The sequence below is a fragment of the Microbacterium sp. AC132 genome (assembly GCF_979258525.1).
The window spans coordinates 113,198-169,855 of sequence record NZ_OZ409862.1 but is presented as its reverse complement, the minus strand read 5'-3'; the positions used below and the strand labels follow the sequence as shown (position 1 = coordinate 169,855).

The 56,658-nt window shown below is 67.6% G+C and carries 52 protein-coding genes and 1 tRNA gene (2 of these 53 only partly in view); 28 read left to right on the top strand and 25 right to left on the bottom strand.

Going from position 1 to position 56,658, the window contains the following annotated elements:
- Window positions 1-457, bottom strand: partial view of an alpha-galactosidase gene (locus tag ACZZZQ_RS00810; RefSeq protein ID WP_463506692.1) — the 5' portion only. 1,748 nt of this gene lie to the left of the window's left edge; only the first 457 of its 2,205 coding nucleotides appear in the window; its start codon is at window positions 455-457; the stop codon falls past the left edge of the window.
- A gap of 164 nt (window positions 458-621) precedes the next feature.
- On the opposite strand from ACZZZQ_RS00810, the gene ACZZZQ_RS00805 reads away from it, so the two are divergent.
- The 3 genes from ACZZZQ_RS00805 (at window position 622) to ACZZZQ_RS00795 (ending at window position 4,270) form a co-directional block, all read left to right on the top strand.
- Window positions 622-1,596, top strand: coding sequence for an ABC transporter permease (locus tag ACZZZQ_RS00805; protein ID WP_082297779.1), 975 nt, complete (start codon window positions 622-624; stop codon window positions 1,594-1,596).
- Window positions 1,593-2,576: a carbohydrate ABC transporter permease gene (locus ACZZZQ_RS00800; RefSeq protein ID WP_233277305.1), complete on the top strand. Its 984-nt coding sequence runs from the start codon at window positions 1,593-1,595 to the stop codon at window positions 2,574-2,576. Before ACZZZQ_RS00805 ends, ACZZZQ_RS00800 begins: the two co-directional genes overlap by 4 nt.
- Before the next feature lie 65 nt (window positions 2,577-2,641).
- Complete coding sequence (locus ACZZZQ_RS00795; RefSeq protein ID WP_053095713.1) at window positions 2,642-4,270, top strand: extracellular solute-binding protein; 1,629 nt, start codon at window positions 2,642-2,644, stop codon at window positions 4,268-4,270.
- Window positions 4,271-4,400: 130 nt separating this feature from the next.
- Here the strand turns inward: ACZZZQ_RS00795 and ACZZZQ_RS00790 are convergent, their stop codons facing one another.
- From ACZZZQ_RS00790 to ACZZZQ_RS00750, 9 genes are all read right to left on the bottom strand, one after another.
- Window positions 4,401-5,567, bottom strand: coding sequence for an ROK family transcriptional regulator (locus ACZZZQ_RS00790; RefSeq protein WP_083569309.1), 1,167 nt, complete (start codon window positions 5,565-5,567; stop codon window positions 4,401-4,403).
- Window positions 5,567-6,571 carry an acetylxylan esterase gene (locus ACZZZQ_RS00785; RefSeq protein ID WP_463506691.1) on the bottom strand — a complete coding sequence of 335 codons (1,005 nt, stop codon included), beginning with the start codon at window positions 6,569-6,571 and terminating at the stop codon, window positions 5,567-5,569. The genes ACZZZQ_RS00790 and ACZZZQ_RS00785 overlap by 1 nt, the downstream gene beginning before the upstream one ends.
- Window positions 6,561-8,984 carry a glycosyl hydrolase family 95 catalytic domain-containing protein gene (locus ACZZZQ_RS00780; RefSeq protein ID WP_463506690.1) on the bottom strand — a complete coding sequence of 808 codons (2,424 nt, stop codon included), beginning with the start codon at window positions 8,982-8,984 and terminating at the stop codon, window positions 6,561-6,563. The genes ACZZZQ_RS00785 and ACZZZQ_RS00780 overlap by 11 nt, the downstream gene beginning before the upstream one ends.
- A 98-nt stretch (window positions 8,985-9,082) precedes the next feature.
- Complete coding sequence (locus tag ACZZZQ_RS00775; RefSeq protein WP_463506689.1) at window positions 9,083-10,060, bottom strand: zinc-binding dehydrogenase; 978 nt, start codon at window positions 10,058-10,060, stop codon at window positions 9,083-9,085.
- Between the two features lie 44 nt (window positions 10,061-10,104).
- The gene (locus ACZZZQ_RS00770) at window positions 10,105-10,527 is read right to left on the bottom strand and encodes an organic hydroperoxide resistance protein (protein ID WP_053095718.1); all 423 of its coding nucleotides are present in this window, start codon (window positions 10,525-10,527) and stop codon (window positions 10,105-10,107) included.
- Window positions 10,528-10,552: 25 nt separating this feature from the next.
- The gene (locus ACZZZQ_RS00765; protein ID WP_463499915.1) at window positions 10,553-10,780 is read right to left on the bottom strand and encodes a transcriptional regulator, SarA/Rot family; all 228 of its coding nucleotides are present in this window, start codon (window positions 10,778-10,780) and stop codon (window positions 10,553-10,555) included.
- Window positions 10,699-10,980: a MarR family winged helix-turn-helix transcriptional regulator gene (locus tag ACZZZQ_RS00760; RefSeq protein WP_463497331.1), complete on the bottom strand. Its 282-nt coding sequence runs from the start codon at window positions 10,978-10,980 to the stop codon at window positions 10,699-10,701. Before ACZZZQ_RS00760 ends, ACZZZQ_RS00765 begins: the two co-directional genes overlap by 82 nt.
- Before the next feature lie 90 nt (window positions 10,981-11,070).
- On the bottom strand, window positions 11,071-13,413 hold the full coding sequence (locus ACZZZQ_RS00755; RefSeq protein WP_463506688.1) for an arylsulfatase: 2,343 nt from the start codon (window positions 13,411-13,413) through the stop codon (window positions 11,071-11,073).
- Window positions 13,414-13,524: 111 nt separating this feature from the next.
- The gene (locus ACZZZQ_RS00750) at window positions 13,525-14,238 is read right to left on the bottom strand and encodes a GAP family protein (RefSeq protein ID WP_072591087.1); all 714 of its coding nucleotides are present in this window, start codon (window positions 14,236-14,238) and stop codon (window positions 13,525-13,527) included.
- 315 nt (window positions 14,239-14,553) lie between these two features.
- Between ACZZZQ_RS00750 and ACZZZQ_RS00745 the strand changes: the two genes are divergently transcribed.
- A complete protein-coding gene (locus ACZZZQ_RS00745; protein ID WP_463506687.1) occupies window positions 14,554-17,004 on the top strand; it encodes a LuxR C-terminal-related transcriptional regulator in 2,451 nt (816 codons plus the stop codon).
- 33 nt (window positions 17,005-17,037) lie between these two features.
- Here ACZZZQ_RS00745 and ACZZZQ_RS00740 read toward each other — a convergent pair whose 3' ends face one another.
- Both ACZZZQ_RS00740 and ACZZZQ_RS00735 read right to left on the bottom strand, forming a co-directional pair.
- Window positions 17,038-17,460 carry a DUF6325 family protein gene (locus tag ACZZZQ_RS00740; RefSeq protein ID WP_463506686.1) on the bottom strand — a complete coding sequence of 141 codons (423 nt, stop codon included), beginning with the start codon at window positions 17,458-17,460 and terminating at the stop codon, window positions 17,038-17,040.
- A 26-nt stretch (window positions 17,461-17,486) separates the two neighbouring features.
- Window positions 17,487-17,873, bottom strand: coding sequence for an SHOCT domain-containing protein (locus ACZZZQ_RS00735; protein WP_463506685.1), 387 nt, complete (start codon window positions 17,871-17,873; stop codon window positions 17,487-17,489).
- 131 nt (window positions 17,874-18,004) lie between these two features.
- Here ACZZZQ_RS00735 and ACZZZQ_RS00730 point away from each other — a divergent pair, with 131 nt between their 5' ends.
- The 10 genes from ACZZZQ_RS00730 (at window position 18,005) to ACZZZQ_RS00685 (ending at window position 28,649) form a co-directional block, all read left to right on the top strand.
- Window positions 18,005-19,135, top strand: a complete 1,131-nt coding sequence (locus ACZZZQ_RS00730; protein ID WP_463506684.1) for an AI-2E family transporter — start codon at window positions 18,005-18,007, stop codon at window positions 19,133-19,135.
- A 108-nt stretch (window positions 19,136-19,243) separates the two neighbouring features.
- Complete coding sequence (locus ACZZZQ_RS00725; protein WP_463506683.1) at window positions 19,244-20,917, top strand: SulP family inorganic anion transporter; 1,674 nt, start codon at window positions 19,244-19,246, stop codon at window positions 20,915-20,917.
- Window positions 20,910-21,341, top strand: coding sequence for a DUF6325 family protein (locus ACZZZQ_RS00720; RefSeq protein WP_053095726.1), 432 nt, complete (start codon window positions 20,910-20,912; stop codon window positions 21,339-21,341). Before ACZZZQ_RS00725 ends, ACZZZQ_RS00720 begins: the two co-directional genes overlap by 8 nt.
- A 1-nt stretch (window position 21,342) precedes the next feature.
- A complete protein-coding gene (locus ACZZZQ_RS00715; RefSeq protein ID WP_053095727.1) occupies window positions 21,343-21,699 on the top strand; it encodes an SHOCT domain-containing protein in 357 nt (118 codons plus the stop codon).
- A gap of 31 nt (window positions 21,700-21,730) precedes the next feature.
- The gene (locus tag ACZZZQ_RS00710; RefSeq protein WP_072591091.1) at window positions 21,731-22,405 is read left to right on the top strand and encodes a GAP family protein; all 675 of its coding nucleotides are present in this window, start codon (window positions 21,731-21,733) and stop codon (window positions 22,403-22,405) included.
- A 25-nt stretch (window positions 22,406-22,430) separates the two neighbouring features.
- The gene (locus ACZZZQ_RS00705; RefSeq protein ID WP_463506682.1) at window positions 22,431-23,795 is read left to right on the top strand and encodes a coiled-coil domain-containing protein; all 1,365 of its coding nucleotides are present in this window, start codon (window positions 22,431-22,433) and stop codon (window positions 23,793-23,795) included.
- 76 nt (window positions 23,796-23,871) lie between these two features.
- On the top strand, window positions 23,872-24,501 hold the full coding sequence (locus ACZZZQ_RS00700; RefSeq protein WP_463506681.1) for a hypothetical protein: 630 nt from the start codon (window positions 23,872-23,874) through the stop codon (window positions 24,499-24,501).
- 10 nt (window positions 24,502-24,511) lie between these two features.
- Window positions 24,512-26,209, top strand: coding sequence for a SulP family inorganic anion transporter (locus tag ACZZZQ_RS00695; protein ID WP_222839166.1), 1,698 nt, complete (start codon window positions 24,512-24,514; stop codon window positions 26,207-26,209).
- A gap of 107 nt (window positions 26,210-26,316) precedes the next feature.
- A complete protein-coding gene (locus ACZZZQ_RS00690; protein WP_463506680.1) occupies window positions 26,317-28,524 on the top strand; it encodes an arylsulfatase in 2,208 nt (735 codons plus the stop codon).
- Window positions 28,521-28,649 carry a hypothetical protein gene (locus tag ACZZZQ_RS00685; RefSeq protein ID WP_463506679.1) on the top strand — a complete coding sequence of 43 codons (129 nt, stop codon included), beginning with the start codon at window positions 28,521-28,523 and terminating at the stop codon, window positions 28,647-28,649. The genes ACZZZQ_RS00690 and ACZZZQ_RS00685 overlap by 4 nt, the downstream gene beginning before the upstream one ends.
- A gap of 16 nt (window positions 28,650-28,665) precedes the next feature.
- Here ACZZZQ_RS00685 and ACZZZQ_RS00680 read toward each other — a convergent pair whose 3' ends face one another.
- From ACZZZQ_RS00680 to ACZZZQ_RS00660, 5 genes are all read right to left on the bottom strand, one after another.
- Window positions 28,666-30,294, bottom strand: coding sequence for a SulP family inorganic anion transporter (locus tag ACZZZQ_RS00680; RefSeq protein ID WP_463506678.1), 1,629 nt, complete (start codon window positions 30,292-30,294; stop codon window positions 28,666-28,668).
- Between the two features lie 74 nt (window positions 30,295-30,368).
- Entirely contained in the window at window positions 30,369-31,076 is a 708-nt protein-coding gene (locus ACZZZQ_RS00675; RefSeq protein ID WP_463506677.1) for a potassium channel family protein, read from the bottom strand.
- Window positions 31,073-32,191 carry an AI-2E family transporter gene (locus tag ACZZZQ_RS00670; RefSeq protein ID WP_463506676.1) on the bottom strand — a complete coding sequence of 373 codons (1,119 nt, stop codon included), beginning with the start codon at window positions 32,189-32,191 and terminating at the stop codon, window positions 31,073-31,075. The genes ACZZZQ_RS00675 and ACZZZQ_RS00670 overlap by 4 nt, the downstream gene beginning before the upstream one ends.
- On the bottom strand, window positions 32,188-33,144 hold the full coding sequence (locus ACZZZQ_RS00665) for an HAD family hydrolase (RefSeq protein ID WP_463506675.1): 957 nt from the start codon (window positions 33,142-33,144) through the stop codon (window positions 32,188-32,190). Before ACZZZQ_RS00665 ends, ACZZZQ_RS00670 begins: the two co-directional genes overlap by 4 nt.
- A 129-nt stretch (window positions 33,145-33,273) precedes the next feature.
- Window positions 33,274-33,648 (bottom strand): MarR family winged helix-turn-helix transcriptional regulator, encoded by a 375-nt coding sequence (locus tag ACZZZQ_RS00660; RefSeq protein ID WP_463508075.1) that lies wholly within the window; start codon window positions 33,646-33,648, stop codon window positions 33,274-33,276.
- A 250-nt stretch (window positions 33,649-33,898) separates the two neighbouring features.
- On the opposite strand from ACZZZQ_RS00660, the gene ACZZZQ_RS00655 reads away from it, so the two are divergent.
- Together ACZZZQ_RS00655 and ACZZZQ_RS00650 are read left to right on the top strand one after the other, a co-directional pair.
- Window positions 33,899-34,738, top strand: coding sequence for an SDR family NAD(P)-dependent oxidoreductase (locus ACZZZQ_RS00655; RefSeq protein ID WP_463506674.1), 840 nt, complete (start codon window positions 33,899-33,901; stop codon window positions 34,736-34,738).
- 14 nt (window positions 34,739-34,752) lie between these two features.
- Complete coding sequence (locus ACZZZQ_RS00650) at window positions 34,753-36,360, top strand: DHA2 family efflux MFS transporter permease subunit (protein ID WP_463506673.1); 1,608 nt, start codon at window positions 34,753-34,755, stop codon at window positions 36,358-36,360.
- A gap of 18 nt (window positions 36,361-36,378) precedes the next feature.
- On the opposite strand, the gene ACZZZQ_RS00645 is transcribed toward ACZZZQ_RS00650, so the two are convergent.
- Window positions 36,379-36,603, bottom strand: a complete 225-nt coding sequence (locus ACZZZQ_RS00645) for a hypothetical protein (protein WP_463506672.1) — start codon at window positions 36,601-36,603, stop codon at window positions 36,379-36,381.
- A 129-nt stretch (window positions 36,604-36,732) separates the two neighbouring features.
- On the bottom strand, window positions 36,733-37,047 hold the full coding sequence (locus tag ACZZZQ_RS00640) for a hypothetical protein (RefSeq protein ID WP_053095738.1): 315 nt from the start codon (window positions 37,045-37,047) through the stop codon (window positions 36,733-36,735).
- Window positions 37,048-37,153: 106 nt separating this feature from the next.
- On the opposite strand from ACZZZQ_RS00640, the gene ACZZZQ_RS00635 reads away from it, so the two are divergent.
- The gene (locus ACZZZQ_RS00635) at window positions 37,154-37,375 is read left to right on the top strand and encodes a hypothetical protein (RefSeq protein WP_230100619.1); all 222 of its coding nucleotides are present in this window, start codon (window positions 37,154-37,156) and stop codon (window positions 37,373-37,375) included.
- Between the two features lie 57 nt (window positions 37,376-37,432).
- Window positions 37,433-37,990, top strand: coding sequence for a YegP family protein (locus ACZZZQ_RS00630; RefSeq protein ID WP_463506671.1), 558 nt, complete (start codon window positions 37,433-37,435; stop codon window positions 37,988-37,990).
- 243 nt (window positions 37,991-38,233) lie between these two features.
- Here the strand turns inward: ACZZZQ_RS00630 and ACZZZQ_RS00625 are convergent, their stop codons facing one another.
- On the bottom strand, window positions 38,234-39,613 hold the full coding sequence (locus ACZZZQ_RS00625) for an ApeA N-terminal domain 1-containing protein (RefSeq protein ID WP_463506670.1): 1,380 nt from the start codon (window positions 39,611-39,613) through the stop codon (window positions 38,234-38,236).
- A gap of 150 nt (window positions 39,614-39,763) precedes the next feature.
- Between ACZZZQ_RS00625 and ACZZZQ_RS00620 the strand changes: the two genes are divergently transcribed.
- Window positions 39,764-41,302: an SNIPE associated domain-containing protein gene (locus ACZZZQ_RS00620; protein ID WP_463506669.1), complete on the top strand. Its 1,539-nt coding sequence runs from the start codon at window positions 39,764-39,766 to the stop codon at window positions 41,300-41,302.
- A gap of 215 nt (window positions 41,303-41,517) precedes the next feature.
- Here the strand turns inward: ACZZZQ_RS00620 and ACZZZQ_RS00615 are convergent, their stop codons facing one another.
- Window positions 41,518-42,390 (bottom strand): helix-turn-helix transcriptional regulator, encoded by an 873-nt coding sequence (locus ACZZZQ_RS00615; protein ID WP_463506668.1) that lies wholly within the window; start codon window positions 42,388-42,390, stop codon window positions 41,518-41,520.
- 170 nt (window positions 42,391-42,560) lie between these two features.
- Here ACZZZQ_RS00615 and ACZZZQ_RS00610 point away from each other — a divergent pair, with 170 nt between their 5' ends.
- A complete protein-coding gene (locus ACZZZQ_RS00610; protein WP_463506667.1) occupies window positions 42,561-43,331 on the top strand; it encodes an SDR family oxidoreductase in 771 nt (256 codons plus the stop codon).
- A 26-nt stretch (window positions 43,332-43,357) separates the two neighbouring features.
- Window positions 43,358-44,338 (top strand): aldo/keto reductase, encoded by a 981-nt coding sequence (locus ACZZZQ_RS00605; RefSeq protein ID WP_463506666.1) that lies wholly within the window; start codon window positions 43,358-43,360, stop codon window positions 44,336-44,338.
- Window positions 44,339-44,532: 194 nt separating this feature from the next.
- On the opposite strand, the gene ACZZZQ_RS00600 is transcribed toward ACZZZQ_RS00605, so the two are convergent.
- Both ACZZZQ_RS00600 and ACZZZQ_RS00595 read right to left on the bottom strand, forming a co-directional pair.
- A tRNA-Arg gene (locus ACZZZQ_RS00600) sits at window positions 44,533-44,605 on the bottom strand.
- A 16-nt stretch (window positions 44,606-44,621) separates the two neighbouring features.
- Window positions 44,622-45,431: an SGNH/GDSL hydrolase family protein gene (locus ACZZZQ_RS00595; protein WP_230100617.1), complete on the bottom strand. Its 810-nt coding sequence runs from the start codon at window positions 45,429-45,431 to the stop codon at window positions 44,622-44,624.
- Between the two features lie 70 nt (window positions 45,432-45,501).
- Between ACZZZQ_RS00595 and argS the strand changes: the two genes are divergently transcribed.
- Together argS and ACZZZQ_RS00585 are read left to right on the top strand one after the other, a co-directional pair.
- Window positions 45,502-47,166 carry an arginine--tRNA ligase gene (gene argS / locus ACZZZQ_RS00590; RefSeq protein ID WP_230100616.1) on the top strand — a complete coding sequence of 555 codons (1,665 nt, stop codon included), beginning with the start codon at window positions 45,502-45,504 and terminating at the stop codon, window positions 47,164-47,166.
- Between the two features lie 38 nt (window positions 47,167-47,204).
- A complete protein-coding gene (locus ACZZZQ_RS00585) occupies window positions 47,205-48,056 on the top strand; it encodes a DUF2993 domain-containing protein (protein WP_463506665.1) in 852 nt (283 codons plus the stop codon).
- A 7-nt stretch (window positions 48,057-48,063) separates the two neighbouring features.
- Here the strand turns inward: ACZZZQ_RS00585 and ACZZZQ_RS00580 are convergent, their stop codons facing one another.
- Window positions 48,064-49,119 (bottom strand): YihY/virulence factor BrkB family protein, encoded by a 1,056-nt coding sequence (locus tag ACZZZQ_RS00580; RefSeq protein ID WP_463506664.1) that lies wholly within the window; start codon window positions 49,117-49,119, stop codon window positions 48,064-48,066.
- Window positions 49,120-49,269: 150 nt separating this feature from the next.
- Between ACZZZQ_RS00580 and lysA the strand changes: the two genes are divergently transcribed.
- The 5 genes from lysA to prfA all read left to right on the top strand — a co-directional run bounded on the left by lysA (window position 49,270) and on the right by prfA (window position 56,245).
- The gene (gene lysA, locus ACZZZQ_RS00575) at window positions 49,270-50,679 is read left to right on the top strand and encodes a diaminopimelate decarboxylase (protein WP_320488014.1); all 1,410 of its coding nucleotides are present in this window, start codon (window positions 49,270-49,272) and stop codon (window positions 50,677-50,679) included.
- 66 nt (window positions 50,680-50,745) lie between these two features.
- The gene (locus ACZZZQ_RS00570; protein ID WP_053095745.1) at window positions 50,746-52,053 is read left to right on the top strand and encodes a homoserine dehydrogenase; all 1,308 of its coding nucleotides are present in this window, start codon (window positions 50,746-50,748) and stop codon (window positions 52,051-52,053) included.
- A gap of 2 nt (window positions 52,054-52,055) precedes the next feature.
- Complete coding sequence (gene thrB / locus ACZZZQ_RS00565; protein ID WP_053095746.1) at window positions 52,056-52,985, top strand: homoserine kinase; 930 nt, start codon at window positions 52,056-52,058, stop codon at window positions 52,983-52,985.
- A gap of 198 nt (window positions 52,986-53,183) precedes the next feature.
- Window positions 53,184-55,154 (top strand): transcription termination factor Rho, encoded by a 1,971-nt coding sequence (gene rho / locus ACZZZQ_RS00560; protein WP_463506663.1) that lies wholly within the window; start codon window positions 53,184-53,186, stop codon window positions 55,152-55,154.
- 11 nt (window positions 55,155-55,165) lie between these two features.
- Entirely contained in the window at window positions 55,166-56,245 is a 1,080-nt protein-coding gene (gene prfA, locus ACZZZQ_RS00555) for a peptide chain release factor 1 (RefSeq protein ID WP_056278381.1), read from the top strand.
- A 27-nt stretch (window positions 56,246-56,272) separates the two neighbouring features.
- On the opposite strand, the gene ACZZZQ_RS00550 is transcribed toward prfA, so the two are convergent.
- Window positions 56,273-56,658: the 3' portion of a response regulator gene (locus tag ACZZZQ_RS00550; RefSeq protein ID WP_056278385.1), read on the bottom strand. 268 nt of this gene lie beyond the right edge of the window; 386 of the gene's 654 nt are visible here — the last part of the coding sequence; the start codon falls outside the window, past its right edge; its stop codon occupies window positions 56,273-56,275.

Sequence of the window (56,658 nt, the reverse complement as noted above, 5' to 3'; positions counted from 1 at the left end):
GCGGACTGAGGGCGGCGTCGCGTGCGAGGGACGTGTCGACCGCGAGAACTCCGTGCGGGTCGAGGTGATATGCGAGTTCGGTGCGGATGCCGCTGATCGTGTCGTCGAACCGGAGCACGATGCGCCCGCCGACGCCGTCGGACGGGATCTCGACATCGTGTCCCACGAGTCGAGGTCGGGGGGTCGTGGCGCGTCCGCTCGCGTGACCGGAGAGAGCTGCGGTTCCCGACCAGCCCTCGTACTCGGTGGGTAGCGCGGAGAAGGCACGCGGGATGTCGGGGGAGTTGTTCAGCTGGGCGGGCCCGGCGGTGAGGGCGAGCGACGAGACGGCTGCGGGATCGAGGTCTCCGAGATCCGCGCCCCAGTGCAGCACACGGGGGATCGGGTCGGAGATCTGGACGATGAAGGCGGCACCAGCGGCGCGGAGTGCGACGACGGTGTCTGCACGGGAAGTCATGGGATGAGACCCTCCGGTAGTTACTTGACAACGTCAATAAATCACGTTTGAGATGGACGTGCAAGCGATCCCTCGAAATCGCCGACCGGAAATCGAGCGTTTACTTTTTCGGCTCGGCGTGATTTTATTACGACGTAAAGTAATCCTGCCCTGGGAGGGCGATCATGAAGCTCAGTGCTGAGCACGCACCACCGGTCGAGATCTCGCCGCCGAGTCCTCGACGCACCGACGCACGTTCGCGATTCGTCCGCAGCCTGCGCCGCTACTGGCAGCTGTACCTGCTGCTGCTCCTGCCCGTCATCTGGTTCATCGTGTTCCGATACGTGCCGATGGCCAACGCGGTGATCGCGTTCAAGAACTACAACCCCATCGACGGCGTGTGGGGGAGTCCCTGGGTGGGATTCGACAACTTCACCGCACTCTTCCGCAACCCGGTGTTCCCCAAGCTCATCGGCAACACGTTCATCCTCGCGGTCTACACCCTCATCGCGAGCTTCCCGCTGCCGATCATCCTCGCGATCCTGCTCAACGAGGTCCGACTGCGGTTCTTCACCCGCACGGTCCAGCTCGTCACGTACGCGCCGTACTTCATCTCCACCGTCGTGATCGTGTCGATGACGATCCTGCTGCTGTCTCCACGCGTGGGCATCCTGGGCCGGACGCTGAGCTTCTTCGGCGCAGGTCAGGTCGATCTGCTGGCGAGCGCCGACTTCTTCCGGCACATCTATGTGGCGACCGACATCTGGACGACCACCGGGTACTCCGCGGTCATCTACCTCGCCGCCCTCGCGTCCGTGGACACCTCCCTCTACGAGGCCGCCAAGATCGACGGCGCATCACGGCTGCAGAAGATCTGGTACGTCGACCTGCCGTCCCTGCTGCCGACAGCGACGATCATCCTGATCCTCGGGGTCGGCAACATCATGGCGATCGGGTTCGAGAAGGCGTTCCTCCTGCAGAACGCGCTGAACCTCTCGACGTCGGAGATCATCCCGACGTACGTCTACAAGACCGGCATCCTGAACGCCAACTTCAGCCTCGGAGCCACCATCGGACTCTTCAACGCCGTCATCAGCCTCGTGCTCCTGCTCGTCGTCAACGGCATATCCAAGCGAGTGACAGGAAGTGGGCTGTGGTGAGCACCGTGATCAGAGAGCAGCCCCTGCTCACCGAGGAGATCGTCGTCGGATCGGGCTCAGGGCGCGGCCGCCGCCGACGGGATCCCCTGGCCTCCGGGGTGAAGGTGAAGGAGACCAGAGCGGATCGCGTCTTCGTGATCGCCGCCTACCTGCTGCTGACGGTCTTCCTGCTCGTCGTGCTCCTGCCGCTGCTGAACATCGTCGCCAGCTCGTTCTCCAGCCCTCAGGCGGTGTCATCCGGCCGGGTGCTGTTCTGGCCCGTCGACTTCACCCTCCGTGGGTACACCGAAGCTCTCAACAACCCCGCGATCCTCCGCGGATTCGGCAACTCGGTGTTCTACACCGTGGTCGGCACGATCATCAGCGTCGCCGGGACGGTCGCCATCGCGTATCCGCTGTCCCGGGCGAACCTGTTCGGGCGCAAGACCCTCACCGGCGGCGTCGTCTTCACGATGCTGTTCTCCGGCGGAGTGATCCCGATGTACATCGTCGTCCAGTCGCTCGGCCTGCTCGACACCCGATGGTCGATGCTCCTCCCGAACGCGATCGGCGTCTGGCAGGTGATCATCGCGATGGTCTACTTCCGCTCGTCGATCCCCGACGAGGTCTACGAGGCGGCACAGCTCGACGGTGCGAGCGAACTCCGCATCCTCTGGACCATCGTGCTGCCGCTCGCCAAGCCGCTGCTCGCGGTCATCGCGCTGATGTACGCGATCATGCAGTGGAACTCGTACTTCGACGCGCTGCTCTATCTGCGCGACGCCGACCTGCAGCCGCTGCAGCTCGTGCTGCGAGGCATCCTCATCCTCAATGACGGCGGAGGCGGCGGTGACCTGGCCGCCCAACTCGAACGTCGAGAGCTCGCCGACCTGCTCAAGTACTCGACCGTCATCATCGCCACCGTGCCGATGCTGATCGTGTACCCGTTCGTCGCGAAGCACTTCAGCAAGGGGATCATGGTCGGCGCCGTCAAGGGCTGACCACTTCTCTCACAGACCCACCACACCCACCCGCACACCTGAACCGGTCAAAGGAGATTCCGGCAATGACACACCGCATCACACGAGGCGCGATCGCGGCGGTCACCGTCGTCGCGACGGGACTGGCGCTCGCCGCCTGCACCCCGGCGAGCGACGACAACGGCCAGCTCGTCGCATTCGGCCCGCAGGGCGAGAACGGCTCGCTCAAGGACAATCTGTTCACCCAGGAGGTCGAGAAGAAGTTCGACATCGACTTCGACTGGCAGACCACGACCTACGACGGCAGCGTCGCGGGGGAGAAGCGACAGATCTCGCTCGCCAGCGGCGACTACCCCGACGCGTACTTCCTCGTGCCGTGGGTCGACGGATTCTCGCGCAATGAGATCCTCAAGTACGGGCAGCAGGGGGTGCTCGTGCCCCTCGAAGACCTCATCGACGAATACGCCCCCAACCTCGCCGAGCGATTCGAGGAGAAGCCCGATTGGAAGCAGTCGGTCACCGCGCCTGACGGCCACATCTACGCGATCACCCAGTGGAGCGAGTGCTTCCACTGCAGCTACCCGTCGAAGCTCTGGATGAACACGACCTGGCTCGACGCCCTGGGACTCGAGCAGCCGACCACCACCGAGGAGCTGCGCACGGTGCTGCGCGCCTTCAAGGACGGCGACCCGAACGGCAACGGCGCCGCCGACGAGGTGCCGCTGAGCGGCTCGGCGTCGGAGCCGATCATCAACTATCTGATGAACGCCTTCACCTATGCGCCGGTCGGCGGACCCTCGAGCCCGCCGCCTCTCGTGCTCGACGGCGATGAGGTCGCGCTGAACGCCACCTCGGACAGCTGGCGGGCGGGGCTGGAGTACATCACGTCGCTGGCGCAGGAAGGGCTGCTCGACACCGGGGCGTTCACGCAGAACGGCGACGCCCTCAAGGCGCTCGGAGACAGCGGGGACGCGCAGATCCTCGGCTCCGCCGTCACGCTGCACCCGTACGTGTTCGTCTCGGCGGACTCTCCTGACGGACGTGACAAGAACTACGACGCCGTCGCGCCGATCGCGGGTCCGGACGGCACTCAGCTCGCCACGTGGCGGTCGCCGGTGAATCCGGTGGGAACGTTCGCGCTGACCAACAAGTCGACCGAGGACGAGCGCATCGAGGCCATCAAGCTGCTCGACTACCTCGCGACGGACGAGGGCCAGATCCGCGCGTCGATGGGACCGGAGGGGGAGGCGTGGGTGCCCGCGGTCGACGGCGACCTCGCGCTCGACCCCGAGCTCGAGCCGACATTCCGTCCCATCACGTATGACGAGACCTCCAACGCCGCGTGGCGTTCGATGTCGCAGTACTGGGACTCGCTGGAGTTCCGCAACGCCCAGGTCGTGCCGGAGGACATCTACACGCCCGACGGATACGAGCGACGTCTGCTCTACGCGACGCAGGAGTACGAGCCCTTCCAGCCCGACGAGAGCGTGATCTTCCCGATCGAGAAGCTGTGGCCCGACCTCGAGACCTCGGCCGAGCTCGCGGAGCTGCAGACGAACATCGCCACCTACATCACGCAGGCTCAGGCGGAGTTCGTCACGGGGCAGCGCGACATCACGGACGACGGCGCGTGGGACGCGTACGTCGCCGACATCGAGGGCCTCGGGCTCGCACGCTACCTGGAGCTGCTGCAGACCGCGTACGACGCACTCTGATCGACACGGGATGCGCGGGACGGATCATCCGTCCCGCGCATCTCTGCATTGCGGACCGTGGCGGGCCGGGCGCGAGAAGGGGACGGATGCCGATGGCATCCGTCCCCTTTCTTCCGCTCGTCCCGAACGGTCAGCGCACGAGCGACTGGATGGCGGCGGCGGATGCGCCTCGCGCCCAGTCCTCGAAGGTGTGCGGACGGGTCAGGATGCGGCAGCGCGCCGCAGCGCCGAACGCGTGCGCCTCGAACGCGTCGTGCAGGGTCTTCTCGAACAGGTCGAAGTCCGAGACGCCCTCGCCGCCGATGATGACGACCTCGGGACCGGTGAGGTTCACGAGGGTGGCGATGGCCGTGCCGATGAGGCGGGCGGCTTCGCGGAACGCGGCGTCGGCGTCGGCGTCTCCGGCGTGGGCGAGAGCCACGGCTTCATCGATCGCGACCGGCCGGCCGAGGGCACCGGAGACCGCCGCCTCGATCGCTCCGGTCGAGGCGGCGGCCTCGACGCAGCCGCGACGCCCGCACGGGCAGACGAGTGCCGGATCGGCGAGCGGCAGGTGCCCGATCTCGCCCGCGACACCGAACGCCCCGCTCACGACCTCTCCGTTGAGGTGCAGTCCGCTGCCGATCCCGCGTCCGATGGTGACGATCGCGAACGAGGCGGTGCCGAGCCCGACACCGAACCAGTGCTCTCCGATCGTCAGCGCGTGCACGTCGTTCTCGAGCGTGACGGGCCAGGGGAGGCGCTCCTGGAGCAGGTCGCCGAGCGGCACATCCGCCCACCCCATGATGTTCGACTCGCGCACGATCCCGGTGATGCTGTCGACGTCACCCGACACCGACACTCCGACTCCCGCGATGGCCGACGCGCTCTCGCCGAGCTCGGCCGCGAGCGCGGCGACGACGTCGGAGATGGCGTCGATGACGGTGTGGGGATCGTCGGCGGGAAGCGCACGACGGGTGCTGGCGAGCACGGTCGTGGCGAGATCGGTCGCGACGGCGATGATCTCGTCGACGTTGACCTTGACGCCGATCATGACCATCGACTCGAGGACGATGGAGACGGGGCTCACCGGGCGTCCGGGGGTGCCGTCGCGATGCGAGGCGGGCGGCGCGTCGACGAGGCCGGCCGCGACGAGCGGGGCCACCGCCTTCGTGACGGCGGCCTGGGAGAGCCCCGTCTGGCGGGCGATGTCGATCCGGCTGATGGGACTGCGCGTCAGGATCGTCTCGAAGACCCGTGATCCCGCGTCGGACGCCGAGCGGATCAGGGTGGTTCGCGCTGCGGTGTCGTGGTCCATCAGGTCCTTCGTGTCGTGTCGGCTATCGTAGCGAATCCGCCGTGAGGCGGTCGGCTGTGCAGGCCCAGGTGCTCGGCCGCGAACTCCAGGGCGTTCTCCTCGTCGAGGTCTCCGCCGGCCTCGTGCCCGTTGTACGGCCACAGGACCACGGTCTTCTGGCCGCCGTACGCGGCGAATGCGGGCAGCACGGTCTCGGGCGGCGCGATGCCGTCGAGAAGTCCCGTGCTCAGCAGAGCCGGGGCCGTCGCACGCTTCGCGTGGTTGATCCCGTCGAAATATCGGAGCGTCTCGAGAGCCGCTGCGGCGTCGCCGCGCCGATCCGCGAAGTACTGGGTGAGCAAGGTGTACGGGTGCTCGGTGCTCAGCGTGGCGGCCCGGTCGAGTTCGCAGAGGAAAGGTGCCTGCACGATCGCGACGGCGAGGTCGGGGACCAGGCCGGCGATCGCCAGCGCGATTCCACCTCCCTGGCTCGCGCCCACCGCGCCCACGCGATCCGCGTCGACGACGTCGACGGCACGGAGCGCGTCGACGGCACGCACGGCATCCGCATACACCCTGCGGTAGTAGTACTCCTGAGGCGAGCGGATGCCGCGGGTGAGGAATCCGCCGGCGGACGGACCGCCGTCGGCATGATCGTCATCGGTGTCGCCGTGTCCCTGCCCCCGCGCGTCCACCACCAAGTGCGCGTAGCCCGCGGCAGCCCACCGCAGATCGCGCAGGGCATGACCTCGGCCGTTGCCGTAGCCGAAGAACTGCACGAGCCCGGGGAGGGGCTCCGTGGCACCGCGCGGCACGCGCAGCCAGGCATGGATCGGTGTTCCGCCGTACCCGCGGAACGACACGTCGTACACGTCTATCTGAGTGAGACGCGTGGGCATCGGGGTCACGGAGAGGTCGAGCGGAAAGCTCCGAGTGCGAGCGATCGTGTCCGCCCAGAAAGCATCGAAGTCATCAGGCTCGGTCTGCGTGGTGGGGGCGACGACATCACGCACCTCACCGCGCACGGGACTCCTCCTGGTCGGCCGACGCGGAGAAGAGAAGATCATGATCGGCGAGGTCGATCCGAGCGCCCGGCGGCACAGCGATGATCGCCTCCCGCTCGCCGTTCGAGACGGAGACCTCCCTGTCGCGCTCGCCGGGGTTGCGGAGCGCACCCGATATCACCCGCCCGTCCGCCCAGGCGAGGTCGAGCACGAGGCCCGGTCGCACGGCGATGCCCTGGATGTCTCCGTGAGTCCAGGATGCGGGGAGCGCGGGAAGCAGACGCACTGTGCGGCCGTGGCTCTGCACGAGCATCTCGGTAATCGCGGCGGGGAATCCCAGGTTGCCGTCGATCTGGAAGGGCGGATGCGTGCTGAAGAGGTTGGGGAGCAGGCCTCCCCACTCCGAGCCGTCGACGGGCCCGTGCCGCGTGGCGTCGCCGTCGAACGGCGTCAGCGCCTCCTCGAGCAGCGATGCGGCGATGTCGCCCTGCCGTGCCCTGGCACGCAGTGCCACCTTCCACGCCCAGGACCAGCCCATGGCTCCCGGCCCGCGTGCGTCGATGAGCGCCACAGACGCGTCGAACAGCTCCGGAGTCCGCTCAGGCGTCACCTGGTCGAGCGGGAAGAGTCCGACCACGGGGGAGAGGTGCCGGTGCAGCGGTTCATGCTCGTCGACCTCTTCGGACCATTCGAGCAGTCGGCCGTCGGAGCCGATGCGCAACGGAGCGAGGGCTGCCAGCGCCTCGCGCACCTCGGCTTCCAGTGCGTCGTCGATGCCGAGTCGGCGGATCGCGACGAGCGCGCGCTCGAAGAGCGAGCCGATGAGGCTGAGATCCGACGTCGCGGTCAGGCCGAGCGGCGTCGGCAGACCGTCGGCGGCCACATAGGAGTTCTCGGGGGCCGTCGACGGCGAGGTGTGCAGGTGCCCGTCGGGGCCCGGAGTCAGCCAGTCGAGGCAGAACTCCACCGCGCCCCGCATCAGCGGCCAGATGCGAGCGCGGAGCAGCTCATCGTCGCCACCGAACTCGTACGCGTCCCAGAGATTGTGGGTGAGCCAGACTCCGCCCATCATCCAGATCGCCCAGCTCGCCGCCCCGTGCCCGTCGCCGACCGGCAGGCTCCACCCCCAGACGTCGCTGTTGTGATGCGCCACCCATCCGCGTGTTCCGTACAGCTCCCTGGCGGTGTCGGAGCCGGTGCGGGCGAGGCGCTCGACGAGGGAGATCAACGGCTCGAGGACATCAGGATCGAGCAGCATCGGCGCCGCCCAGTAGTTCATCTCGGTGTTGATGTTGATCGTGTAGTTCGACGACCAGGCCGGTTGCAGCTGGTCGTTCCAGATCCCCTGCAGGTTGGCCGCAGGGCTGCCGGCACGAGAGCTCGACGCGAGGAGGTACATCCCGAATTCGGCGGCGATCGTCGCGCGGAGCAGGGGGTCGGAGCCGCGGAGAACGTCGCGATCGACGCTCCACTCGCCCTCACGCCGACTGCCGATCGCGAATCGCGCCCGAGTCATGCGGCGCCGGTCGGCGACGTGTTCGGCGAGGAGAGACGAGGCGTCGCGCTGAGCCGCGGCCTCCGTCCTCTCTCGTGCGCGATCCCGGATCGCCTCGCGTGAGGCGATCCGCCAGTCCCCGTCGGCGTCGGCCCACCACGACCCGGCGCGCGACGAAGTGGACAGGGCGATCAGCAGGCGGCGGGCATGGCGGACGACGATGTGATCGTCGCGGCGACCCACCTCGCCATCCGTGTCGAGGGAGACGGCGACGGCCGCGTAGGCGTCGAACTCGGCATCGTCGTCGGCGTAGCGCAGGGGGTCGACGGAGTCCTCGTGCAGCGGGGCGCCGTCGATCGGAACCTGCACATCCAGCACGAGCGCGTCGGACGCGTCGACGACGCGACCGCGGAGCGGGGTGGACAGCTCGACGGTGGTCTCGAACTCGTCGTCCGAGGTGAGCTCGATGATCAGGGCGTGAGCCGGAGCCGAGACCCAGGACCGTCGCGTCACTCGGCCGGCGGGGGTGCGCAGTAACTCGACGAGGGTCGCCCTGTCGAGATCGAGGATGCGAGCGGGGACGGTCTCATCCGATCGAGCGTCCGCCACGCGCACGAGCAGATCGGCGAGAGGGAGGAACTCCTGCGAGTAGGGGCCCTCGAACGCCATCAGCAGCTCCTCCGCCCGGCGCACGTCGGCGGCAGCGAGGGCCTCACGGACGGCCGCGAGCCGTTCGGGACCGGCACCCCCGGCGCGCACCTTCTGCAGTGCACGCGCGGGGCCGTCGGGCGTTCCCGACCAGATCGTCGAGTCGTTCAGCTGATAGTGGCCGTCGGAGCCGCCGAACGCCATCGCGCCGATGCGGCCGTTGCCGAGGGGCGTCGCCTCCTCCCAGCGGGTGGCGGGGGCGTCCCAGGTGAGGCGCAGGGTGTCGGTCATCGCACTCCGGTGTGTTCGATCGATCTCGATGTCACCGTCAGCGTAGGCGGCATTAATTGCCGCTGTCAAGTAATCCGACCGCCCTGCGCCTGACCAGGTTAGAACTGCAGGAGAACCTTGCCCACCCGGCCCGCGGTGTTGCTCGCGCGGACTGCCTCGGCGGCATCTGCCGCATCGAAGACGCCGGCGACGGGCAGAGTCAGCGTGCCGTCGCTGACGCGCTGGATCAGTTCGCCGAACAGGGCGCCGCGCGTGCCGGCATCCATGGTCTGGATCACCTTGCTGCCCCAGAAGCCCTTGACGGTCGCCTGCTTGAAGATGACATCGCCCGAGGCGATCTCCATCGTGGGGGAGTTCATGGCACCGAACGCGACGAGAATGCCGCCCTCGCCGATGAGCGACAGGACTTCGCCGGCCGACGAGCCGCCCACCGAGTCGATGCCGAAGGCGACGTGCGCGCCACCGGTGATCGCGGCGACCTGCTCGCGCCAGTCGTCCGCATCCGTGGAGACCACGTTCTCGATGCCCTGATCGCGCAGTTCATCGACCCCGGCCGAGCGCCGGACGAGCCCGATGACGTTGACGCCACGAGCGGCGCCGAGCTGTGCCAGCATGCGACCGACCGCGCCGTTCGCCGCGTTCTGGACGATCCAGTCGCCTTTCTCGGCGCCCAGGAAGTGCAGCAGGCTGATGGTGCTGAACGGCATCGACACGAGCTGCGCGGCGCTCTCGTCGCTGAGCGACTCCGGCACGGGGATGAGGCCCGCGGCGTTCGCGACGACGTACTCCGCCCAGGCGCCGAAGGTGCCGCCCGTCGCGACGCGCTGACCGACGGAGAGATTGTCGACGCCCTCGCCGAGAGCATCCACGATTCCCAGAGCCTCGGTGCCCGATGCTGCCGGGAGCTCCGGCTTGAAGCCGTAGGTGCCGCGGATCGTCCACAGGTCGTGGTTGTGGATGGGGGAGAGGACGATCTTCAGTCGGACCTGGCCGGGGCCGGGCTCCGGCGTCGGACGCTCGGTGACGGCGAGGACCTCTTCGGGTTCTCCGAAGGTCTCGTGGGTGAGGGCGCGCATGATGTTCTCCTTGTGGGATCGGTCGTGGTGGAGGTCGAGCGGGATCAGTCGTCGGAGACGGTGATCGCGACGTCGATGTTGCCGCGCGTCGCGTTGGAGTACGGGCAGACCTGGTGGGCGGCGTCTGCGAGCGCCTGAGCCTGCTCGTGCGGAAGGTCGGGGATGACGACCTCGAGCTGCACGGCGAGGCCGAATCCGCCCTCGCCGTTCGACCCGATCTGCACGCGGGCCCCGACCGACGAATCGGTGATCTTCACCTTCTGCGCACGCGCGACGGTCTGCAGTGCGGAGTGGAAGCAGGCGGCGTACCCGGCCGCGAACAGCTGCTCGGGGTTGGCGCCGTCGCCGCTGCCGCCCATCTCCTTCGGGATGGCGAGGTCGAGGTCGAGTCGGCCCTCGCCCGTGGTGACGCGGCCGTTTCGTCCGGCTCCGGTGGCGAGTGCTTCGGCGGTGTAGAGAGCGTCCATCGTGTGGACTCCTTCCGGGTTGGGGTCAGTCGGCGAGCTGCAGGCGTGCGGTGAGCTCCTGCAGCTCGGTGATCAGGCGGTGACGCTGGTCGTCGTCCTGCATTCCGGCGAGGGCGGCGATCTTGGTGTGAACCGGAGCGACTTCAGTGCGCAGAGCCATGCCGGTGTCGGTCAGTCGCACGGTGACGACGCGCTCATCGGCCGTGCTGCGGGCCCGCGCGACGTAGCCCGCCTGCTCGAGGCGGCGGACCAGGGGGAGAGGGTGCCGGAGTCGAGCTGCATGGCGTCGCCCAGCGAGCCGATCGTCTGCTCGCCCTCCATCCAGAGGATCGCGAGCACGAGGTACTGCGGGTAGGTCAGACCCCACGGGGCCAAGAGGGCACGGTACGCCTGCGTCGTCGCTCGGGCGGCGGAGTACAGCGAGAAGCACACCATCTCATCGGTCACGGCCATACCTCGAGTATTGCACGCGATTAAATTGTGCACAACCTATCTGCGAGAGACTGCGCACCCGGGATGCCGAGATCCCGGGTGCGCGCTCCGTCAATCCCTGGCCATCGCCGCGGCCAGATGCGCCTCCAGGTCGAGGTAGGCGTCATCAGCGATGTCGAACACCACCTGCGCGATCTCTCCTCCGGTGAAGTCGAACCCGTAGCCGTACAGAGACGAGACGGGGTCGGCGCTGTCACGGCCGATCGTCAGTCCCTCGCCGCAGAGCGAGAAGTGTCCCAACACGGTCCGGATCCTCTTCTCGCCGACCTGCTGCTCGTCGATGTACAGCTTCACCGGACCGACGCCCTCGCGGTGCTCGCCCATGCCCTCCTTGGTGAACTCCACGCCGATGATGTGTCTGCCGGAGGTCGGCGCAGGAGCGGAGACGCGATCCTCCGGCGGGATCCCGAGGAAGTTGTAGAGGTAATGCACCTCGCCGTCCTTCACGACGAGCGCATGGCCGCCGAACCGTGAGCCGTGGGCGAAGATGACGCCCTCGGTCTCGGGCGTGAACTCGATCTCGGCCGCGATCTTGTACGACACGTTGTGCGTGTTCGCCGCAGAGCGCTCCGGCACCTCGGTCGTGCCCGGGTAGTACACGAAACGTCCGGACGGCGGGGTCGGCTGGTGGAACTCCATCGCGACGAAGGTCTCGAAGTCCTTCGGGTTGCCGATGATCTGCAGGTCGTTCAGGGGCAGCACATCGTTGGCCTTCGCCTCTTCCATCCAGAGCGCCTTGAGCTCCTCGAGACGATCCGGGTGCTCGGCCGCCAGGTTCACGGCCTCCGCCCTGTCGACATCCGTGTGGTAAAGCTCCCACTCGTCGTTCTCGAACCCGCTCGTGCCGGCCATGGGGCCATGCACGGCGACGGCCTTCCAGCCGTCGTGCCAGATGCCGCGCTGGCCGAGCATCTCGTAGTACTGCGTGTGCTTCTCGGTCGGCCCGTCGGCGGCCGCATCGAATGAATAGGTCATCGAGACCCCCGCGAGCGGCGTCTGCTCGACGCCGTTGTACACGTCGGGGAACTGCACCCCGCACGCCTCCAGAATGGTCGGCACGATGTCAGTCGAGTGGTGGTACTGATGCCGCACCTCGCCACGCGCCCGCATTCCGGCGGGCCAGTGAATCACCAGAGGGTCGCAGACACCGCCCTGATAGGTGTAACGCTTGAACATCTTGTAGGGCGTCGAGAAGGCGGCCGCCCAGCCGGTGGGGTAATGGTTGTACGTCTCCGGAGAGCCGAGCTTGTCGACCATCCGCAGGTTCTCCGCCTCGTCGTCGGGGTAGCCGCCGAAGATCTTGCCCTCGTTGACCGATCCGTTGGGGCTGCCTTCACCGGACGCCCCGTTGTCGGCGCAGTACAGGATCAGCGTGTTGTCGAGTTGACCGGAATCCTCGAGATAGTCCACGATGCGTCCGATCTGCGAATCGGTGTACTCGCTGAACCCCGCGTAGACCTCGGCCATCCGCGAGAACATCGCCTTCTCCTCGTCATTCAGCGTGTCCCAGGGCCGCACCTCGTCGGTGGGGTTGAACGTGCCGTCCGGCATCGGATTGAACGCGGTGAGCTCGGTGTCCTCCGGCAGGATGCCGCGTTCGATCATCCGGGCGAGCACCCATTCGCGATAGGCGTCATAGCCGTCGTCGAACGCGCCCTTGTACTTGTCGATGTACTCCTGCGGCGCGTGGTGGGGCGCGTGGTTGGCACCCGGGCAGAACCAGAGGTACCACGGCTTGTCGGGCTCGGTCTGCTTGACGTCTCGGATCATCGTCAGCGCCTGATCGGCGAGGTCCTTCGACAGGTGGTAGCCCTGCTCCGGCAGATAGGGCTGATCGATGTAATGGTTGTCCTCCGCGAGCGAGGGATACCAGTTGTTCGTCTCGCCGCCGATGAAGCCGTAGAAGCGGTCGTAGCCCTGCGCCAGCGGCCAGTGCTTCTTCGACGCCCCCGCGGTCCACTCGTCGATCGGGACGTTGTGGTTCTTGCCCACCCAGAAAGTCGCCCAGCCCGCGTCGCGGAGGACATGTGCCATGGTCGCGTTCGACTCGGGGATGTGCGAGTTGTAGCCCGGGAATCCGGTCGACGACTCCGAGATGGTGGCGAAGCCGTTCTGGTGGTGGTTCCGGCCCGTGAGAAAGGTCGAACGCGTGGGTGAGCAGAGTGCGGTCGTGTGCCACTGCGAGTACGTCAGACCGTTCTTCGCCAGCCGATCCATGGTCGGCATGTTGATCCTGCCTCCGTAGGGGGACCACGCGGCCATACCGGTGTCGTCGTAGAGCACCACCAGCACGTTCGGCGCCCCCTGCGGCGGCGGCGAGGCGAGGAAGGCGTCCCAGTCCGCCTGCGAATCGCGGACGTCGAGCTCGATCTTCCCTTGGAATTCACGGACCATCTCTGCCTCCTTCGTCTCTCGGGAACGCGGTGTTCCCGAGCAGTGCAGCCGGCCGACCCGAAGTGGATCGGGGCGAGTCATGGTGCGTCATGACGCAACGAATTCGTTCGCTCACAGGAGCCCTGAGATGCCCTTCTGCAGCTGGAGGGCGCCGATCACGAGCAGCAGAGCGGCGTTCATCACGTGGGTGTTTCCGGCGACCCATCGTCGGGCGGAGTCGAGCAGCGGCTGCGAGCGCTCGCCTCGGATCGCGACGTAGAACACCGGCACCGCGATGGGCAACGTCCCGACGACCACGAACGCCAGGGCGACCCAGACCGCGTCGTCGCCGACCTGCGCGAGCGAGATGTCGAGCGCTGCGATGATGGCGCAGGACGCGTCGACGGGGTTCAGCACGAAGAGCGCCAGCCCGAGGAATCCGGTGCGCACGGGCCGGAACGTCTCGACGGCATGCAGCCACCCCGGCAGCTGCGGAGCGGCCGCGACCACCTGCTGCGGCGAGGATGCGGCGGCCATCTGACGGATGCGCGCAGAGCCCTTGCGGTAGACCCAGACGGCGGCGCCCGCGAGGAACAGCCCGATCACCAGACGGAGGATCGGCACCCAGAGCGGCGGTTCGCGAAGCCCGTGCACCTCGAAGACGCCGAAGAGCCAGAGAGCCAGCGCCAGAAGGCCGGCGAGCCCCACGACCCACCCGATCAGGAACGCGATGCCGTTCGCACTCGCTCGTCGGGAGAGCAGCACGGCCACCAGAGCCATGATCGCCAAGGGGCTCAGGACGACTCCGAGCGCGACGGGGATGAGTGTGACCAGCAGTTCACCCATGGCCGGCCTCATCCGTCATCGCGAACCTCCCCGCGCGCGATCCGGCGCGCTGATCTCAGAGTGCACCGAGGACGGCGCGGATGGCGTGTCCCTCACCCGATGCGGGTGAGGGCTCGCGGGACGGTGTCGTCGGGAACGTGACGACGTGGAACCGCTCCCACCGACTGGTGATCGTCAGGGAGACATGCTCTTGTCCGATATACCGCCCGTCGCTAGGTTGAGGGCATGGCCTCCCCCACGCGCCTGTCTCGTCCTGTACCCGCTGTGCGCTTCCGCCCTCCGGAACGACAACCGGGAGGCGTGCGGCGAGCGCGTGTGAACGATGCGCTGGTCGAGGCGGCGAGCGGGCGGCACCTCAGCGTCGTCAGCGCTCCGAGCGGATACGGCAAGACGACGGCAGTCGCCGAATGGGCATCCGGCACCGACGAACTCGCCTGGCTCGCTCTGACTCCGTCGGATGCTGAATCCGGGTTCCTCGCGCAGGGAGTGATCGATGCGCTCATCGTCGGCAGTGAGAGAGCGGGCCGCTCCCTCGCCCTCACACGCGGTCTCCTCGACCCGATGCGTGCCTACGCCGAGATCTGCGAGGGCCTCGAGACGGTCGACGACATCGTGCACCTCGTCATCGACGACGCGCAGCGCGCCGGTGAGCACTGGCGAGACGGACTGCTCGGACTGCTGGCCGAACAGCCGCCGGACAATCTCCACCTGGTGCTCGTGGGAACGACCCTTCTGGACATCACGCTGTCGCGGGAGCATCTGATGGACCCCGGCGCCTTCGTCGGATCCGACACACTGCGCTTCACGCGGTCCGAGATCGAGCGGATCGAGGGCGTGGGGGCGACGGGACTGGACGCGGAGACGATCCTGCGCGAGACGCACGGATGGCCGATCGCCGTGAAGCTCGTGGCGATCGGCGGGGCGCGCCCCTCATCCGACGCCGCCACGGCATCCGCGTTCCTCGGCGACTACGTGCGCGACCACGTGCTCAGCGCGCTGCCTGACGGGACCAGAGAGTTCGTGCTCGATGCCGCCATCTGTCATGAGCTCACGCCAGACCTCGCGAGCGCTGTGACCGGGCGTGCCGATGCGGCGTCGCTGCTCGACGACTGCGTGAGGCTCGGGCTCTTCCTCGACCGGTTCGAGGCGCCGCACGGTGTCGTCTACCGCTGGCATGGCTCGTTCGCCCGGCAGTGCATCGAGATCGCTCGCAAGGATCCCGAGCGCAGCGCCGAGCGTCATAGACGCGTGGCGCAGTTCTGGGAGGCCACCGATCCGCTGATGTCGGTCGCTCACTCGCTGCGGGCGAACGATCCGACGGGGGCCAGAGCCACCTTCATGCGCCACTGGATGCGTCTGGTCATGGGAGTGTGCGCGGCCGAGGTCGAGCGCCTCGCCACCGTCCTGCTGGGCTATCACCCGGACGACGCCGAGATCTTCGCCGTCCGAGCCTGCGCGACGGATGTGCTGGGCGAGCATCATCTCGCCCGCGAGCTGCTGGATCGCGCCGAGGCCGCACACCAGCGCGCCGGGGGAGGGTGCTCGACGACCCTCGCGATCGCACAGCTGTTCGTCGCCGATGACCGCGAGCACGCGATGTCTGCCGGTTCCACGTTGCGCTCGCTGCTCGCCAGCTCGAAAGACCTCGCGGTCGACCGCGCCGCGGTCAACTACCTCATCGGATGGTCGGAGATCCGGCATCCCACCAACCCCACGCTTCCGGCCGAGTACTTCGGCGCCGCAGCCCGAGAGATCGAGGGCTCGGGCGAGGTGGGGCTGTGGAAGCGGGCGCTCGGCCACCTCGCATTCGGCCAGACCTGGGAGGGCCGGTTCACGGATGCGGAGAGAACCCTCGCCGAGATCCAGGCACCCGGCACCGCGCTGTCGGCCGCGATCGGCTATGCCGGCGGCAGCACCTCAGCAGCAGCCGGTCTGGTCGCCTACTGGGCGGGTGAGACCGACGATGCGGTGCGGCACTTCGAGGCGGTGCTTCTGACCAGCGGGCATGACCCGTCATTCACGGCGGTCGCGCGGATGATGCTGGCGTACGCGGCCGCAGAGGGAGGCGAGGCCGCAGCATGCCGACGGGCTGCGATCGGCGTCCAGGACATCCCCCTCGAACTGCTCCACGGCGTCTCGTGGCCCGTGTTCCGAGAGTCGGCCATCGCACTCCTCGAGGAGGCCGTCGGAAACGAGGAGCGAGCCCTGCGGATCGCTCGCCGACACCTGGCGATCCCCGACCTCCCCCTCATCGGCGTCGCGCTCGCCGGGGTGCTCCGCCGGGGTGGAGACTACGCCGCGGCGTTGGAGATGCTGCGATCCATGCGCATCTTCGCGGAGGTCTCGTACGTCAAGTCATCGACGCTGATCACGGCCGCGGTCATGCGCCGTCACGTGGGCGATCACGACAAGGCGCATGACCTGTGCGAGGCGGCGATCGCGGTCGCGTCAGGCGAAAACGTGCGTCTGCCGTTCGGGCGCCGGGAGACGGCTGTCCGGCGACTCCTCAGCGAGCACGTGCACCATGGCTCCGAATTCGAGGACTTCATCGGCCGATGCCTGGCATCGGATGCAGCGAGTCCCGTGACCGGCTCGCTGTCCGACCGTGAGAGAGACGTCTTCCGGCAGCTGCAGACCTCTCGCACCCTCCCGGAGATCGCGAGCGAGCTGGGCCTGTCCATCAACACGGTGAAGACCCATCAGCGGTCGATCTATCGCAAACTGGCGGTGTCGTCGCGACGGGAGGCCGTGCGGACCACGCTGTGAGGCGCAGGCTCCGCACCCGGGTGATATCCCACCTCAGGTGCGGCGACGGGCGCGCTCCCAGACGGCGTTGGCCGTCGCCGCGGACACGGAATAGGTTCCGATGAGCGGGTGGCCGAGACGGGCGAGGTCGGAGGAGAGCTGTGCGAACCACATCGGCTCCACGAGAACCACGGCTGCCCAGGCGCCGACAGGGAGCTCCATCGCGATGCGCCGGGCGTCGTCGCTGCCGACCAGGCCTGCGACCTGCAGTGACAGGCCGGCGAGCGAGAACTCGGCTTCGTCGATCTCGGTGAGGTCGTAGCCCCCTTCGCTCCGTCGATGCAGGAGGAAGAAGTCGAGCAGCTGCACCGTGCTGGTCTCGACCTGGCGCAGCAGCGACTCGAGCAGTGCAGGACTGGGACGGTCGGATCCGATCCTCACGACGAGGATCTGCACATCCCCGAGTTCGCGAGGCATCTGTCCGCCCGCCCCAGTCTCGGCTGTCAGGCCAGGGCCCGAGCCTTGATGGAGGCGAACTCCGCATCGGTGATCGTTCCGGAGGCCAGGAGCTTGGCCGCCTTGTCGATCTCGTCGCTCGGGCTGCTGCCTGCGACGCTGCGGATGTAGCTGTCGGCCGCGTGCTGCTGCGCCTGCATGGACGAGACGTTGCGCTCTGCCATGCCGGGGCCGCGGGCGATCAGGTACACCAGTGCCGTGAGGAAGGGCACGAAGACCAGGAAGATGATCCACAGCGCTTTGAGCCATCCGTTCAGCGCATGGTCACGGAACAGGTCAGCGACGATGTTGAAGAGCACCATCAGGTAGGAGATGAATACGAAAGCCCAGAAGAACCACCAGATGATGGCCCAGAAGCTATCCCATATGGACATTGCAGACTCCTCTCGTTGAGTTTCTGTCTGTGGTGATAGTGGCACCGAGCATCATCGAAATCGCCGCCCCCTCACCCGGAGCGGGCTAGCGGCCGCCCGGACCCGTCCGGACGCCTCGATACAGTCCTCGTGTGGATGTGACCGACCCGCAGGATCCTGTGGCCACGCCGGCGACCCCGTCGCGGTGGGGTCGTCTGCAGCGAGTGCTCCCGGCGCATCCGCTGCGCTCGGGTTTCGCGGTCGCCCTCGGAGTGCTTCTCGCGATGGCGATCGCCGCCACGATCGCGGGCATCTCCACCGTGCTGATGTCGATCTTCCTCGGCGTCTTCCTCGCCCTCGGGCTCGATCCGGCGGTGCGGGCGCTGGAACGCCGCGGCGTGCGCCGCCCCATCGGCGTCGCGATCGTCGCGGTCGCTTTCCTGCTGCTCGTCGTCGCGATCCTGCTCGTCGTCGTTCCGGCCATCGTGCGTCAGCTCGCCGCGGTGGTCGTCGGCGCGCCCGAGACGATCGAGTCGATGCAGCAGAGCCAGTGGTACCTCGATCTCGAACGCAATCTCGGCGTCGACCTCTCGGCGGTGGTCGCGGAGGGGGTGCAGTCGCTCACGACCCTGTCATCGTTCCTGACGATCTCGGGCGGGGTCCTGAAAGCGGGATTCGGAGTGATCGGGGCGGTGTCGAGCTTCGTGATGGTCTCGGTGCTGACGCTCTACTTCGTCGCGTCGCTGGAGAGCATCAAGCAGTCAGCCGCTCGGCTCGTCCCCGCCTATCGGCGAGCGAGCTTCTCACGACTGCTCGACGAGGTGACGTCGTCGGTGGGCGGGGTGGTCGCCGGGGGAGTCACGCTGTCGTCCATCAATGCCGCCGTGGTGCTCGTCCTCCAGCTGCTCGTGGGGTCGCCCGCGCCGGCGGTGCTGGCGATCGCCGCGTTCTTCGTCACCCTCGTGCCGATGATCGGGTCACTGGTCTTCCTCGTGATCGGCGGCATCGCCACGCTGTTCGTGAGCCCGACGGCTGCGCTGATCTTCGTGATCGCGTACTTCGCCTACATCCAGATCGAGGCCTACGTCGTCACGCCGCGGGTGATGGGTCGCGCTGCCGCCGTGCCGAGCGTGCTCGTGATCATCGGCGCGATGATCGGCGCCACGCTTCTCGGTCTGCTCGGGGCGCTCGTCGCGATCCCGATCACCGCATCGATCCTGATCGTCATCCGCCAGGTGTGGATCCCGCGCCAGGACAGCGAGACGACGCCGCCGATCGAGTGACCGGCGTCCTTCACCCGCTTCGGGTGAGCGGCGGCGTCTCCGCAGACGCACCGATGTCAGCATGGGCACATCGTCCCGCATCGAGGGCGCGAGCGCGGAGGTGACGAGGTGCAGAGACCGCTGGCCGGCGTCACCCGTCACAACCTCGTGCGCGAGCTGCTCGCCGGCGTCACGCTCCTCGCGATCGCGATCCCCCTGAACATCGGGTATGCGCAGATCGCAGGTCTTCCCCCGACCGCAGGGCTCTACGCACTCGTCGTGCCGACGATCGTCTACGTGCTGGTCGTCTCGTCGAGACAGCTCGTCGCCTCGCCGGACGCGGCGGCGGCGGCGCTGGTCGCCTCCTCGATCGGAGGCCTCGCCGCGGCCGGCTCAGACGACTACATCACCATGGCACTCGCGCAGGCGATCATCTGCGGCGTCATGTTCGTGCTGCTCGCGGTCTTCAAACTGGGATTCCTCGCGAACTTCCTCTCGAAGCCGATCCTGGTCGGATTCGTCGGGGGCCTGGCCCTCGACATCCTCGTCTCGCAGATCGCCAAGATGCTGGGCGTCTCGATCGATTCAGGCGGCGAGTTCGTCGACAAGCTGGCGGGTCTCGTCGGGGGTCTCGGCACCACGAACCCGTGGTCGCTCGCGATCTCCATCGCGTCGGTCGCGATCCTCGTGCTGGGTCGGCGGATGCTGAGCGCGGTGCCCTGGGCGCTCGTCGTGATGGTGCTCGCCACCGTGGTGGTGCTCGGCACCGGCCTCGCGGATCGTGGCGTGGCCGTGCTCGGCGAGGTGCCTGCGGGCGCACCGACCCTCACCTGGCCCGTGCTCGACTGGCACACGTGGCTGCTGCTCGTGCCGTCGGCCATGGCTCTGACCCTCGTGACCACAGCCGAGGGGCTGCTCGTCTCCCGCTCGTACGGCGAGAAGCGGCACTACCGCACGTCTCCGAACCGAGACCTGCTCGCGTTCGGCGTCGCGAACATCGCCGCCGGGGCCCAGGGCAGCTTCGCCGTCGGGTCGTCGACCAGCCGCACCGCGGCGATGGACCAGTCGGGCTCGCGCACCCAGCTGCCCTCGCTCGTGCTCGCCGCCGGGACCCTGCTGCTGCTGCTGTTCGGCACCGGACTGCTCGAGGACATCCCCTCGCCCGCGATCGGCGCGATCGTGGGGGTCGCGATCCTCCCGCTGCTGGGCATCAGGGAATTCGCCGCACTGTGGCGGATCGATCGGTTCGAGTTCGCCATCGGCGCCGTGTGCTTCCTGGTGACGCTGTTCGTCGGTTCGATCCCCGGCATCCTGATCGCCTTCGTGCTCGCTCTCATCAACCTGGCGAGACGCGCGTCGAGCCCGGCGATCGACGTGCTCGCCGACGATGATCGGCCGACGGCATCGCTGCTCGACGCCGCGCAACCGGGCGCGATGACCGCACCCGGGATCGTCGTGGTGCGGATGGCTGCGCCGCTGTTCTTCGCGAATGCGGATGCGTTCGCGACGGCGGTGCGCTCGGCGGTCGAGGCGCCGGGGCCGGGTGCCGTGCGCCACCTCGTCATCGACATGGAGGCGGTCACCGATGCGGATGTCACCGCGGCGGAATCGTTCGAGAGCCTCATGGAGTCGATGCGATCCCATGGCGTGACGGTGTCGTTCAGCCGTCTGCGCGCATCGGCGGAAGACCGACTGAAGAAGCTGGGGATCCTCGACGATCAGAGGGTCTTCGACACCAATCGTGCGGCGATCGAAGAGCTCAGCGCGCGCGCACCGTCAGAGAGAGGAACACGAGATGAATGATTTCCGCTACGGACCCGTGGAGTACTACCTCGTCGGGTTCGAGGGGAGGCATCCGGATCCGAGCATCTTCGGAGCGCTGGACGACCTCATAGGCGCGGGGACGGTGCGACTGCTCGATGTCGTCGTCCTCGCGAAATCGGACGACGGGGAGATCGAGGTCTTCGACCTCGAAGCGGGCGAGGTGCCAGGCCTCAGCGAGCTCGACCCGCTGGCCGCAGGTCTCGCCGGCGACGAGGACATCGAGATGCTCGCCGAGCTCGTGCCCGCCGGCAGCTCGGCCGCGATCGTCGTGCTCGAGCTCGCCTTCGCGAGGGCGCTCGCCGAGAACCTCGCACGTGCCGGGGGAGAGGTGCTGCGGACCGACCGCATCCCCGCCCCGGTCGTCAACGCCATGATGGACATCCTCGAGCAGGAAGGAGAGTGACATGCCTCTGAGGAGATTCGGCCGTCCGGGACTGATCGGACTCGCCGCGAGAACAGCAGTCGTCGCAGGAACCGCGTCGGCGGTGTCGGGGGCGTCGATGCGTCACCAGCAGCAGCGGGCGGAGGGACAGTACGAGCAGCAGCAGTACGAGGCCGCCCAGCAGCAGGCGCAGATAGATGCTGCAGCCCAGAACGCGGCGGCGCAGTACGCAGCCGCTCCCGCAGCTCCCCCTGCGCCTCCGGCTGCGGGCGGCGCAGACGACATGATCGCCAAGCTCCAGCAGCTGGCATCGCTGCGAGACTCCGGCGTGCTGTCGGAGGAGGAGTTCTCCGCGGCGAAGCAGAAGCTGCTGAGCTGAGCGGCCGAGCGGGCGAGGAGAGGGAGACGTCATGGGTCCGGTGATCGGTCAGCTGCTGCCGCTCGCGGTGGGCATCGCGATCAGCCCGCTGCCGGTGATCGCCGGCATCCTGATGCTGATGTCTCCCCGCGCCCGCTCCACAGGGGTCGGCTTCCTCGTCGGATGGCTCGGGGGGATCGTGATCGTGGCTGTGCTGTTCGCCGCCCTCTCGTCGGTCCTCCCGGACCAGTCCGGCGACGGAGCCACTCCGATTCTCGGGGTGGTGCAGCTCGTCCTCGGTGTGCTGATGCTGCTCATGGCGGTGCGCCAATGGCGGGGTCGGCCGAAGCCGGGCGCACAGCCCGAGATGCCGAAGTGGATGGCGCAGATCGACGGGATGACGTTCTTCGCGGCACTCGGGCTCGGACTGCTGCTCGCGGCGCTGAACCCCAAGAACCTGCTGCTCGGAGCCAGTGCCGGCGTGACTCTGGGTGGCGCGGGGCTCGGTGTCGGAGACATGGTCGTCGTGGTGGTGATCTACACGATCCTCGCGTCGTCGACGGTGTTGATCCCGGTCGTCGGATTCCTGCTCGCGTCGGAGCGCCTGCGCGCGCCGCTGGGCAGATTGCGCGACTGGCTGCAGGCGGAGAACGCCGTCATCATGACGGTGCTGCTTCTCGTGCTGGGTGTGGTGATCATCGGCAAGGGCATCGCCGCCTTCGGGTGAGCGACGCAGAACGGAGGGGACTCGGATGAGTGAACTGGATGAGCTCCGCGAGCGCGTCGTCGCGCTCGAACGGGAGAACGACGAACTCCGCACGCCGAAGAAGCGACGATTCCGAGCGAAGAGCGTCGTCGGTGCGATCCTGCTCGTGCTGGCTGTGGTGCTCGCGCCCGTCGCCGCGATGGGAACCTGGGCCCGTCTGCAGTTGGTCGACACCGAGCGCTTCGTCGCCACATTCGCCCCGCTCGCGTCCGATCCGGATGTGCAGGATTTCGTCGCCGATCAGGTGACCACCGCGATAGACGAGCAGGTCGACATCTCGGCGGTCGTCGGCGAGGTGTTCGACGGCATCCGGTCGCTCGGGCTTCCACCGCGCGCCGACACGGCGATCTCGCTGCTCGAGGGCCCCGCCGCGAACGGCGCGATCTCGCTGATCGACGGAGTGGTGCGCGATGTGGTGCGGTCAGACCAGTTCGCCGACATCTGGACGCAGTCGCTGCGCTTCACCCATGAGCGGGCCACGGCGATCATCCAGAACGCACCGGGCACGGCGGTGCAGCTCGGCGACGACGGCGCGGTCACGATCGAACTCGGAGTGGTGATCGACCGGGTCAAAGAGGCGATGTCGGAGCGCGGGATCGGCCTCGCCGACGTGATCCCCGAGATCGACAGGTCGATTCCCATCGCCCAGGCGGATGCCCTCACACTGGTGCGCACGGTGTACCAGGTCGCGGACATCGGCGGCTTCTGGCTGCCGTGGCTCGTGCTCGGCCTCTTCGTCGCCGGCGTGCTGCTGATGCGCGATCGACCTCGAGCGCTCTTCTGGTCGAGCGCAGGTTTCGCTCTCGTGTTCCTGCTGCTCACGGCGGGCATGGGCATCGGGCGAGGTGTGTTCATCCGCGCGGTGAGCCCGTCGATCATGTCGGCCGCGGCGGCGACGGCGCTGTTCGAACAGCTCACGTCGCTCCTTGCGGGGACGATCGCCGCGCTCGCCCTCGTCGGTGTGCTCATCGCGATCTGGGCGTGGCTCGCAGGCTCGGGTCGAACGGCGGTCGCGTTCAGGGGACTCCTCGAGAGCGGGTTCTCGGCCGTACGCGGTGCGGCCGAGAAGCGAGGCCTCACGACCGGTGCCTTCGGTCGAGGGGTGGACCGCTTCCGAGGTCCGATCTTCCTCGTCGGTGCGCTCGCGGCGATGACGCTGCTGATCGTCACGCGACCGGTGTCGTTCGGGGTGGTCATCGGAGTCGGAGCGGGCCTGCTGGTCCTCGCGATCCTCATCGAGCTGCTGCGTCGGCCGGAGGGGGACGCGGACATCGCGCCAGTGGCACGTGATCCGCGAGCCGAACCGGTGTCGGAGACTCTGACGGAGCGTGCTCCGGATGCCGTGAGCTAGCCCGGCCCCGGCGGCGCTCACCCTCGACGGGTGAGCGCCGCTGCATTCGACACGGATCAACGCAGAAGATGGGCGCATGACGGACGACTCGACACCCGAACGCACGAGAGCCACGCGGATCCTCGACATCGTCACGGTCGTCCTGCTCTCGATCACCGCGGTCGTCACGGCCTGGTGCGGATTCGAGGCGTCGAAGTGGGGCGGCGAGATGTCGATCGCCTTCAGCCAGGCATCCAGTGCCCGGGTGCAGGCGGCGTCGGCCCAGTCGACAGCCCAGGCCGCGCGTCAGTACGACCTCACCATCTACACCGAGTGGGTGCTGGCGGAGGCGGACGGCAGGCGGGAGCTGGTGCAGTTCATCGAGCAGCGGTTCACCCCCGAGTTCACGGTCGCGTTCGACGCCTGGATCGCTGAAGACCGCGAATCGCAGGGACCGTTCGTGATGGAGGAGTACGTGCCCCCGGGCACGAGGGAGGCCGAGGAGCTCAACGCGCGAGCCGATGCGAAATTCGACGAGGCCCTCGCCAACAACCAGCGCGGCGACGACTATTCGCTGCTGACGGTGCTGTTCGCCCTGGTGCTGTTCTTCGCCGCACTGTCGCAGCACCAGAGCGCGGTCTGGCGGCGCAGGACATTCCTCGCACTCAGCGGTGTGATCGCCCTCGTGGGGCTCGTGATCCTGCTGACGTTCCCGATCAAGATCTGACTCCGCTCCGATGCAGATGACCGGGGAGGAGCTGCGACAGCGCTGGTTGCGCTATCGGCGTCGGTTCGGCTCGCGCCGCACCATCCTCAGCGATCTGAAGGCCGGAATCGTGCTGGGGGTCGAGAGCGTTCCCGACGGGCTCGCGTCGGGTCTGCTCGCCGGGGTGAACCCCGTGATGGGGTTGAACGCCTACATCGTCGGGACGTTCGCCGGCGCGCTGGCCACCGGATCGGTCTTCATGTCCGTGCAGGCGACAGGCGCGATGGCGGTGATCATCGCCGATGTGCCCGAGGTCCACGGAGACGACGGCATGGGCGCGATGGCGATGCTGACCGTGATGGCAGGCATCGTGATGCTGGTGCTCGGCGTCGCACGGCTCGGCAGCCTCGTGCGCTTCATCCCGACGGCGGTGCTGATCGGATTCGTCAACGCCGTCGCCGTCAACATCGTGCTCAGTCAGCTCGAGAACTTCACGGGGTTCGACAGCGATGCCGACGCTCGTCTGCTGAGGGTCGTCGACATCGCCGCGAACCTGCTGCAGATCAGCTGGTGGTCCGTGATCGTGGGCACCGTCACGATCGGACTGATTCTTCTGCTCGAGCGCACCCCGCTCGGCGCGCTCTCGATGGTCGTCGCGATCATCGTCGGATCCGCGCTCGCCGTGGTGCTGCCCGACGGCGCGGTCGCGACGATCTCCGACGTGGCAGAGGCGGGTCGGAGTCTTCCCTCGATCTCCTTGCCCGACCTGTCGATGATCTTCGTGCTCATCGTCCCCGCGCTGTCGCTCGCACTGGTCGGTCTCGTGCAGGGAGCCGCGATCTCCGGGTCCATCCCGAACCCCGACGGTCGCTACCCCGATGCCTCCGCCGACTTCCGCGGGCAGGGCATCGCCAACATCGCCACCGGGATGCTGCAGGGCATCCCCGTCGGAGGATCCATGTCGGCGACGGCGCTGTCCCGGGCAGCAGGGGCCCGCAGTGCGGCCGGCAATCTCATCGCCGCCGTCGTGATGGTGCTCAGCGTGCTCGTGTTCGGGCCGCTCATCGGATACATCGCGATGCCCGCGCTCGCCGGCCTCCTGATCCTGGTCGGAGTCCGCACGGTCAAGCCGCGGCAGATCGTCATGGTGTTCAAGACGGGCGCCGTGCAGATCGCCGTGTTCCTCGTCACCTTCGCGCTCACGCTCCTCATCCCGCTGCAGTACGCGGTGCTCGCAGGTGTCGGTCTCGCCGTGGTGCTGCAGATCGCACGCCAGTCGAATCGCGTGCGGGTGCGTCGGTGGGTGTTCGACGAGCCGAACGGGCGTCCGATCGAGCAGGATCCGCCCCCGACCCTCGAACCGGGGGAGACGGTCGTGCTGACCCCCTACGGCAGTCTGTTCTTCGCCTCCGCGCCCTCGTTCCGTCAGCAGCTGCCCGACGCCGAGCACAGCAGCCCCGGAGCATTCGTGATCATCCGCCTCCGCGGCACGGACGAGCTGGGAGTGACCTTCCTCACGATGATCCGCACTTACGCCCAAGAGCTTGCGGCGGTGGGGGCCACTCTGATGGTCGCGGGCGTCGGCCCCCGGGTGCAGGCGCAGCTGGCGTCGACGGGGGTGCGCGCCGTCGTCGGCGAGGAGAACATCTTCGTCGAGCAGCCCCGACTCGGAGACGCGCTGCAGGACGCGCTCGCCGAGGTGTCGCGTCGCCGACTCGACGCCGGGTGATCGATGTCCCTCACCCGTCACGGGTGACGCGTGAGGGTGGGGGGGATCGCGGCATGACTAGCCTCCTCGGGACGGACCATTTCTCATACGGCGACGAAGGAGAGACGATGTCGGAATTCAACGCGGACTTCTCGGGCAGGATCGAGCTGGACGTCCGGGACTCCGTGCCCGACTGGTCGCCGTACGAGCTGCCGGTGGCACCCGAGGGCGCGCCGAACGTGCTGGTGGTTCTCTACGACGACACCGGCCTCGCCTCCTGGTCCCCGTACGGCGGACGCATCAACATGCCGACCATGGATCGCCTCGCTCAAGCGGGTCTCACGTACACGCAGTGGCACACCACGTCGCTGTGCTCGCCGACCCGGTCGACCATGCTCACCGGCCGCAACCATCACGTCAACCGTGCGGGCGTGATCATGGAGGGTACGAACGGCTTCCCGGGGTTCGCGGGGCGGCTCCCTGCCGAATGCGCCACGGTCGGTCAGATCCTGCAGCAGAACGGATACTCGACGTTCTGGGTCGGCAAGAACCACAACGTCCCCGAGGAGGACGTCGCCCCGGGCGGCAACCGCTCGATGTGGCCCCTTCAGCTCGGCTTCGACCGCTTCTACGGCTTCCTCGGCGGCGAGACGAACAACTGGTATCCCGATCTCGTCGAGGACAACCACTTCATCGACGCCCCCGCAACGCCGGAGGAGGGATACCACCTCTCGAAGGACCTCGCGGATCAGGCTCTGCGGATGATCCGCAACCAGCAGTCCTCGAACCCGTCGAAGCCCTGGTACATGTGGTTCTGCCCGGGTGCCAACCACGCGCCCCACCACGCGCCGCAGGAGTACATCGACAAGTACAAGGGCGCGTTCGACGACGGCTATGACGCGTATCGCGAGTGGGTGCTCGCCCGCATGGTCGAGAAGGGCATCGTCCCGGAGGGGACTGCCCTGACGCCGATCAACCCGCTGCCGGACGACGTCGCGAACCCCGCCGACGAGGTGCGCCCCTGGGACGAGCTGAACGACGACGAGAAGCGTCTGTTCGCGAGGTTCGCGGAGGTGTTCGCCGGGTTCTCCGAGTACACCGACGCGCAGGTCGGGCGCATCATCGACTATCTCGAGGAGAGCGGCCAGCTGGACAACACGCTGGTCTTCTACTGCGCCGACAACGGTGCGTCGGGCGAGGGCAGCCCCAACGGCTCCGTCAATGAGAACAAGTTCTTCAACGGATACCCGGACGACCTCGCCGAGAACCTGGCGATGCTCGATCGCCTGGGGTCTGCTGACACCTACAACCACTATCCGACGGGTTGGGCGGTGGCGTTCTCGACACCGTTCCAGATGTTCAAGCGCTACTCGCAGTTCGCCGGCGGCACGTGCGACCCGATGGTCATCCACTGGCCGAAGGGCATCCGCGCGCAGGGAGAGCTGCGTCACCAGTACCACCACTCGGTCGACGTGGTCGCCACGGTGCTCGACGTGGTCGGCATCGACATGCCTGAGGTCTTCCGTGGCGTGGAGCAGCATCCGCTCGACGGGGTCTCGATGAAGTACAGCTTCGACGCGGCGCCGGATGCGGCGACCGAGAAGAAGACGCAGTATTACGCGATGCTCGGCACGAGAGGGATCTGGAAAGACGGCTGGAAGGCGGCTGCCGTGCACGCGCCGCTGACCGGCAAAGGACACTTCGAGGACGACGTGTGGGAGCTCTACAACGTCGAGGTCGACCGTTCGGAGTCGAACGACCTCGCGGCCAGCGAGCCCGAGAAGCTGAAGGAGCTCATCGCCGCGTGGTTCGAGGAGGCCGATGCCAACTTCGTCCTTCCTCTGGACGACCGCTCCGCGAGAGAGCAGCTCACCATCGATCGGCCCCAGGCCGAGAAGCCCCGGGAGCGGTACGTCTACTACCCCGACACCGCAGCGGTGCCCGAGAGTGTCGCGGTCAACGTGCGAGGGCGCTCGTACAAGATCATCGCCGACGTCGTGCTCGACGAGGGCGCACAGGGGGTGCTGTTCGCCCACGGATCGAGGTTCGGCGGGCACTCGCTGTTCATCAAGGACAACCGCCTCACCTACGTGTACAACTTCCTCGGCATCCCGCCGGAGCAGACCTTCACCTCCGAGGAGCTGACTCCCGGTCCGCACACCCTCGGCGTGGAGTTCGTGCGGGAGGGGGCGGGGAGCACGGAGAGTCGCTCGGCACAGCCACGCTCTACGTCGACGACCAGGCGGTCGCCTCTGGACCCATGCGTGCCCAGATCGGCAAGTTCACGCTGTGCGGAGACGGGCTCTGCATCGGATGGGACAGCGCGGATCCGGTGAGCAGCCAGTACGGGGTGCCGTTCCCGTTCACCGGGGGCAAGCTGCTCGGGGTCGGTGTCGACGTCAGCGGCGAGCAGTACCTCGATCTCGAACTGGAGGCCGCCGCGATGCTCTCCCGGGAGTAGACCGCAGGCCCGGCCTCTAGCGGGTCGCGGTGAACGCCTCGTCGACGTTCGCGTGCACCCGGCCCTCGGCGATCATGCGCTGATACCACTCCGTCTTCACCGCGATCGCCGTGGCACGTTCCGGCAGCGCGGCGATGTGCAGCGTGCTGTCCATCGCGGTCAGCTCACGGTCGAGGTCCTCCAGCATGTCGAGGACCGTGATCGTGACGATGTCGAGCCGCAGGGCGTCGAAGATCACGATGCGCACCGGTTCGGGCCGTTCGGCGACGATGTCGATGATCGCCCTCTCGCATGCGAGAGCGTTGGCCGTGTAGAGCCCGCGGACAGTGTGGATCGCGAGGCGTCCGTCGCGCTCTCCGATGATCTCGAGCCGCGGGATGTTGAGCTCTCGCAGTACCAGGATCAGCGTCAACGCCACTCCGGCGGCCACTGCGGCCAGCAGCCCGACGGTCAGGCCGAGCACGGCGACGATGAGCGCGATCCAGAAGTCCGTCGGACTGATCCGCGCCCACCGGACCAGCAGGGGGATGTCGATGAGCCCGGCCACGGCGAGGAAGACCATCGCCGCGAGAGTCGCCTGGGGAAGCAGCGAGACCACCGGGCCGAGGAAGACGGCGACCACGATCGCGAGCGCGACGGTGACGAGCGTCGCGAGCTGGGTCCTGGCACCGGCGTCCCGATTGACCGCGCTCTGCGAGAACCCGCCGGCGGCGGGGAGCACGGTGAAGAAGGTGCCGGCGAGGTTGGCGGCTCCCACGGCGACGAGCTCCTGGTCGGCGTCGATGGCGGGCTCGGTCATGCGACGCATGCTGCGCGCGACTGCTGCGGTCTCGAGGAAGACCATCACCGCGATCGCGAGGGCGCCGGGAAGCAACGCTCCGATCTGCGTGAGGTCGGGAATGCCGGGGGTCGGGAGTCCCGAGGGCACGGGATCGATGAGCGCCACACCTCTCTCGTCGAGGTTCGCGAGTGCGACGAGGACGATTCCGCCGACCACGACGACGAGGGTTCCGGGGATCCGAGGGGCGAACCGCTTCAGCACGAGGAGGACGATCAGGCTCCCGACCGAGAGCGCGACCGTGGGCAGGTTGATGCTCGCAGCGGCCGCGATCGCGGCCTCGATGGTTCGGAAGAACCCCTCTCCCGAGACTTCCGATGTCTCGCCCAGGAGCTTGGGGAGCTGCCCCACGGCGACTGTGCCGCCGACACCGATCTTGACCCCCAGGATCGTCGCCGCACTGATGTTCTCGACCAGCGATCCCCACCGCAGCAGGCGCGCACCGATGAGCAGCAGACCGACCAGCATCGCCAGGGTCATCAGGCTTCCGGCCGGGTCCTCGGCGCTCGACGCGACGGATGCCGTCACCAGCGTCGTGGCCGTGAGAGTGGCGATGGTCGAGGTCGTCGACACGCTCATCGCGCGGGATCCGCCGAGCAGCGCGTATACCAGCATCGGGATGATGCACGTGTAGAGCCCCACCTGCACGGGCAGGTTCGCGATGGTGGCGTATGCCATCGCCTGCGGCACCACGACGGCACCGGCTGCGAGGCCGGCGACGACATCGCGCATCAGCCATTCGCGACGGTACCCCGCCATGCTCGGCAGGAGGACTCGCGGGGCGCGTCGCGTGGCGTGGTCGCTCATGTGCTCATGCTGGCATCGAGACGCAGACCGGTCGCCGGCATGTCACCCGTCGAGGGCGAGGAGCGTCGTGTCGGTCACAGCTGCTCACGGGTCTCGTCGCGGTGGGCGATCCGTCGCACCCGGTCTCCGATGTACGAGATGACGAGCGCCGAGGTGGTGCCCACGATCGCGATGCCGCCGATCATCAGACACACCGCGTACACCCGTCCGAGAGTCGTCACCGGGTAGGTGTCGCCGTAGCCGACTGTCGCGATGGTGACGCACGCCCACCAGATCGCCGTGCCGAAGTCGATGATCGTCGCTTCAGGGGCGCCGCGCTCCACCTGCAGGGTGGCGAGCGAGATGAAGTAGACGAAGAGCACCGTGTACGCGAGGGCGAAGGTGATGATCTGCGCCCGGACCGCGTCGCCGGTGCGGCGATGGAAATAGGGGAGGCCGCGTGCGAGCTCGACGACGCGGAACGCTCGGAACAGGGGGACGACAACGGACAGGACTTCGACGGGATGGTGCACCAGGAATGCGACGCGGCTCCCGGCCGGGGTGAGCGCCACTCGCACGATGAGGTCGATGACCAATGCGAGCCAGGTGATCGCGATCTCGACCACGAGCACGAGGCGTACCCAGTCTGGAAGGCCCGGCACGAGCACGATCACCGAGTACGCGACGATGAAGCCGAGGCCGAGCACCGTGAGGGGAACGGTCGCAGCGGACTCCCAGCGCTGCAGCGTCTCCCGCGCACCCTGCGGCTCGTCTCGGGCGGTGCCGGTCACGTCGTCGGTCACCGCGACCACCGTCGGACGCGGCGTGAATCCCAGGGGATGCGACGAACGACGCGCCCTTCCCTGGTCGCCGGTGACGGGCGAGCGCCGCGGTCTCCCGATACCCAGCGCAGCCAGAGGGTGTCGTCACTGCCTTCGAGAAGCAGAGTGCGCGCCAGGAGAGTCAGCGGCACAGCCAGCAGTGCACCGACCGGTCCGATGATCACGGTCCAGAACACGACGGCGAAGAAGCTCAGCGTGACGCTGAGCCCGACGGCATCACTGACGAAAGCCGGCTGAACGAACACCTGCAGAACGACGTTGACGACGCAGTACACGATCACCACGCCGAGAAGCAGCGGCCACCCACCCACCGCGAGAGCCAGGATCGCCGGGGGCACGAGTCCGATGACGAATCCGATGTTGGGGATGAAGTTCGTCACGAAGGCCAGGACGGCCCAGAGGACGGGGGCCGGCACTCCCAGCCACCAGAGCGCGAGGCCGTCCAGCGTCGCGACGATGGCGCCGAACACGGTGTTCACCACGTAGTAGCGCCGGATGTTCGTGTTCAGCCGCGATATGCGCGCGATCGTCTCGGCCTTGTGAGCGCCGAACACGGTCGACGCATGCTGGTAGCGTCCGGCATCCACCGCCATCACGACCACGTAGGCGCAGACCAGGAAGAGAGCGACGGCGATGCCGAGGACGGCGCTGCTCACGCGCTGGGCGACGGCGACGAGAGCGGGCACGACGATGCGCGCGGCGTCACCGGAGTCCGAGCTCGGGCCTCCGGTGCCCAGAGCGGCCCAGCTGTCGAGCTGCGATGCGACATGCGTGAGATCGCCGCCGGGGGAGAGGTCGCCGAGGAGATCGATGAACTGCACTCCGGCGATCCACACCAAGGCGCCCATCGTGAGCAGCACAGAGTAGGCGAGGAGGATGATCGCCGTCACGCCGAGTCCTCGTGGCCACCCGCGCCGGACGAGAGCGCTGCTCGCCGGGCTGCAGATCACGACGACCACCAGAGCGACCGCGAGCGGCGCGATCACGTCGCGGAGGAGCCATGCTCCCGCCAGTGCGATCGTCGCGCACGCCAGCACCACGAGGACGTGGGTGCCGGCGGCGCGGGGGGTGCTCACGGCACGTCTGCGGGTGATCCGGAAACGCCCGGGAACACCGTCTCCCAGTCGTCTCGCACGCTCACGACGATGTAACCGGCGTCGACGGCGCTCGCGAGAGCCGTCTCGGCACCCGCATCGTACGGAGTGTCCTCGCGGGCGTCGTCGTCATGGTGGATCAGCAGGGCCAGGCCCGGACGGGGGCCACGGCGAGCGAAATCGAGCATCGGCATGTCGCCGTTGGAGTTCCCGGCTGCGAAGAGCGGTCGGCGTCCGATCCTGCTCCAGATCCGCACGGGCTTCTCCGGCCCGTCATCGAAGAACGCCAAGGACGGCGCGTAGCGCACCACCGCCTTCTCCGCGTCGTAGCCGAGCCCGAACGCCGAGCCGATGACGCGTTCCGGCGGTATGCCGTAGTTGCTCTGCGTCATGGGTCGCATGAAATCGCGCTCGCCGCCTGACACGATGTAGCAGGTGAAGCCGTGCTGCTCGAGATACCGGAGGAGCTCCACCATCGGCTGATAGACCGCGTCGGCGTAGCGTCGCTGCAGCACGGGATGTGTCGCGGTCGCGAAGAACTCCGCCACCGACTCGGCGTACTTCTCCACGCTGACGCCATCGGTGAGTCCGCCGAGGGCTTGGAGGATGACGCCCAGATCCGAGTCGTCACCCGAATAGTGCTTGTCGATGGCCGCGCCCAGCCACTCGAGATCTCCGCTCACGGCGGCGCGGTACGGCTGCTTCTGCGCGAGCTCCGGGTCGAGCTCGGCGGCCACACGCCACTGCTCGACGACGTAGTGGAGCTGCGTCGGCATGGGCTTCTCCGACCAGAGGGTGCCGTCGTTGTCGAATACGGCGATGCGGTCTTCGACGGGAACCGCGTCCGCACCTTCCGTGACCGACAGGACGAAGCGCTCGATCGCGTCGCGCGTCGCGCCCTGGTTCCAGGATCGCAGCTGTGCCGGGTCGTCCATCGCGCTCTCGATTCTCTCGATACTGGTGCGTCGTGCGGGCCGTTCGTCGGCCCATCCTGACACCGGCCGAGCGCGCGGTGGAGACCCCGTCACCCGCTTCGGGCGAGGGAGCGCAGCCGTCCTGGGGCCTCAGTCGGCTGCTGCAGTGGGGCTCCACCCGGAGTCCGGGCCGACAGCCGACGAGATCCGTCGACTGATCGTTGCGAGCTGTCGAGCTTGCGCGGCGGTGATCGCATCGAAGACGAGCTGCTGCACGAGAGCGTGGTGGCCGGGCGTCGACCGTGTGACCTTCTCGTGTCCCGCCGCCGTCAGCACTCCGAGCGTGAAGCGCCCGTCATCGGGGTCCGCGAGGCGACGCACCCAGTCTCTCGATTCGAGACGGGTGATCGCCCGCGAGAGGCGCGAGAGGGTGCAGCTCGCGTACCCGGCGAGCACACTCAGGCGCAGCGATCGTTCGGGCGCCGAGTCGAGGGCGAACAGTATGCCGTGCTCGAAGTGCGTCAGACCGCTGTCGCGTTGCAGCTGCGCGTCGAGTGCCGTCGGCAGTCGTTCGATGAGCGTGGCGACGGATGCCCAGATCTCGAGCTGTTCCGTGGTCAGGGGGAGGCGTCCGGCTGCTCTGACATGACCTCAGACTAGTTCATCGTGCCTTGGAGATGGTTATCGGTGAACTTGCCTGAGCAAGCCCCAGGATCTACGGTTAACTTTCCCAAGCAAGTAAACAGACGCGTGTGCGTCGAGGAGAGGAAGCACCATGGATCTGCAGCTGCACGGGAAGACGGCGTTCATCAGCGGCTCGACGCAGGGCATCGGGTTCGCGATCGCCTCCGCGCTCGCCCGCGAAGGCGTGGACGTGACGGTGAACGGACGTGATGAGCAGCGTGTGGATGCGACGGTCCGGCGACTGCGTGCGGAGCACCCCGGCTCGACGGTCTCGGGACTGGCGGCGGACTTCGCGAGGAGAGAAGAGGTGGAGCGCCTGACGAAGGCCCTGGGCGACGTCGACATTCTCGTCAACAATGTGGGAATCGTCGGCCTTGCCGAGTTCGAGACGATCACGGACGACGACTGGACTCGCTACTTCGAGGTGAACGTCATGAGCGGAGTCCGGCTGTCCCGCCACCTTCTCGCAGGCATGCTCGCGCGGGGGTGGGGCCGCATCGTCTTCATCAGCAGCGAGTCCGGGGTGAACATCCCCGCCGACATGGTGCACTACGGCACGACGAAGGCCGCGATGGCCGCTCTCGGCAGCGGGCTGGCCAAGCGCACCAGAGGCACCGCGGTGACCGTGAACACGATCCTCGGAGGGCCGACGTATTCGGACGGGGTGGCGGCGAGCGTTGCAGCCGTGGCAGAGGCGCAGTCCCTTCCGCCCGAGGTGATGAAAGGCTCCATCATCGGTCAGAACCGTACGACGCTGCTCGAGCGGTTCATCGAGCCCGATGAGATCGCGAGTCTGGTGACCTACATCGCCAGTCCTCGCTCATCGGCTACCAACGGCGCGGCGCTGCGGGCGGAGGGGGAGTGCTCACCGCGATGCTGTAACCGGGTGCACCGCGAGATCGAAAAAACCGCACGCCGCGCTTATTGCTAGCTAAGCTAGTAGTCATGGAACGCTACATTCGCCTGCGCTGGGTTGGCCTGGTCTTCATCAGCATCGCCGTCTCGCTGATCATCGTCGACTCGACGATCGTGAATGTGGCGATTCCGGCGATCGTCGACGATCTCGGCATCACCTCCACCGAAGTGCAGTGGGTGCAGGAGGCGTACACGCTGGTGTTCGCCGCGCTGCTGCTCGTGTTCGGCAGCCTCGCGGATCGGTTCGGGCGTCGGCGCGTGATGATCATCGGAGTCGTGGTCTTCGCAGCATCCTCGGTGCTCGCGGCCTTCGCTCCGGACGGCGGGATGCTGATCCTCGCCCGTCTTGCGCAGGGAGTGGGGGGATCGATGATCCTGCCGACCACGCTGTCGATCATCAACGCCACCTTCCGCGGGCGCGAGCGGGGGATCGCCTTCGCGGTGTGGGGTTCGACGATCGGCGGAATGGCTGCTGTGGGACCGCTGCTCGGCGGATGGCTGACGACTGCCTTCTCCTGGCGGTGGGCGTTCGGGATCAACATCCCGCTGGGCATCATCATCGTCATCGGCGTGCTGCTCACGGTGGCGGAGTCGCGCAGCGACCGGACGTCGAAGATCGATGTGGTCGGGGCGATCCTCTCGGTCATCACCATGGCCAGCCTCGTGTTCGGCCTCATCGAGGGGCGCACGTACGGCTGGTGGCTCGTCGACCAACGTCCGCAGATGGGCGACTGGGCCTGGCCGCTCGATGTGTCTCCGATCCCCTTCGCCTTCGCGCTGGCGATCGTGGCACTCGTCGCGTTCATCGCATGGGGTGTGCATCGCGAGCGGCAGGGCAGGTCCACGCTGCTTGCTCTGCGTCTGTTCTCCATCCCCTCGTTCCGCAACGGCAACATCGCGGCGACAGTCGTGTCGCTGGGAGAGTTCGGCATCATCCTCGCTCTGCCGCTGTGGCTGCAGTTCGTCCTCGGCTTCGATGCGCTGCAGACCGGACTCCTGCTGCTCGCGCTCGCCCTCGGATCCTTCGTCGCGAGCGGTGCCGCGGGGGCGGCCAGCGGAAAGATCGCTCCGGTGTGGGTCGTCCGTGCGGGCCTCATCGCCGAGATCATCGGCGTCGCCGGAGTCGGCTTCGTCATCGCCCCCGATGCGTCGTGGGTGCCGCTGATCCCGTTCCTCTTCGTCTACGGCCTCGGTGTCGGCCTCGCCACCGCTCAGCTGACCGGCGTCGTGCTCGCCGATGTGCCGGTCGACGACAGCGGCGCGGCTTCGGGCACGCAGTCGACGTCACGACAGCTCGGTGCAGCGCTCGGGGTCGCAGTGCTCGGCACCGTGCTGTTCACGAGCACGGCGGGGATACTCGCGTCATCACTCGACGCTCGGGGACTCCCGGCCGAGCAGCGTGATCAGATCGTGTCGGCCGTCGTCGACAGTGCGGGCGGAGCGATCAGCGGACTGGAGGCGCAGCCCGAGACGGCTGACATCGCCGACGACGCCAAGGCCGCGTTCTCCGACGGCACGCGCTTCGCGGCGTGGACGGCGGCAGGGTTCCTGTCCCTCGGCCTCCTGTCGACGATCTCCCTCGGAGCGACCGCCAAGACCCGACGTGAGGACGAGCCCGACGCGACGTCGGCCGCCTGAGTCCGTCATGTACCGGGGCTACTCGATGTCCCACATCGTGTAGCCGACGACGCCGGCCGGGATGAACTCCATCGGCTTCGTCAGCTCGTTCTCGATGCCTGTGATCCGGCCGGTGTCCTCGGAGATGAGGAGGGTGTTCTCGTAGGACGTCCCCTCATCGCTCACCCGGAGCCCGACCACGTCTCGGCCGAGCCGGTCGTGCGACTCACCCAGCACCGTGAGCCCGCGCGCATCGACGAGCATGTCGATCAGAGTGGCCTGCTGCTCGTCCGTCAGAGTCCAGTAGCTCGATAGCTGGCCGATGGCGAGCAGGAGGTCTCCAGACGAACTTCTGTTCCGGCGTCGAGAGCCTCTGCTCAGAAGTCGGTCTCGCTAGCCCCCATCGACGGTCACCGCGTTGCCCCACACCCAGCACCGGAACGTCCGGTCGCCTGCCCGGAACTCGATGCCTGCGGCCAACGGTGTCGACCGCGCGAGCTTCGCATCGACCCGCACCGCTTCGGGCCCGAAGCGCACCCAGGCGCGGACCGCACGATACGGCTGCGGATAGATCGTGACGGGCTGTTCCCGGAGCGCGAGCTCGCGCTCCGTCAGGGATTGAAGAGCGCCGGCGCGCGCTGCGGTGAGGATGGTCTGATGCTGAGAGCGCATGTCGTAGTGGGCTGCCAGGCGCTTGCTCGTGCCCATGCCGGCTCCCTTCTCCGGCCCAGTGACAACGGTAGCAAGATTCGAAGATTTGTTCTATTCTCGACTCATGCGACCAGCTCCTGCTCATCTGCCTGCGACTATATGGATGGTCGACGACATCCCGTCGCGAATGGTCTTCGCCGGGCGTCGATGGAAGGTCTCCGACACGCCCACGCGACTCAGGGACTCGATCTGGTCAGCGGCGCCGGAGTCGGAGCGAGGGTTGTACGGATGGCGGTTCCAGGGCACGGATGACGAGGGCCACTCCCTGGTGTTCGACGTCTTCCGGGGTGAGGACGGGTGGCATGTGCACCACAGCTACGACTAGGGGTCAGGCGGACGGAATCCTTGTCCCGGCTCGGTCGGTGCGCGCTATCGTGTGGGCATGACGGACTCCGGCGCGACACTCCTCGCCGCGATCATCGCGGCCGGCGTGGCAGGAGTCGGACTGATCTGGTCTGTCGTCAGCTTCATGCTGACGAGACGGACCCAGCGAGCCACGGATGCTCGTCAGGAGTGGTCGCGCCGATTCGAGCACGCACACGCGCTCGCGTTCAGCTCCGATCTCAAGGAGGCGGCGAGCGGCCTCACGCTCATCGAGGCGCTCGCGGGTGAGCGGTGGGTCACGGACGAAGATCGGGCGACCGCGGTGAGCATCCTCTCGTCTCTCACGGGGGTGGCTGAGGCGCCGGCGGCGCAGCTGCGCGCGACGATCCTCGCGGAGGTCAGGAACCCGGCGGTCGCCGCTGCGCTCGGCAGAGTGGAGCCAGGGCCGAAGGGCCGGTTCGAGGTCTACCGCGACGCGTCCGGAGACTACCGATGGCGCCTCAAGAGCGCGGGAGGCCACTACCTGGCCGTCAGTGAGGGGCATTCCAGCGAGGCTGCCGCGATGAGCTCGCTCGAACTGGCCCGTCGTGAACTCGGCAGCGAGCCACCGGAGTAAGTGGGCCGCGAGCGCAACGAGAAAGGCCGCCTGGAACCAGGCGGCCTTTCTCGATATCTCGGCTCCGCGTGCGAATTCTCATTCATGCAGCGCGTGACCCGTGTGTGGGTTGTACGCGGAAGGTGTTTTGCCGCGTGATTCCGGGGGTGTCTGGTCGGTCAAATTACCCCAATCCTCTGCGGACATCCTCGTAATCCTCCACTTTGGCCGGCGCCCTATGGCTGACTGCGAAAGATGGGCCGGTCACGGTCGAATTGGTGGGAGAGAAGGCCTGAGTACCTGCAGGGCTGCGCGATCCTGTGTCTCTTCGGTGAGGCCAAGCTCAGACATCAACACCAAGGTCAGCAGAGATGCAGTGATGTTCTCGAGGACGAAGATGTCCTCGTCGCTTTTGTTGTTCCCAGTGTGGGCGAGGTTATTGCGGGCATCGCGAAGCGCGCGACTCCATACCTCGATGTCGGGTATGACGGCGGTGACGGCAGCTTCGGAAGGTATCGACGCGAGAGAGCTCAGCCGCTCCAGAAAGCTCGGCGCGTTTCGGAGCCGTGCCTTCACCCACCGGCGCTCGTCTGCATCCTCGAGTGATGCGAGCACCCGAGCGCGAAGATCAGTGAACATCTCGGGCGGGAGTTCGGTCTCGTCCTCGCGGATGGACTGGTGAAGGGTTTCTGCGGTGATAGCGATCATGAGAAGGCGAACTTCTGTGAAGTTAGGACGGGCGTACTTCATCCCGAAGTACACGTTGCACGCTTCAGGAGCTCGTCGTCGAAGTGCGAGCCACGCGGGGACGAGTTCCTCGAATGATCTGTCCGCGCAGGTGAAGAGGAACCTCCAGTCAGGTACAGCCGACTCAGTAGGCATCGCCGTGCGAGTTCGAGCGCCGAAGCACTCCACCCGCCGCTCCAGCGAGAGTGACGAGCCGTCACGATCCAGCTGCTCGTTGGGATCCTTGTGGATTAGCGTCAGCGCGATCTGACCGCTGGGCTCTCCTGAGGCCAGGGTTAGCAGGTCCATCAGCTCGAGCACGGGCTTATCGAAGCCGCCAGCGGCGACCGGACGGGGCGCACGGATCACGAGGTAGTTTGAGATCTCGCCATTCACGGTCAGTCGCGCGCGTTGGGCCGCGACCTGGAAGGGCTGCACCAAAGGTCGGGCTGTGAAAGTCCAGCCGTCGACTTCGCAGCTCCGTTCGGAAGGACGCCGGGTCGCTGCGGACTCTACGCCGTCAGTGCCGTCACGCGACACGTGCTCTTGGATCGCCAACCAACTTGATAGGTGCTCGATGGTGACGATGGCGGACTCGAAGACCGCCTCCTCAGGAGCGACGTGGACGCCAACAAGTGCCTCGTGCACATGGATGTCCTGGAACTGGCTGGCAGGACCTCCGAAGCCGTCTTGCCGCACGACGAAACAGTCAGTGACGGTTATTCGCTGACCTTCCGCATCGCCGAAGATCGCTGGTACGCGCTCGCTGAGCTGCCGAGAGGTTGCCTTGCCCATATCGAGGCCGCCGATGATCTGAAGCTCGCACCTGCCGTCTTCCTCGACGACCAGTCGACCTGGCACCCGCGCGTCCGGCGACGACGGTAGCCACCAGTAGCCCCTCCACGATTTGCTCACCATGACCACAGTCTGGCGCACTCGCAAGGGCGGGTGAGCTGCGCGAGATCGAGGAGCCGATGGAGTGTGTCGTGGCTGTTAGAGCGCGGGTTGCTTGGCCCAGCAGCCGAGGGGCTATTGCGGACGAAACACGGTCCGGCTCCTGTGTAGGAAGTGGTGCGCTACGTTGAGCGAGTGACTGAACAGACTGTGCAGGCCGGTTGGCATCCAGATCCGTCTGGGCAGTTCGAGCAACGTTACTGGGACGGCGCTGTGTGGACGGAACACGTCTTCGCTGCCGGTGCGCAGACTGTTGCCCCGCTGGCCCGCAGCCGTGCAGAGGCTCGAGCGCTTGTATCGTCGCCTGCGGGCGCTTCGGCCCCGGCGCAGGACCCTGCCGTCGTTGAACAGGCGCCGGTTGCGGTTGCCCCGGTGGCTGGAGGACAGAACGCGCTGGTCCTCGAGAACATCCCGCTCGTCGGTGCACGCAAGCACGCCGAGAAGCTCCGCTCGGAGGTCGCCCGGCTTCAAGGGCTCATCGACCAGTACGGGCTGCAGGAGGTGGCCGCCCTCGACGACCTGAAGCGCCACCTGAACCAGGAAGTCGACGGCGTTCGCGGGCAGGTTGCAGCCGCCTCGGCGGAGCTCGCATCGCGTCAAGCGGACATCGCGTCTACGCAGGCCTCGCTCCTGGACCTGCGCGGAGCCGTCGAGGTCCAGGAGCTCGGTCTCTATGACTACGAGCATCCCGCCGAGGACTCGGTCGCCCTCGCGACTCAACTCGAAGCGCTGCGCGCAGACATCAAGACGGCCGTCCGCGCCGGCCGTGCCACGCAGGCGACGAGCAACTTCACCTTCAACAACAGCACCGCCAAGGGCGCGAAGTTCGTTCGCGACATGTCGAAGCTCATGCTCCGCTCCTACAACGCCGAGGCCGAGAACTGCGTCAAGGCAGTCCGTGCCGGGAACTTGGCCACCGCGCAGAAGCGGCTCACGACCGCGATGGAGCAGATCGCTCGCCTCGGCACGATGATCGACCTGAGCATCACGTCGTACTTCCACCAGCTTCGTCTCCGCGAGCTTGAACTCGCCAACCGGCACCTCCGCGCCGTTCAAGAAGAGAAGGAAGCAGACCGCGCCCATCGCGAGGAACTTCGAGAACAGCGCAAGGCTGAGAAGGAACTCGCCGCAGAGAAGGCACGCCTCGAGAAGGAACGCGGGCACTACGCCAACACCATCGCCGCCCTCGAAGCCAACGGTGACCTCGAAGGTGCGGAGCGCATGCGAGCACGCCTCGCTGATGTCGAACACGCCATCGAGAACGTCGACTACCGTGCCGCGAACATCCGCGCCGGCTACGTGTACGTCATCAGCAACGTCGGCTCCTTCGGGCCCGACGTGGTGAAGATCGGCCTCACCCGGCGTCTCGAACCGATGGACCGCGTCAACGAACTCGGAGATGCGTCCGTGCCCTTCCGATTCGATGTCCACGCCTTGTTCTTCGCCGACGATGCGGTCAGCATCGAAGCGATGCTGCATCAGCACTTTGCTGACCGGCGGATCAACCAGATCAACCTGCGTCGCGAATACTTCCGCACCACACCAACTGAGGTGCGCGAGGTCTTGAAGGCGCACTCCGTGGAGCTGCTCGACTTCAAGCTGGAACCCGCAGCTGAGGAGTACATGGCGACCCGTGCACTGCAGGGCAACTAGTCATAGTCGCCCCCTGATGGGAACGGTGAAGACTATGCCGTGTCGCCGGACCGCACAAACGACGGCTCCGGCGGGACTCTGCCCGCAATACTTCGTCAAGCTCTAGCAGTGCTGCAGCACGAGTCTGCTCGTGCACGCCCCGACTGTTGGACTCCGCCTCACTCAGGGCAACGGGTACTCGGGAGAGCGCTACCCATGCTCTCGCTTTCCCACATTCAACGCGTTGTGTGCTCTACTGCCGTCTCGGTCAGATTGGCGAGCAACTGCAGCCGTTCATGGGTGGCAGACCCGGGCTCCGCGGAGAAAACGATCATCTGGAGGCCCCGGTCTGAGGCCAGGTCCATCGCCTGGAATGTGAGGTCGAGATCTCCGACGACCGGGTGGTGGACGGTCTTGAGCCCCGTGCGGTGTTCACGAACGTCGTGTGCTCCCCACAGCTTCCGGAACAGGTCGCTGCGGGTGGACAGTTCTCCGGTGAGGGCGCTGAGCTGCCGGTCGTATGGAGAGCGACCCGCCTCCGCGCGAAGCAGTGCGACGATCTGCCGGGTCTGTCCCTCCCACTCGGGGTAGAAGGTCTGAGCGCGCGCATCGAGGAAGATGAAGCGTGCGGCGTTCGCGGGCGGACGGGCGTGGTCGAGCATCTCGGAGAAGACGGCCCGGCCCAGGGCGTTTGTGGCGATGGCATCGAGCCGACCGTTCTGCACGAACACGGGAACGGTGGACATGGCATCGATGGTCTGACGCATTCCGGAGGTCAGCTGTGTCTTGCGCACAGGGCGCTGGCGCTGTTGCGGATGGGCACCGGCATTCGCAGCCCGGATCAGATCGCGCATATGCGCGTGTTCTGCGTCATCGAGCCGAAGTGCTCGGCTGACTCCATCGATGACCGATTTCGACACCCCCGCGGCGTTTCCACGCTCGAGGCGTTTGTAGTACTCCGAGCTCATCCCGGCGACAAGGGCGACCTCTTCGCGACGCAGTCCGGGGACGCGGCGGCGGCCGCCGAAGTCCGGCAAGCCCACCTGCTCCGGCGTGAGTTTCGCCCGCCTCGTGCTGAGGAAGTCGCTGATGGCGTCATGCGTGTCCATGACATCGAAACTACGCCGGTGCTGCTGTTCTTGGGGGTCCCTGCCGGGGCACCCATAGGTAGGGCCACGCTAACTCCGGTGGATGAGCGTTGACTCTACTCATCCGTCGCGTACACCTCGACAGGGATCCTTCTACACCCGGCAGATCTCCACGAAAGGACGTGCTTAACATGGCACACAAGAAACTCACTGGCACCGTCGCCATCGTCACCGGTGCCAGCAGCGGCATCGGCGAAGCCGCGGCGAAAGAACTCGCCGGCCTCGGCGCGACCGTGGCTGTCGTCGCACGCCGCCAGGACCGACTTGACGCCCTCGTCGCCGAGATCGAGGGGGCTGGCGGATCGGGTCTGGCCGTCGCCGCCGACATCACCGACCGCGCCGCAGCAGAGCGCGCCGTGCAGACGGTCGTCGACCGCCTCGGACGCCTCGACATCCTCGTCAACAACGCCGGCCTGATGCTCCTGGGAAGCGTCGCCGAGCAAGACATCGACGAATGGGAGCGGATGATCGCCGCGAATCAGAACGGCCTGCTCTTCATGACGAAGGCGGCGCTCCCGCACCTGCTGAGTGCGGCGGAAGATGATCTGCGCGGAGTCGCGGACATCGTCAACGTCTCCTCTATTGCGGGCCGACAGGCGTGGGCGAACTTCGCCGCCTACAACATGACGAAGTTCGGTGTGAACGGCTTCACCGAGGCGCTCCGCCAGGAGATCACCAAGAAGCACGTGCGAGTCGGCGTGCTCGAGCCCGGCGCCGTCGACACTGAACTGATCTCGCACAACAACGACACCATCAAGAACGACCTCGCTGTGTCCGACGCCGAGAACATCCCCGAGAAGCTGCAGCCGGAAGACATCGCCGAGAGCATCGCCTACATGGTGACCCGCCACCGCCGCTCCTCGATTGCCGAGCTGTGGGCGATGCCCACCTCTCAGGCCTGACACGCACCCGACGAGAAGGACATGACATGAAGAACGCACGCCTCGGAGCCCTCGAGGTCTCCCGTATCGGCCTCGGTGCCATGACCATGGCCGGCACCTACACGACCGGTGGCGGGCTCGACAACGACGAGTCCATCCGCACCATCCACCGCGCCCTCGATCTCGGCGTCACCCACATCGACACCGCCGAGATCTATGGCCCCTACCTCAGCGAGGAGATCGTCGGACAGGCGATCAAGGGTCGCCGAAACCAGGTGAAGATCGCGACCAAGTTCGGCCTTGTCTCCCACTCCGGTGGCGGGCCCGGCGTGATCGACAGCGCCCCCGAGAACGTGAAGGCTGCCGTCGAGGGTTCCCTGCGTCGTCTGGGAACCGACCACATCGACCTCTACTACCAGCACCGCGTCGACCCGAACACGCCCATCGAAGACACCGCAGGTGCGGTCGCGGACCTGATCGCCGAGGGCAAGGTGCTGCACTTCGGGCTCTCCGAAGCGTCGGCGCAGACGATCCGCCGTGCACACGCCGTGCAGCCGGTGTCGGCGCTGCAGACCGAGTACTCCTTGTGGACCCGCGACGTGGAGGCAGAGATCCTGCCCCTGCTCCGCGAGCTCGGCATCGGGTTCGTCCCGTACTCGCCGCTGGGTCACGGTCTGCTCACGGGACAGATCCGTTCTGCCGCCGATATCCCTGACGACGACTGGCGCAAGACGAACCCGCGGTTCGTGGGCGAGAACTTCAACCGCAACCTCCGCCTCGTCGACGAGGTGCGCGCCATCGGCGCCGAGATCGGCGCGACCCCCGCGCAGACGGCCCTGGCGTGGATCCTCACCCGCGGAGACGACATCGCCCCCATCCCGGGCACGCGCCGCGTCACGCGCGTCGAGGAGAACACCGCCGCAGACGCCGTCGTGCTCACCTCAGATCAGGCCGACCGCCTGACCGCACTCGAGCCCGCTGCCGGCGAACGGCACGACGAAGCCAACATGGTTTCCATCGACAAGTGACCGGCCTTGTCGCCACCACCCGACGATTGGCTCGCGGCTCGAGCTGTTCCCATGTCGATACCGCGTGTCGCGCTCAGGAACTGCCCGCAGGAGCCAGCGCAAACGAGAAAAGCCGCCTGGAACCAGGCGGCTTCTTCTCGTACTCAGCGGTTTCACGAACGAATTCTCACTCGTTCCGCATGAAACCCGGTGTGTGCCCCCGACAGGAGTCGAACCTGCGACCTACGGTACCGGAAACCGGCGCTCTATCCACTGAGCTACGGAGGCGTACCGATCGACAATATCACTGCTCGGGAGTGGTCTCCGACCCACCGGCCTCGGTCACCGGCGCGTCGCCCAGTTCGCCGAGCGCTGCGGCCAGCTTCTCGGCGAGGTAGCGGTGACCGTCGGTCGACGGATGCTTGCGGCCGATCTCGACGTCGATGACCGACAGGTAGTTCTGGTCGGTGATCCAGTTCTGTGCGACGGGGGAGATGTACCACCATCCGCGAGCGGCGGCGAGTTCACCGAGATCGGCGTCGATGCGCGCGGTCTCAGCGCCCACGGGAAGTTCGTGCGGCGCCGGCCCCAGAATCACGATCGACGCGTCCGGATACTTCGCCGCCATGGCATCCCACGCGGCGGTGACGGCTTCGCGGTATCCGGCCTCGCCCTGCGCCCGGTCGTTGATCGACCCCTGGAGGATGATCAGGTCGGGGGTGAGCGTCGGGTCCAGAGCGGCGATGCGCACACCGAAGGCCGGGCCATCGAGTCCGGGCTTGAGGTAACCGCTGCCGCGGACTCCGTCGACGATCGTCCGTCCGCCGATCAGGTCGGCGAGCTGATAGGCGTATCCGAGGGTCGGCTCGGTCGCGGCCGAGCCGTAGGTCCAGGAGTCGCCGAACACGAGAACGGTCGGATGCTCCGGAAGAAGAAGGGGAACCGGCGCGATCGCGACCGATTCGTCCGCTGCCGCCGCAGCACCGACGGGTGCCGAAGACGGCATCGGAACCCAGGGCCGCCACACGCCGAGGACGACTGCCGCGACCGCCAGGATCACTGCGACGGCGAGGCCCGCGACGGGCAGACGATAGCGGGCGGATGCGGCCTTCATGGCATGACTGTAGATCACGAATCCGCCCTCGCAAATTCGGGCGCGTGACGCGCCGTAAACTGGGAGGCCTATGAACCCTGAATCGCTCGCCACAGCCCTCCTCGCCGTCCTCGCACCGATCGCCGAGGAACGACGTCCTGGCGAGCCGTTCTCGCTGTCCGCGTCGGACATCGTGTTCGAACGTCCGCGCAACCGCGACCACGGCGACTGGGCCTCGAACATCGCGATGCGCCTGGCGAAGCCGTTCGGCACGAACCCGCGCGAGCTGGCGCAGCAGATCGCCGACGGCCTCGCGCAGGTGGATGGCGTGCAGACCGCCGAGGTCGCAGGGCCGGGCTTCATCAACATCCGCCTCGACGCGGCTGCCGCCGGCGCGCTGGCGAAGCTCATCGTCGAAGCCGGCGCAGAGTACGGGCACAACGACACGCAGGCCGGTCACAGCATCAACATCGAGTTCGTGAGCGCGAACCCGACCGGGCCGCTGCACATCGGCCACACTCGCTGGGCGGCGCTCGGCGATGCGATCGCCCGGGTGCTCGCAGCCTCCGGCGCGAAGGTCGCGAGGGAGTATTACATCAACGACGCCGGAGTGCAGATGGAGCGCTTCGCGAATTCGGTGCTGGCCGCAGTCAAGGGCGAACCAACTCCCGAGGGCGGGTACGCCGGCAGCTACATCGGCGATCTGGCCGCTCGTGTTCTCGCGGCGCGTCCGGACCTGCTCGAGCTCTCCGGTGACGAGCAGGTTGTCGTCACGCGGGAGCTCGCCTACGGTTTCCAGCTGGAGGAGCAGAAGCAGTCGCTCTCGAAGTTCAACGTCGACTTCGACGTGTGGTTCTCAGAGCGCACGCTGCACGCCAAGGACGCGGACGGCGTCAGCTTCGTCGATCGCGCCGTCGACCGCCTGCGCGAGCAGGGACACGTGTTCGACGACGAGGGTGCAGTGTGGGTGCGCACCACCGACTTCGGTGACGACAAGGATCGCGTGATCCGTCGCTCCAACGGCGAGTACACGTACTTCGCCGCCGACGCCGCGTACTACCTGAACAAGGGCGACCGAGGCTTCGAGTACAAGCTGTACCTTCTCGGAGCCGACCACCACGGCTACGTCCACCGCCTCAAGGCGATCGCCGGCGCCGCCGGGGAAGACCCCGAGAAGAACGTCGAGGTGCTGATCGGTCAGCTGGTCTCGGTCGGGGGAGCGCGGCTGAGCAAGCGTGCGGGCAACATCATCGAGATGGACGATCTGCGCGAATGGCTCGGCACCGATGCGCTGCGCTACTCGCTCGAGCGCTCGCCTGCTGACTCCCCGCTCGCTCTCGATCCTGAGCTGCTGCAGAAGCGCACGAACGACAACCCGGTGTTCTACGTGCAGTACGCGCATGCCCGCACGCACAACGTGGCCCGCAATGCCGCCGACTCCGGTGTGGATCGCTCGGAGTTCGCGCCCGAGACGCTCACGCATGAGACCGAGAGCGCTCTGCTCGGCGCTCTGCAGGAGTTCCCGCGCATCGTGGCGTTCGCGGCCGAGGTGCGCGAGCCGCACCGCGTCGCGCGCTACCTCGAGGAGCTCGCCGGCCTGTACCACCGCTGGTACGACAACTGCCGCGTGATCCCGCAGGGCGACGACCCCATCGAGACCGTGCACCGCACGCGTCTGTGGCTCAATGACGCCGCAGGGCAGGTCTTCCGCAACGGCCTCGACCTGCTCGGCGTGTCCGCTCCCGAGCGCATGTGACCTCTGCCGTCGTCCGTGCCGTAGGGCAGGATGGCAGCATGAGCGACGACAATCACACCCTTCCTTACCCGTCCGCGGATTCCGAGCATCCGACGCTCGTGATCCCGGGTGGGAAGGACGGCGGGGATGCCGGTGCCACACCGCCGAAGCGCGCGCGCAAGCGCTGGCCCTGGGTGCTGCTGATCGTCGTGGTCGTTCTCGCTGTTCTCGCCGTCTCTGCGGAGCTCATCGCGCGCGCTGTCCTGCCCGGCATCGTGCGGGGCATGGTGATCGAGCAGCTCGACCTGCCGGCCGACCAGAAGCTCGCCGTCGAAGCCGACGGCATCCTGATCCCGCAGCTGATCGGCGGAACGCTGGACACCCTGCATCTCTCGACCGACTCGGTCACGCTGGAGGGGATCACGGGCGCCGTCGACGTCACCGCCACGGGCGTGCCGCTGCGCGGTGGTGACCTCGCATCCGCATCCGGCACGATCCGCATCGACGAGTCGCAGTTCACGTCCCTGCTCTCGAACACCGAGTTGCCGATCGACATGGTCACGCTCGAATCGCCGAACGCGACGGTCGCGGGTTCGGTGAGCGTTCTCGGCCTCGCCATCCCGGTATCGCTCACGGTGACCCCGGGGGTGGCCGAGGGAGATCTCGAGCTCACTCCTGTCGGCCTCACCGTCGGCGGACTCGAGGTCGACGCGGATCAGGTCGGCTCGAGTCTCGGTGCTCTGGGGGAGCAGCTCACTCAGACGCAGCGCATCTGCATCGCGGACCAGCTTCCCGCCGGCATCACCCTCACGGGCCTCCAGATCGACGGATCGGAGGCTGTGATCGACGTCGACGTCGACGGTGCGATCGCGACCGATCAGACCCTGCTCGAGAAGGGCACCTGCCCCTGAGACGGGCTCAGTCCTCGTCGGTTCCGAGACGGGCCTCGCGCTCGGCCTTCTGCGCCTCCCGAAGCTCGGTCGTCGCCAGCGCGACCTCCGCTTCGGCGCGCTGCACACGTCGCTGGGGGAAGGTCGTCGCGCCGAACCGCGCGTGCACCCGGTCCTTGCGTTCCTCCTCCGACGTGACGATGTAGGCGCACGCGATCAGGATGACCTGGGTCGACAGGTTGAGCCAGATGAGCAGCGCCAGCAGGGTGGCGAAGGAGGCGAGGAGGGGGTTGCTCGTCGCGCCGCCGATGAACAGGCCGGACAGCTCCTGCAGCACGAGCAGCCCGACTCCGCCGATGAGGGACCCGATCCAGAGCGAGCGGGCTGCGGGGCGCAGCCCGGAGAGCAGACGGAACACCCCGGCGATGAGCACCGTGTCGAGTGCCAGCACGACGACCAGGGAGACGATCCGGATGCTCCAGGATGCAGCGGGCGAATCCTCGGGAATGCCGAGCAGACCGCTGATCCAGGTGATCCCGAGCCGACCGGCGAATGTGACGGCCGCTGCGGCGACGAACAGCACGGCGACGCCGGCCGCGAGCAGCAGGTTGCGGAGCATGACCCAGATGAACAGCACGTCGGCATGCGCGGTTCCGGCGAGGACGCGCACCGCGGTGCGCAGCGATCCGACGGCGCCGAGCGCCGAGCCGATCAGCGCGACCGTCGAGATGGCGCCCGCGACGGAGAGCGAGATCGGCTCCTTGAGATCGTCGGGGTTGACGACGCCGTCTTCGCCGATGAGACCGGGAACCACGGACTGCACGGCGGAGACGATCGCGTTCCAGACGTCGGGATTGCCTGCGAGCCAGAGAGCGGCGATCGAGAACCCCAGGAGCACGGCGGCGAAGACGCTGAACAGAGCGCGGTATGTCACGCTGTCGGCGAGCATCGGGCCCCGCCGCTCGGAGTAGAGCAGGAACGCGCGGACCGGGCGCCGTGTCAGAGCCCAGCGGATCGCCGACGCGCTGACGCGCGCGATCAAGCCGGGGCGTCGGGCATCGGGTGCTGCGGATTCGGTGCTCATCTCCACCACCTTAGGAGTCGGTGGGATGTGCCCGCAGGGGGTTGACGCCGGGCGTCACCATGACTGATGCGGCATGCACGGTGCCCTAGAATCGGGGGCAACCTCGCAGTGCGCGCATCCGCCCGAGACCCGTCCCACGATTGGTGTTCCTTGCTTTCCCCTGCCGACTCGCTCGCCCCGGAATGGCTCGTCGTGCCCGACGACGCGAATGATCTTCCCACCGCCGTGTGGCCGGCGTCCGCCGTCCGCGGTGACGACGGAGCGCTGCGGCTCGCGGGGATCTCCGCCACCGATCTCGCGGAGTCGTACGGCACGCCGCTGCTCGTGATCGACGAGGACGAGGTGCGATCTCGGGCCCGCGCCTTCCGCTCGTCCTTCGACGCGGCCGCCGCCGCCCACGGCACGACTGCGCGGGTGTATTACGCCGGCAAGGCGCTGCTGACCACGACGATCGCGCGCTGGGTGACCGAAGAGGGACTCAACGTCGACGTGTGCACCGGTGGTGAACTCGAGGTCGCACTCGCGGCCGGCGTCTCTCCGTCGTCGCTGGGGTTCCACGGGAACAACAAGTCGGTCGCCGAGCTCGAGCGCGCGGTCGAGGTGGGCATCGGCACGATCATCGTCGACAGCGCGATCGAGATCGAGCGTCTCGCGGCGATCACCGCCAGGACCGGCGCTGTGCAGCGGGTGCTGGTGCGGGTCATCAGCGGCGTGCACGCCGAGACGCACGACTTCCTCGCGACGGCCCACGAAGACCAGAAGTTCGGCTTCCCGCTGCCCGAGGCCGAGCAGGCCGTCGCCCGCATCAGGGAGATTCCGGGAATCGAGTTCGCCGGCCTTCACTGCCACATCGGATCGCAGATCTTCGGTGTCGCGGGCTTCCGCGAGTCGGCGTCGCGCGTGCTCGAGCTCCATGCGACTCTCCTCGAGGGCGGACCGGTTCCGCAGCTCAACCTCGGCGGAGGGTTCGGAATCGCCTACACGAGCGTCGACGACCCGACGCCGATCGAGACCCTCGCGGGCGAGATCGTCGCCGCCGTCGCCGAAGGCTGCGCCGCGCGAGGCATCGCCGTGCCCGCGCTGTCGTTCGAGCCGGGCAGGGCCATCGTCGGCACTGCCGGAGTGACGCTCTACGAGGTCGGGACGACCAAGGACGTCGCGCTCGATTCGGGCGCGACCCGGCGCTACATCAGCGTCGACGGCGGAATGAGCGACAACGCCAGGACGGCGCTGTACGACGCGCAGTTCTCGGCTCGACTCGCCTCCCGGATCGGCATCGGCTCGCCGCAGCTCAGCAGGGTCGTGGGCAAGCACTGCGAGTCCGGCGACATCGTCGTCGACCATGAGTACCTTCCGGCCGACGTCTCTCCCGGCGATCTGCTCGCGGTCCCCTCGACCGGTGCGTACTGTGCGCCGCTCGCGAGCAACTACAACCATGTCCCTCGCCCTCCGATCGTCGCTGTGAGCGACGGCCGATCGGCGGTCATCGTCCGCGGTGAGACGATCGCCGACGTGCTGTCTCGCGACGTCGGTGTCGCGGCCCCCGAGAGCCACGGGTGATCCGCGCGACGAACGACGCGGTCCCCGACGAAGCACGACTGAACCACCCTCCTAAGGAGAGATGCAATGACGACTGAGTATCGACGACTTCGGGTGGCGCTCCTCGGCGCCGGAGCGGTCGGCTCCCAGGTGGCCGCCCTGCTGCTGCGCCACGGCGATGAGCTCGCCGACCGGGCCGGTGCCACGCTGGAGCTGGCCGGCATCGCGGTGCGCAACCTCGATGCGCCGCGCGAGACCGATCTGCCGAAAGAGCTGTTCACGACCGATGCCGAATCGCTGATCCTCGGCTCCGACATCGTGATCGAGCTGATCGGCGGCATCGAGCCCGCCCGTACGAGCATCCTGCAGGCGATCGGCTCCGGTGCCGACGTCGTGACCGCCAACAAGGCGCTGCTGGCCACTCACGGCCCCGAGCTCTTCGAAGCGGCCGACCGCGTGGGCGCATCCGTCTACTATGAGGCCGCCGCCGCGGGTGCCATCCCGATCATCCGCCCGCTGCGCGACTCTCTCGCCGGTGACCGCGTGGTGCGCATCATGGGAATCGTGAACGGCACGACCAACTACATCCTCGACCGCATGGACACCGAGGGCGCCGACTTCGCCGATGTGCTCGCCGACGCGCAGCGTCTCGGATACGCCGAGGCCGACCCGACCGCCGACGTCGAGGGATACGACGCCGCGCAGAAGGCCGCGATCCTCGCGAGCCTCGCCTTCCACACGGCTGTTCCGCTCGACGCCGTGTACCGCGAGGGCATCACGACCATCACCGCGTCGATGATCGATGAGGCGCGCGCAGCCGGCTTCGTCATCAAGCTGCTCGCCGTGTGCGAGCGCATCGAGGCCAACGGCACCGAGTCGATCTCGGTGCGCGTCTACCCGGCCCTCGTGCCGACGTCGCACCCTCTCGCGTCGGTGCACGGCGCCAACAACGCCGTGTTCGTCGAGGCCGAGGCTGCGGGCTCGCTCATGTTCTACGGCGCAGGCGCCGGTGGCGTGCAGACCGCATCCGCCGTGCTCGGAGACGTCGTGTCGGCGGCTCGACGCCACATCGCCGGCGGCGTCGGCGTGGGGGAGTCCACCAGGGCCAACCTCCCGGTGGTGCCGATCGGTCATGTCACCACCCGCTACCAGATCACCCTCGAGGTCTCGGACGCTCCCGGTGTGCTCGCGACCGTCGCCGGCATCCTCAGCGACGGATCGGTCTCCGTCGCGACCGTGGTGCAGACGGTCGAAGGAGAGGACGAGCCCACCGCTCGTCTCGTCATCGGCACGCACCGGGCCACGGACGCCGCGCTCAGCGCCACGGTCGACGCACTCGCCGCCAGCTCTGTCGTCGAGCGGGTCGTCTCGGTGCTCCGCGTGGAAGGCGAGTGACGATGGCGGCAGGGCGCACGGTCGAGGTGACCGTGCCGGCGACCAGCGCCAACCTCGGTCCCGGATTCGACACGCTCGGACTCGCGCTCAGCGTCTACGACACGCTTCTCGTGACCGAGCTCGCCGCCGGCGAGCTCGAGATCGAGGTCTCGGGTTCCGGCGCGAGCGAGATCCCTCGTGACGACTCGAACCTGATCGTCCGCACGATCGCTCACGTGTACGCCGACGTCGATCGCGCCGTCCCGGGCCTGCGCATCGTCGCGGAGAACGGGGTGCCCCACGGGCGCGGACTCGGGTCCTCCGGCGCGGCGGTCGCGGCGGGGATCCTCGCGGCGAAGGGCCTGCTCGAGGGCGACGTCGACATCGACGACGCCGACATGCTGCGCCTCGCCACCGAGATCGAAGGGCACCCCGACAACGTGGCTCCCGCGCTGTTCGGCGGTCTGACGATCGCCTGGGTCGGCGAACGAGGTCCCCAGCACAAGAAGCTCCTCGTGCACCGCGGCGTCTCGCCGCTCGTGCTCGTTCCGTCGTACACGATGTCGACGTCGAAGGCGCGATCGCTGCAGCCGCCGCAGGTGTCGACGGCCGATGCGGTCTTCAACGTCTCGCGCTCGGCGCTGCTCATCGCCGCGCTGATGCAGAGCCCGGAGCTGCTGCTCGACGCGACCGCCGACCGGCTGCATCAGGACTACCGCGCCGAGGCGATGCCCGAGACGCAGCGGCTCGTCCAGACGCTCCGTGCGGCAGGTTTCGCCGCCGTGGTGTCCGGCGCCGGACCCAGCGTGCTGGTTCTCGCAGACGGCCCCGGAAGTCGTCAGGACGCCGTGGAACTCGCGGAATCGACGACCGACACCCCGTGGGACGCGCTGCTGCTCGCGGTCGACGTGCGTGGTGGTACAGTGGGGAATCGAGCGGAGGGCTCCACGTAACTGCGTGAATCTGGCCCCATTGCAACTCTGCAAGACCCGCACGCAAAACCCCTGTCGCACTGCTCTCACCGAGAACCTCGTTCTTTCCGAGAACCCAGTGCAGAGGCTGGCTGACGCCGAGCGTCAGCCCGTGCGATCGCGCGCAGCACCCGTTGTGCGCGTGCCGCTCATGTCCCCGAGACCAAAGAGGGAGTACTCGTGGAGAATTTCTCCGAGACCCAGAACGACCAGGCGGCACCCGCCGCCGAGGCTGCGGCGAAGGCCGCGAGCTCCGACGCCGCGACGACCGCCGCGACCGAGGTCGCACCGGCCCGCAAGCGCGCTCCGCGCCGTGCGAGCACCGCGACCGCCGCCGCGAAGGCCGAGAAGGCCGCAGCATCCACCGACAGCGCACCGGCCACCGAGGCTCCCGCAGCCGAGGCACCCGCCGCCGACGCGGCACCCAAGGCGAAGGCCCCTCGCCGCAGCCGTGCGAAGAAGGCTGACGCAGAGAACGCTGAGTCTCCTGCGGCGACCGCCGAGGCTCCTGCAGCCTCCGCGCCGGCACCCGCGGAATCCACCGGGGCTCCCGCAGCGAAGACCGCAGAGTCCAACGGCTCCGCGGACGCCGGTTCCGCAGAGGCGGGTTCTGCCGACGAGCCGAAGAAGACCACCGGTCGCGGACGCCGCACGGCGAAGAAGCCTGCTGCCGAGGCCGAGACTCCCGCAGCCGAGAAGCCCGCTGACGCCGCACCGGCCGAGGCAGCACCCGCGGCGGACTCCTCCTCTGATTCCGGCGACGGCGAAGAGCAGGGCGGTCGCAACCGCAACCGCAACCGCAGCCGTAACCGCGGACGCGGCCAGAACGGCAACGGCCAGGGCGGCGAGCAGCAGCCCCAGCAGCAGCAGCCGCAGACGGCACCCGCCGAAGACGAGGGCGGCAACGGCCGCAACCGTCAGCGCAACAAGCGCCGCGGCGGCGCGCCGACGGACGAGTTCGACACCGAGATCGGCGAGGACGACGTCCTCGTCCCGATCGCCGGAATCCTCGACGTGCTCGACAACTACGCCTTCGTCCGCACGACCGGATACCTCGCCGGCCCCAGCGACGTCTACGTGTCGCTCGGACAGGTCAAGAAGTACAACCTCCGCAAGGGCGACGCGATCGTCGGCTCGATCAAGCAGCCCCGCGAGGGCGAGCAGCAGGGCCGCCAGAAGTACAACGCGCTGGTGAAGGTCGACTCGATCAACGGCCTGTCGATCGACGACGCCGCGACCCGTGTGGAGTTCGGCAAGCTCACGCCGCTCTACCCGCAGGAGCGTCTGCGCCTCGAGACGGCGCCCGAGAAGCTCACGCAGCGCATCATCGATCTCGTGGCCCCGATCGGCAAGGGACAGCGCGGCCTCATCGTCGCGCCGCCCAAGGCCGGCAAGACGATCGTCCTGCAGCAGATCGCCAACGCGATCGCGCAGAACAACCCCGAGGTCCACCTCATGGTCGTGCTCGTCGACGAGCGTCCCGAAGAGGTCACCGACATGGAGCGCACGGTGAAGGGCGAGGTCATCGCCTCGACCTTCGACCGTCCGGCAGAAGACCACACCACGGTCGCCGAGCTCGCCATCGAGCGCGCCAAGCGTCTCGTCGAGCTGGGCCGCGACGTCGTCGTGCTGCTCGACTCGATCACCCGCCTCGGCCGTGCGTACAACCTCGCTGCTCCGGCATCCGGACGGGTGCTCTCGGGTGGCGTCGACGCCTCGGCGCTGTACCCGCCCAAGCGCTTCTTCGGTGCTGCGCGCAACATCGAGAACGGCGGATCCCTGACGATCCTCGCCACGGCGCTGGTCGAGACCGGCTCCAAGATGGACGAGGTGATCTTCGAGGAGTTCAAGGGCACCGGCAACAGCGAACTGCGCCTGTCGCGCCAGCTCGCCGACAAGCGCATCTTCCCGGCCGTCGACGTCAACGCGTCGAGCACCCGCCGCGAAGAGATGCTGCTGTCGACCGACGAGGTCAAGATCACCTGGAAGCTGCGTCGCGCCCTTGCAGGCCTCGACCAGCAGCAGGCGCTCGAGGTCGTCCTGGGCAAGCTCAGGGAGACCCACTCGAACGTCGAGTTCCTCGTGCAGATGCAGAAGTCGATTCCGACGCTCCCCTCGGGTGCGCACGGACACGACAACAACATCCGCTGAGCGGAGCCGGGGTGTTCGAGTCCGTCCAGACTCTGATCGACGAGCATCGCCGGGTGCAGGAGGAGCTCTCCGACCCGGCGGTGCACGCCGATGCCGCTCGGGCGAAGCGCGTCAACCGTCGCTACGCCGAGCTGTCGCGGATCGTCGCCGCCTATGAGGCGTGGGCGGCGGCATCCGATGACCTCGACGCCGCGAGGGAGCTCGCCCGCGAGGACGAGGCGTTCGCCGCTGAGATCCCGACTCTCGAAGAGGGGGTGCAGTCATCGCAGGAGAAGCTGCGCCGACTGCTCATCCCACGCGATCCCGATGACGCGCGCGACGTCATCATGGAGATCAAGGCGGGGGAGGGCGGCGCCGAGTCGGCGCTGTTCGCCGCGGATCTGCTGCGCATGTACATCCAGTACGCAGCCTCCAAGGGCTGGAAGACCGAGCTCCTCGAGCGCAACGAATCCGATCTCGGCGGCTACAAGGACGTCCAGGTCGCGATCAAGGGATCGTCCTCGGACCCCGCCCAGGGCGTCTGGGCGCACCTGAAGTACGAAGGCGGCGTGCACCGCGTGCAGCGCGTGCCCGCGACCGAGTCGCAGGGGCGCATCCACACCTCGACCACCGGAGTGCTGGTGTTCCCCGAGGTCGACGAGCCCGACGAGATCGCGATCAATCAGAACGACCTGAAGATCGATGTCTTCCGGTCCTCGGGCCCGGGCGGTCAGTCCGTCAACACGACCGACTCGGCCGTGCGCATCACCCACGTGCCCAGCGGAATCGTCGTGTCGATGCAGAACGAGAAGTCGCAGCTGCAGAACCGTGAGGCCGCGATGCGCGTGCTCCGGGCGCGACTGCTGGCGAAGCAGCAGGAGGAGCTGGATGCCGCGGCATCCGATGCACGCAAGTCACAGATCCGCGGCATGGATCGGTCCGAGCGCATCCGCACCTACAACTTCCCCGAGAATCGCATCGCCGACCATCGCACGGGATTCAAGGCCTACAACCTCGATCAGGTGATGGACGGCGCTCTCGAGCCGATCATCGAGAGTGCGATCCAGGCCGACGAAGAGGCTCGACTCGCCGCGGTGGGCTCCGACTCCTGAGGTGACGCCGCTGAGCTGCGGCGCGGGTCAGGAGCGGGCCGCGTACCGGTGCTCCGGCCGTCCGGTCGCCCCGTAACGCAGGCGGACCTCCACGACCGTCCGAGCAGCGAGAGCCGCGAGGTGGCGCTGCGCGGTGGCGCGCGAGATCCCGACGCGCTCTCCGACTTCTGCCGCCGACGCCTCGCCGTCGCCGAGAGCGGCGAGCACCAGCTGCTCGGTCGCGGATCGCGAGACAGACACAGGTTCCCCGGATCCGTGGAGGATCGCCAGGGCGCGATCGGTGTCCTCCTGGCGAAGGGGACGATCTCCGGCGAGCAGGTTGCGGTACCGCGCGTAGCGCTCGAGCAGGCCGACCAGCGCCCGACGATCGAACGGCTTCAGCAGGTACCCGACGGCGCCTGATCTGAGCGCGC

Bases quoted from the DNA above. Each gene is read 5' to 3' on its own strand.
- ACZZZQ_RS00585 (WP_463506665.1), top strand. From the start codon at position 47,205: ATGAGCGACGACAATCACACCCTTCCTTACCCGTCCGCGGATTCCGAG.
- ACZZZQ_RS00665 (WP_463506675.1), bottom strand. From the start codon at position 33,144: ATGGACGACCCGGCACAGCTGCGATCCTGGAACCAGGGCGCGACGCGC.
- ACZZZQ_RS00795 (WP_053095713.1), top strand. From the start codon at position 2,642: ATGACACACCGCATCACACGAGGCGCGATCGCGGCGGTCACCGTCGTC.
- ACZZZQ_RS00750 (WP_072591087.1), bottom strand. From the start codon at position 14,238: ATGGGTGAACTGCTGGTCACACTCATCCCCGTCGCGCTCGGAGTCGTC.
- ACZZZQ_RS00700 (WP_463506681.1), top strand. From the start codon at position 23,872: ATGACGGACGACTCGACACCCGAACGCACGAGAGCCACGCGGATCCTC.
- ACZZZQ_RS00650 (WP_463506673.1), top strand. From the start codon at position 34,753: ATGGAACGCTACATTCGCCTGCGCTGGGTTGGCCTGGTCTTCATCAGC.
- ACZZZQ_RS00755 (WP_463506688.1), bottom strand. From the start codon at position 13,413: ATGGTCCGTGAATTCCAAGGGAAGATCGAGCTCGACGTCCGCGATTCG.
- ACZZZQ_RS00625 (WP_463506670.1), bottom strand. From the start codon at position 39,613: ATGGTGAGCAAATCGTGGAGGGGCTACTGGTGGCTACCGTCGTCGCCG.
- ACZZZQ_RS00615 (WP_463506668.1), bottom strand. From the start codon at position 42,390: ATGGACACGCATGACGCCATCAGCGACTTCCTCAGCACGAGGCGGGCG.
- ACZZZQ_RS00740 (WP_463506686.1), bottom strand. From the start codon at position 17,460: ATGCCTCGCGAACTCGGGGATGTGCAGATCCTCGTCGTGAGGATCGGA.
- ACZZZQ_RS00720 (WP_053095726.1), top strand. From the start codon at position 20,910: ATGAATGATTTCCGCTACGGACCCGTGGAGTACTACCTCGTCGGGTTC.
- ACZZZQ_RS00610 (WP_463506667.1), top strand. From the start codon at position 42,561: ATGGCACACAAGAAACTCACTGGCACCGTCGCCATCGTCACCGGTGCC.
- ACZZZQ_RS00630 (WP_463506671.1), top strand. From the start codon at position 37,433: ATGACGGACTCCGGCGCGACACTCCTCGCCGCGATCATCGCGGCCGGC.
- ACZZZQ_RS00605 (WP_463506666.1), top strand. From the start codon at position 43,358: ATGAAGAACGCACGCCTCGGAGCCCTCGAGGTCTCCCGTATCGGCCTC.
- ACZZZQ_RS00645 (WP_463506672.1), bottom strand. From the start codon at position 36,603: ATGCTCGTCGATGCGCGCGGGCTCACGGTGCTGGGTGAGTCGCACGAC.
- ACZZZQ_RS00805 (WP_082297779.1), top strand. From the start codon at position 622: ATGAAGCTCAGTGCTGAGCACGCACCACCGGTCGAGATCTCGCCGCCG.
- ACZZZQ_RS00570 (WP_053095745.1), top strand. From the start codon at position 50,746: ATGACGACTGAGTATCGACGACTTCGGGTGGCGCTCCTCGGCGCCGGA.
- ACZZZQ_RS00580 (WP_463506664.1), bottom strand. From the start codon at position 49,119: ATGAGCACCGAATCCGCAGCACCCGATGCCCGACGCCCCGGCTTGATC.
- ACZZZQ_RS00790 (WP_083569309.1), bottom strand. From the start codon at position 5,567: ATGGACCACGACACCGCAGCGCGAACCACCCTGATCCGCTCGGCGTCC.
- ACZZZQ_RS00780 (WP_463506690.1), bottom strand. From the start codon at position 8,984: ATGACCGACACCCTGCGCCTCACCTGGGACGCCCCCGCCACCCGCTGG.
- thrB (WP_053095746.1), top strand. From the start codon at position 52,056: ATGGCGGCAGGGCGCACGGTCGAGGTGACCGTGCCGGCGACCAGCGCC.
- ACZZZQ_RS00655 (WP_463506674.1), top strand. From the start codon at position 33,899: ATGGATCTGCAGCTGCACGGGAAGACGGCGTTCATCAGCGGCTCGACG.
- ACZZZQ_RS00715 (WP_053095727.1), top strand. From the start codon at position 21,343: ATGCCTCTGAGGAGATTCGGCCGTCCGGGACTGATCGGACTCGCCGCG.
- argS (WP_230100616.1), top strand. From the start codon at position 45,502: ATGAACCCTGAATCGCTCGCCACAGCCCTCCTCGCCGTCCTCGCACCG.
- ACZZZQ_RS00690 (WP_463506680.1), top strand. From the start codon at position 26,317: ATGTCGGAATTCAACGCGGACTTCTCGGGCAGGATCGAGCTGGACGTC.
- ACZZZQ_RS00775 (WP_463506689.1), bottom strand. From the start codon at position 10,060: ATGCGCGCCCTCACCCACGAGACCTTCGGAGAACCCGAAGAGGTCCTC.
- ACZZZQ_RS00770 (WP_053095718.1), bottom strand. From the start codon at position 10,527: ATGGACGCTCTCTACACCGCCGAAGCACTCGCCACCGGAGCCGGACGA.
- ACZZZQ_RS00595 (WP_230100617.1), bottom strand. From the start codon at position 45,431: ATGAAGGCCGCATCCGCCCGCTATCGTCTGCCCGTCGCGGGCCTCGCC.
- ACZZZQ_RS00760 (WP_463497331.1), bottom strand. From the start codon at position 10,980: ATGGCCGTGACCGATGAGATGGTGTGCTTCTCGCTGTACTCCGCCGCC.
- ACZZZQ_RS00710 (WP_072591091.1), top strand. From the start codon at position 21,731: ATGGGTCCGGTGATCGGTCAGCTGCTGCCGCTCGCGGTGGGCATCGCG.
- ACZZZQ_RS00635 (WP_230100619.1), top strand. From the start codon at position 37,154: ATGGTCGACGACATCCCGTCGCGAATGGTCTTCGCCGGGCGTCGATGG.
- ACZZZQ_RS00680 (WP_463506678.1), bottom strand. From the start codon at position 30,294: ATGAGCGACCACGCCACGCGACGCGCCCCGCGAGTCCTCCTGCCGAGC.
- ACZZZQ_RS00695 (WP_222839166.1), top strand. From the start codon at position 24,512: ATGCAGATGACCGGGGAGGAGCTGCGACAGCGCTGGTTGCGCTATCGG.
- ACZZZQ_RS00640 (WP_053095738.1), bottom strand. From the start codon at position 37,047: ATGGGCACGAGCAAGCGCCTGGCAGCCCACTACGACATGCGCTCTCAG.
- ACZZZQ_RS00735 (WP_463506685.1), bottom strand. From the start codon at position 17,873: ATGTCCATATGGGATAGCTTCTGGGCCATCATCTGGTGGTTCTTCTGG.
- ACZZZQ_RS00705 (WP_463506682.1), top strand. From the start codon at position 22,431: ATGAGTGAACTGGATGAGCTCCGCGAGCGCGTCGTCGCGCTCGAACGG.